Genomic DNA, 57,671 nt, shown 5'->3' with positions numbered 1-57,671 from the left:
CGAGCGCGGTGAGGTTGGTGTCGATGCGGTCGAGGAAGAACAGCATCAGCTCGCCCCAGTGCCCGACCACGACCTGGAGGTCGGGTAGCCGGTCGAAGACCCCGGACAGGATCAGCCGCAGCAGTTCGACGCCGCAGTCGTAGTGCCAGCCGATGCCGTGGGTGGCCACGGCCGCATCGAGCTGGTCGCCGAGCCCGGCGTAGTACGCCTCGCGTACGCCGGGCGGCGGCGACTGCGGATGCAGATACAGCGGTGCGCGCAATGCCGAGGCGGTTTCCAGCAGCGGCTGGAAATCGGGTGCGTCGAGGTGCCGGTCGCGGGTTCGGCCGAAGACCATGGCACCGCTGAGTCCGAGTGTGGTGACGGCGCGCTCCAGCTCCATGGCCGCGGCCTCGGGTGCCGGGGTGGCCAGTGTCGCAAAGGCCTGGAATCGGTCCGGCCGGGTGCGAACGGCGTCGGAGAGTTGGTCGTTCACCTCGCACGACAAGACGATCGCGTCGGCGGGCTCGAGGTTCTGCACGCCGGGCGCCGTCAGTGACAGGACCTGCACGTCGATGCTTGCGGCGTCCATCGCCGCGAGGCGTTCGTCGCCGATGTCGGCCAGACGCCGCCCGCTGTCCCCCAGGCTGGAGGGCGTCAGGGCGAGGTCGCGCCACCGTGGCTCCAGCTTCTGCCAGGCGGTGAGCACTTCGGTGGTGACGATATGTTCTTCGAGCGCGATGATGCGGTAATCGGTGCTCATATGACTTCCGGTTCGTCGATGAATGGTGTGGTGCTCGCCAGTTCCCGTTCCGGTTCCTGCCCCTCATGTATCGAGAAGTTCCGGAACGAACAACTCTTCACAGGTCAGCCGGCGAGGCGACAGTCCTTGTTCGAAGTGGTATCTGAGGAAGGTGTCGATCGTCTTGCGGTTGGCGTCGAGGCCGTAGGGCCACCAGTCGGCCGGGAAGAGTTCGGCGTTGCGGTCGAATAAGGCGTTGGTCCACGGCAGCATCGTGCGAACTTGGTAGAGCTTGCGGCCGGTGCGATATCGGTCCGTGCCCGCATTCTTCGCCGCCAGGTATGCCTCGTAGACGATTCGGGCCAGGCCGGGACGGGACGCGACCAACGACCGGGGCAGCACGACGGTGTGCATGATCGGGAAAATTGTTGTGCGGCGGTAGTAGTCGCGTTCGACGGCTTCGTGGTCCGGGAACAGCCGGGCGACGTGCGGGGACTCATCCATCACGCACCGCGGAACGTTGGAGGAGATCAGCGCGTCGATCTCGCCGCGCTCGAGCATCGCGCTGAGGGAACGTCCGGGAGGTGCCTGCTCGACGCGTACGTGCGCGGGGTGGATATGAGGGACGAAATCGAACGGCGGCATCTGCCGGTCCAGCCCGCCGATAACCCAGCGGCACTGCTCAGGGGTGAGGCCGTAATCGTCCGACAGTATCCCCTTGGCCCAGATTCCCGAATCCTGCCCGTACATCCCGAACTCTCCCACCGTTTTTCCGGCGAGGTCCTCGGGGCGGGAGATCCCGCTCGCGGTGTTGACGAAGATGGCCGAGTGACGAAAAATCCGCGCGGGGAAGGCAGGGATCGCGACGAACGGGGACTCCTCCGAGTCGAGTGTGCGGAGGTACACGGTCAGGCCCAGCTCTGCCACGTCGAACTCCCGGTCGTGCACCATGCGGCGGAAGATGTCGGAGGCGAGGTCGGCGGTGTCGAGCCGCGCCCGGATACCGTCGAAGGTGACACTCCCGTCGAGCAGCGCCTGCGTGGTCTCGTAGGGCATCGTGCCCACATACAGTGTGGGCTCGCTCATTCGATGGCTCCGCTTTCAGGGGAGGTAGCCCACTCCACGCCAGGGACGAAGATGTCCTCGGAGGTGAGCAGTCGCTTCGACAGGCCCTGCTCGTGGTGGTACCGCAGAAACGTGTCGACAGCCTTGCGGTTGGCGTCCAGGCCGTAGGGCCACCAGTCCTCGCCGAGTAGCGCGCGGTTCTCCGCGAACAACTCACTGAACCAGGGCGTGATCACGGACATGTGCTGCTTGGCCGCATCGACCCGATAGTGCTCCTGCACAATGGTTTTCGCCTCGTCGAACGCGCGATACACCGACTGCGCAAGACCCGGTTGTTCGGCCAGTTGCCGGCGTATCGCGACGACGTGCATCATCGGATGGATACCGGTGCGGCGGTAGTAGTCTCGCTCGACCGCTTCGTAGTCGACGAAAAGCCGCCGGATCTTCTTCGTCGAACCGTCGAGCAGGGCCGCCGGGACATCGACCGACAGCAGCGCATCGATCTCACCCACTTCGAGCATCGCGGCCAGCGTCCGGCCCTCCTCGGCGTGGCGGACATCGACGCCCTCGGGCACGGGTTGCGGAATCCAGCCGAAGGCCGGGATCGCGTGGTCGGTGCCACCGATCACCCAGCGCATCTGATCGGGAGTGACGCCGTATTCCTCGGCCAGGACGCCTTTCATCCAGACACCCGGATCACTTCCCCACAGCGCGAACTCCCCGACCGTCTTGCCCACCAGATCCTCCGGCTTCTCGATCCCGCTGTCCAAATTGACGAACAGTGACGAGTGCCGGAAGTTGCGGTTCGGGAAGATCGGGAGAGCCAGGAACGGCGAATCGTCCAGGTCGAACGCTCGCAGGAAGTAGGTCAGCCCGAACTCCGCGATATCCAGTTCACGTTCGGCCATGCGGCGGAACACATCCGAGATCAGCGGCGACGTGTGCAGGGTGACATCGGCTCCGGCGATCGTGACCCGCCCGTCGAACAATGGCTCGGTGTGCTCATACCGGTAGACACCCAAATCGAGCTTCGGATCGGTCATGGCAGGACCTACTTTCCTTGACGGCGTTTCCGTGAATGACCTTTCACTTTCAGGATGGCAAGGACATCCGCTATCGTCAAGGCGAATGACTATTCATTTTTATGGAAGGGAGTGCGACCTCATGCCACGCATCACCGCCGAGCATCGGGAGGCGAACCGGGCGCAGATCGTGGCGGCGGCTCGCCGTTGTTTCTCCCGTGACGGCTTCCACCAGACTTCTATGCCCGACATCGCCGCCGAGGCGGGCGTTTCGGTGGGCGCTCCCTACCGCTACTTCACCGGCAAGGAGGAGATCATCGTCGAGATCGCCGGCGACGCCTTCCGGGTGATGTTCGCCCCGGTCGAGCAGCTCGCCGACGCAGCCGACGTCACGGTTGCCGATCTGGTCGCGGCGGCGGTCGACCCGGTGAGCGGTGAGCTCGCTGTCGACGGGGCAGGCCAGTCCGTCCCCGTCGACGAACTTCTGCGCTGTGCCGTCCAGGCGTGGGGCGAGCTACTGCGCAACGAGGGGCTGCGGCGGCAGGCCACTGTGGGCTTCGAGCACGTTCGCGAACGCATCGCGGACGCGCTCCGCAACGGCCGGCGAGCGGGAACCGTGCCAACCGAACTGGATCCCGATCGCGGAGCCCGGGTGGTGATGGCATTACTCCACGGTTTCGTCCTCCAGCACGCCGCCTTCGGGCTCACGGATACCGCCGGCTTCGCAGACGATGTCCGTGTCGTACTCAACGACGCCGGACTGCTCCGCCATCACCGCTGATCACGCTGCGCGAACACCGCCGCGCGAGCTGGTCACCGCAGGTCCCATCCTTATAGTGCCCCGCCGACGGCACATACCCGCGCGCCGGCCGAGTGCCGCCCGCGTTCCCCGATCGTTGCCGGCGCGTGTCCACGCCGCGTCGCTCCCGCGCCCGTGACGCGGCGTCGGCGGTCTCCGTCAGCGGGCGTATTCGGATCCGATGAGGGCGTGATTGGCGGTGATGTCCGCGATCGCGTCCCCGTGGTCGCACAGATCTTCGGCCAGACGACATCGGAGGGCGGTGGGCAGCGCGGGGGCGAAGGTTTTGAAATAGGCCCGCAACCAGTCCGGTCGGGCGATCAGGAATGGCAGGTCCGTTGTCATCATGTTGCGGGCCACGATCATCGGCCAAGGCGTGTCCAGCGGGTGAAAGTCGTGATTCCACAGCCCGGGATGCGAGCAGCCGGGATAGAACTGCCCCAGCATGAACCCCTGCTCGACGAACTGCGTCTTCCGGGCAGCGTGGACCTCGTCGATGACGGTGTGATCGGACAGTTCCGTGAGCACCGTGATCAATGCGTGCGGGCGCTTCCAATCCGAGATCGTCGTGAGGTGGACGAACCGGTCGTACATATCGTCGACCACGACGTCGAGTGCCGGCGCGCCCACATCACCGTCCACGAAGGTCGCCCACAACAGGCACTTCGCGATTGCCTGGCTGATGAACGGGCATACGGCGCCCGGTCTGCCGAGTTCCTCGTGCGGTGCGGTGAGATACTCGCGAGACCATTGCGCCAACCGCGCCGCGCGGGGATCCGGCTGTTCCGACTCGAACAGGTTGAGCCATTCGATGCCGGAACGATGTCCGGTCAGTGTGGTTATCGGCGTAGTCATGGTGTCTCCTCGGGGTCGAGGCCATCTACACGGTGTGGGTGGCGCGGCATGTGCATCCGTAGCTGCGGCCCGATGAATTCCAAGGCTGCGGCACTCGTCATTTCGTCGTGGTCTGCGGGAACGCGCAGTGTGGTGATGGTTCCTCCGATGAACGGCCGCCACGAATTCACGCCGAGATCGGCGTCCGGCCGCCCGGCGGCACCGAAATACAGAAGATCGCCGGGAAAGCGCGCCGGACTGTAGCGCCGGGCCATGTCGATCGTGCGCACACCGGTGCGACACAGCACCTCACGATGTCGGTCATCCAGTGATTCGGTGTGTACTGCGAACTTGTTCAGCAGGCGCCGTATTCGAGCGGCGTCCGGCGCGTCGTCCGCGAAGGCCTCATGCGTCAGCACCGCACTGTCCAGCATTGCGAGCAGCGCGACGGATCGGCCCTCGGCCCGTAGCCGGACGGCGATCGCGTGGGCTATCGAACCGCCGACCGACCAGCCCAGCAAGCTGTACGGCCCATGGGGCTGGTGTGCCCGAATCTCGGTCAGGTAATGGTCGGCGAGCTGTTCGATGGCGTCGAATTCGGCAGCGGGATCGGTGAGTTGGGGTATTTGCAGTCCGTAGATCGGAGTCTCGGGGTCGAGGTGAGCGGTCAGGCCGGCGAACGACCACGCGAGACCGATCGCGGAGTGGATACACCACAACGCCGGTAGTGTCCCGGCCGCGCGGATCGGCAGGACGGTGCGCAGGGCGGCATCCGGGTCGGCCGCATCCGGTGCGGCCACATCTCGATCGAGAAGTGCGGCAAGAGATTCGGGTGTGGAATGGGTGTAGATGTCCCGCACGGTGATCGGCGTCGCGGTTCGCGCCCGCAGGAGCCCGGCGAGTTCGGTGGCGGTGAGCGAATGAAGTCCGAGTGCGAAGAGGTTGTCGTTCGCGGCGACGTCTTCGACGCCGAGTAGTTCGGTGACGGTCCGCACGACCAGTTTCTCGACATCGCCGCAGGCGGGCCGGCGCGCCGACGCGGGTGGGGGTGCCGGCAAGGCAGCGCGATCCAATTTGCCGGCCTGATTGGTCGGCAAGGCGGCGACCACGCACGCACCGGCGGGAACGAGGTGGCTCGGTAGCGACTCGCGGACCCTGGCGAGCACGGCCTCCGAATCGACCGCGCCGTTTTCGGGGACCAGATACGCGACCAGTCGGGCGTCGGGGAGCCCTTGGTGGTACACCGCGACCGCCGCGCGCGAAACCTGCGGATGGGCGGCGAGCAGGGATTCGATCTCCCCCGGCTCGATGCGGTGCCCGCGCAGGTTGATCTGATTGTCGACCCGCCCGTGGTAGTCCAGTCTCCCGTCGCGCCGGCGGCATACGAGATCGCCCGTGCGATACATGCGGCTGCCCGGCGGGCCGTACGGGTTGGCGACGAAGCGGGCGGCCGTGGCGGCGGCGTCGCGGTGGTAGCCGCGGGCGAGGCTGGGGCCGGCCAGATACAGCTCTCCGGGCACATCGGGCGGGCGCAGGGCGAGCCACCTGTCCAGCGGCAGGGCGCTGACGCCGGGTATGGGCGCCCCGATGGACACCGGCCCGCCCGGCGTGAGCGGCTCGGTCTGGGTGGACACCACGGTCGCTTCGGTCGGCCCATAGCTGTTGATCAGACGGCGTCGCGGATGTGCCCACCGGGTGATCACCCCGGTATCGACCGGCTCGCCGCCGGTGACCACCGTGCGAAGATCTGTCAGCTGTCCGGCGTCGAGACTGGACAGCACGACCGGCGAGGACAGGTAGTGGGTCACGCGTTCGCGCGCGAGGAGCCGGGTCAGCTCGGCGCCGCCGACGATGCCGGGCGGAACGACGATCACGGTTGCGCCGCAACCCAATCCGGCGAACAGCTCGAGCAACGAGGCGTCGAAGACGGGTGCGTGCGCGTGCGCGATCCGTGCGTCGGCTCCGACTCGATAGCGGTCGGTCAGATGCGCGGTCAGGGCCGCGAGCCCGCGGTGGGTGATCGTGACCCCCTTCGGCCGTCCGGTGGTGCCCGAGGTGAACGTCACGTAGGCGGGGTGATCGACGTGCAGTGGCACCGTGCGTTCGGCGTCGGTCACCACGTCCGAGGACCGGCCGGCGATATGCGCGCTGGTCTCGGGATCGTCGAGGACCACCCAGCCGCGGGCGGGTTGCGGCAGAGCCGCGGCATGGCGCGCGAGGGTGACCCCGGAGACCGGTCGGGCGTCGCTCATCACCGTCGCGATCCGCCCGCGGGGCTGGTCGGGGTCGATCATCAGCGTTGCGGCCCCCGTCATCGTGACCGCCCACCAGGCGAGGACCGATTCGAGGCTGCGGGGGATCGCGACGGCGGCGATCTGCTCGGGCCCCACGCCGAGTTCGATCAGCTCGCGCGCCACGCGGGCTGCCCGCGATTCCAGGGCGCGGTAGGACAGCGCGCGGTCGCCATCTCGAATCGCGAGTCCGTCGGGGTTTCGGTGGGCGCCGGCGGCGAGCAGTTCGGGCAGCGTTCGGACGGGAGGCGACGGATCGGGTGGTGCGACCGGCGACGCGGCCGGTGCGAGGCGGCTCAGCTCCGTGTCCGGGTCTTCGGCCAGCGTCGTCACCAGCGTCGCGAACATACGGGCGTACGCCTCGGCGGTGCGCCGGCTGAAAAGGTCTGCGGCGTAGCCGAATCGCGCGTCGACGCCGATCAAGTTCCCGGCGGAGTCGCGCCGCTGGGTCAGTGTGATGTCGAGGTCGAACCGCGCGACGGACAATTCGAGGGGAACCTCGGTGAGCTGGAGCCCCGGAAGCGTGGGTTGCTCGCCGACAGCCGTTTCCACGATCAGCATCGTCTGCGCCGGCTGCATATCGGACGCGCCGATCGCCGCGACGACTTGTTCGTACGGAACGTCGGATTGCGCGAATGCGGCGATGTCGAAGTCCCGGACTCGCGACAGTACGCGGCGAAAACTGTCGCAGGGGTTCACCTGCGCGCGCAGCAGAATCGTGTTGACGAACATACCCACCAGCGCGTCGAGCCGGCGATCACCACGACCGCTGGTCGGTGTGGCGACGACGGTGTCACCGCCTCCGGACAGGCGCTGCAGCCACACCGCGGTCACTGCCTGGTAGGCCATGAAATCGGTCGCGCCGACGGCGTGCGCGATGCGGGACAGCCGCTGACACGACACCGGGTCCACACCGACTGTGATGTGGTCTCCGCGAGCGGTGCGACGGATCGCGCCGGGACGGGAAGCCGGCACGCGCTCCGGTGTCAGGCCCGCCAGTCGCTGCTGCCGGCCCCGGATCTGCTCCGCGCCATAGGAATCCGGGTTCGACGCATCACCGAGGACATCGGTGTGCCACAGGGCGTAGTCGGCATAGGAGACCGGTAGCGGGGACCATCCGGGCCGGTCCCCGGCACAGCGAGCGGCGTACGCGGCGCCGAGATCGCGGGCCAGCGGCCCCATCGACCAGCCATCGGCCACCAGGTGATGCAGGACGAGCACCAGCACGTGCGCGGAGGGCGCCAACCGCAACAGGGTGACCCGGAAACACGGCTCGACCGAAGCGTCGAAACCCGCCGACGCCAGCGCCTCGAGCCGTGCGCCGAGTTCCTCCGGTGCGATCGGCTGAGGGGACAGTTCGAGCTGTAGCTCGTCTACCGGCAGGACACGCTGGGCCGGCCCCTGCGCATCGGCGGGGAATACCGTTCGTAGCGGTTCGTGGCGTTCCAGCACATCGCGCAGCGCATCGGTCAGCGCGCCGGTGTCGAGCGAGCCGTCCAACCGGACCGCGAACGGCATGTTGTACGCGGCGCTGTCCGGATCCCGTTGGTTGGCGATCCACAATCGTCGCTGCGCGGGCGCGAGCGGGATGCGTCGCGGGCGTGGATCTCGCCGGGTGAGTTGTACGAGCGCAGCGCCCTCGGATCCCTCATCGATACGACGTGCCAGTGCGGCGACGGTCGGATGCTCGAAAACGTCACGCACCCCGAGCACCGCACCGGTGGATTCGGACAGCCGGGACGCGAGTTGCGTAGCGGCCAGCGAGTGGCCGCCCAGGGCGAAGAAGTCGTCGTCGCGCCCGGCCCGCGCGATGCCGAGTAGCTGCGCGACCGTGGACGCGACCGCCTCCTCGGTGGGGGTCCGTGGCGCACGGTAGCGCGCCGCGGACAGCGCCGGAGCGGGCAGCGCGGCCCGATCGAGTTTGCCGTTGGCGGTCCGCGGCAGTTCCGGCAGCACGATCGCAGTGGTCGGTACGAGCGGTTGCGGCAGCGCCCGCCGTACGCGCGAGAGCACCGAATCGGCGGCGAGTTCGGCGCCGGCGGGGACGAGGTAGGCGACGAGCACATCACCGGAGGGACCGGGATGGATCGCCACCGCCGCGCGGGCGACCTGTGGGTCGTCCGCCAACGCGGATTCGATCTCGTGCGGTTCCACCCGGATACCCCGCAGGCTGATCTGACTGTCACCACGGCCGTGGTAGTCGAAAGCCCCGTCGAGGCGCCGCCGTGCCAGATCGCCCGTGCGATACATCCGGCTTCCGGCGGGGCCGTAGGGATCGGCGACGAAGTGGGTGGCGGTCAGGGCCGGAGAGCGGTGATACCCACGGGCGATGCCTGGACCCGAGACATACAATTCACCGCTCGCCTCGCGCGGCTGCCGCTGCAGCCGCCGGTCCAGCACGACCACTTCCGCCCCGGCCGCGGGTGTGCCGATCGTGATCGGCCCGTCGACGCCGAGCGGTTCGGTTTGGGTGGCGATGACGGTGGTCTCGGTCGGGCCGTAGCTGTTGATCAGCCGGTGCCGGTCGCTCCACGCCGCCACGATGGTTCGCGGGCACGCTTCGGCGCCGGTGACGACCGTCTCCAGCCCGGGCAGCGCGGCCGGATCCATTGTCGCGAGCACCGCCGGGGTGGACAGGTAATGGGTTATCCGCCGGTCCGAGAGCAGCCGGGTGAGTGCGCTGCCGCCGATGACGTCGGGCGGACAGACGACCATGGTGGCACCGGCGCCGAACGCGGCGAGCAGTTCGAGCAGTGCCGCGTCGAAGCCGGGAGCGTGCGCCAGCAACACGCGGGAACTAGGCCGCACCCGATAGTGCGCCACCACGTATCGAGTCAGATTCGCCAGTCCACGGTGGGTGATCGACACGCCTTTGGGCGAGCCGGTGGTGCCGGATGTGTAGATCAGGTAGGCGGGGTGTGTGCTGCGCAACGGGCGGGTCCGCTCCGAATCGCGAACCGGCGCGGCCGGACGCGCGCGCACCCGGGCGCACGTTTCCGGATCGTCCAGGACGATCCACCGCAGCCCGCCGGATCGCCTACCGGCGTAGTCGCCGACGGTCAGCCCGACTACCGGACGAGCGTCGGCGAGCATCCGGGCGACCCGTTCATCCGGAGTCGCGGGGTCGATCGGCATCCACGTCGCGCCGGTCTCGGCGACGGCCCGGAATGCCACGACCGAAGCGAGCGACCGATCGACGAGCACCGCCACCACAGTCTCGGGCCCCGCCCCCGCCGCGATGAGCTCACGCGCCCATTGCGAGGACAAGTTATCGAGTTCGGCGTACCCGCACCGGACACCGTCCGCCTCGACCGCGGCCGCGCGGGCGTGTGCCGCACCGTCGGCGAGGATGTCGGGAAGCAGCGCGACGGAAGATGCTTCGACGTGCTCCCTCGCGCGATCGTGGAGATGCGCCTCGTCCGAGGGCGTGAGCAGCGGCAGGGCGCCCACCAACGTATCGGGCTCGGCCGCCACGACCGCATCCAGCAGTCTCAGGAGCCGGGCATGGTGCTCGGACAGGGCGGCGTCGGTGTAGAGGGCCGGATTTCCCGAGAGGTCGATGCGCAAGGGAGCGTGCGCGCCGAATCGGCAGACATTCAACGCCACGTCTTCGACGACACCTACCGGCAGCACCTTCACGCCGACGGGCTCGCCACCGAACCGCAGCGATTCATCGACGAGCATCAGGTTGATCACCGGCCCGAGCGCACCATGGCCGCCGAGTGCCGGCTCCAGGTCGCGCCGGACGTCCTCGAGCCGGTAGTGCTGGTGGCGTAGCGCGCCGGTCACCGCCAGACGCACCTGCCGGACCAGGTCTGCGACCGTCGTATCCGGATCGACGTGTGCACGCAGGAGGACGATATTCGCCACCATGCCCGCCGAGCGACGCAACGCCGCGGTGGTCCGGGCAGCGACCGGGAGTGAGACGACGACGTCACGCGCCCCGTCATCCGGGCGAGATAGGCGAGCACCGTCGCCACGATGAGCACGGGAGTCTGCGCATCGAAACGACCGGCGGCCGCCGACAACGCGTCCTCGGACTCGGGGGGCAGTACGCCACGCGCGGCGAGCGGAACGGCGCGCGGCGGGGCCACCCGGCCGCTGAGCGAGGGCACCGCACGAAGCCCGGCGAGGCACTCCTGCCAGTAGATACGGTCGCGCTCGGCGCGTGCCGAACGACGGTAGGCGCACTCGCCGGCGACGATGTCCGGCAGCGCGAGGGCGCCCGACGGCCGAGCTTCGGTTCCGGTGCACGCCGCTGAATACAGCTCGGCGGTGCGGCGCAACAGGATCATCGCGCCGATGCCGTCGATGCCCACGTGATGCGCGCGCGAATACCACCAGTAATGGTGCCGACCGACTCGGAACAGGTGCGAGCACCCCGGCTCATCGACGAGGAGGTCGATGGGCGCGCGGAGATCGGCGTCGATCCATTCCCGGACGGCTGCTGGGGGGTCGCGACGTTCGCTGAAATCGTCGATCCGAATCGTGCGCTGCAAGCTGTGGTCCACCCGCTGGACGATCCGGCCGTCGTGGCGCAGGAAAGTGAGGAACGGCGACGCCAGCTCATGCCCGGCGACGAGGGCACACCGTTGCAGGAGGGCCACATCGAGTTCGGCGTCGATCTCGAGAACTTGAGCGACGCACAGCGGCACCGACGGCAGAAGCTGCTGGGCATGCCACAGACCTGCCTGGGCCGGTGACAGCTCGAACGCTCCGGGGGGCAGACCAGACGCGGACGCCGGGCTCGCAGTCGGATCCTCGCAGGTCATGCGCTCATCCCTTCGCATCGGAACGAGCACCGTCGCGAGGTCGCGCGTTCAGCGAATGTGGAATACTCCGAAACCGACGGCCTGATTGCACCAGCGAGGAACTCATGTCCGAACGGAAGGTGACGGTGACCCTCGATCAGATCTCGGCGACGACTCTGTGGACGTTGCGAGACCGCGCACATGCGGCGATGCGGCCGCGCCCACTGATCGTCGATCCGGTCGCGATTCAGGCGTATCGGCGAATCGACTACGACTTCGGTGAATTCGGGCGGATACGGCAATCGCACGCGCTGCGGCCACTGTGCTTCGATCGTGCCGTCGCCGACTTCGCCCGCCGGCATCCGCGAGGTGTCGTCGTGGCGCTGGGCGACGGGCTCGAAACCGGATTCTGGCGTAGCAACTCCGATTCGCTGCGCTGGCTGTCGGTGGATCTGCCCGGAGTCATCGGGGTCCGTGAGCAGGTCATGCCGAAAGACGCTCGCGCCGAGGTGATGGGATGCTCGGTACTGGACACCCGCTGGATCGGGCGCGTCGATGCCGAAGACGGGATCTTGATCACCGCGCAGGGACTGCTGGGGTACCTGCAGCCCGCAGACGCGCTCGGCTTGATAGATAGGTGTGCGCACGCCTTTCCGGGCGGGGAGATGGTCTTCGACACGATTCCGGGCTGGTTGCGCAGGCGCTCGCACCAGGACAGCGACTCCCCGCGGCCGCCCATGCCGTTCCACCTGACGGCGCGTCAGGCCGCGCGACTGCCGCGTCGCAACCCGGCGATCAGCGCGGTGAGCGAGTTGCGGCTGCCGGCCGGCCGTGGCCTGTGCGGTCCGATCCCCTTCGCGCTCGCCTACCACGTTCCGCTCGGTTCGCTCGTGCGGCCCACCACGACGCATGCGCAGTTCGCCCGTGCCGCAGCGCAGCCATAAGTCACAGCGCAGCCGTGAGTCACACCGGTAACGCGATATGAACCTGTCGGGCAAGGGCGATCACTCCGGACGCTGAAGGAGAGGACGCGGACGATCCCGCGCTCCACTGCAGGTGGCGGAGGAACCGATCCCCCGACCCTCATCCGCCACGGGTGTCACCGTCGATTTTCGACCCGGCCGACCACGACGGCGCACGTAGTGGACTACCTCAGCGACGGCAGTGGAGTACGCGACGTCGATCCGGGCCCGTGCGCCGGCCGCCCAGGGCGGTCGGTCACCGTCCGCAGACGATGGCGGCGAGTGCCTCACGGGTATTGACCCCGAGTTGCCGGCCGGCGCGATAGATATGGCCTTCCACGGTGCGCACCGACACGATCAGCCGGTCCGCGATCTGCTGATTCGTCAGGCCTTGTCCGATGAGCGTCGCGATTTCGCGTTGCCGGTCGGTGAGCCGGGCGTCGATCGCGGTAATCGCCCGGATGGCGGGTGTGCGCGCCCCGCACTCGGTGGCGATCCGGCGAGCGCGTGCCGCCGATGCGAGCGCGGAAACCCGCATCCCGCGGTACGCGTGGGCGCTCGCCGCCTGCGCAGCGCAATCCGCCGCGGCCAGCAGGTCGCCGTATCGTTCGAATTCGGCGGAGACCTCATCCAGCGCGGCCCCGTCGCGGTCGGTGAGCGCAGCGGCCTGACGAGCCGCGGCGGGTGCTCGTGGACCGTCCACCGAGGACGCCAGGCGCGACAGCCGCTCGGCACAGGAGATATCGCCGAATTGGACTGCTGTGTGCAGTGCGAGGACTTCCAGTGAGAGCTGGGCATTCTTCGCGGCCAGGTCCGCTGCCTCGTGCGCGATGGCGATCGCGCCGGCGCTGGGCTGCTGCTGCCCTGTCGCCACCACCCATGCCCGTACCCGCATCAACTCGGGGTCGAGGAACGAGTATCCCGGGTGCCGGGCGGCCTCGGCGCCCGCCATCGCCTCCGCCGCCCCGCCGGCGTCACCGGTGAGCGCGAATGCCTGTGCGAGCGCGACGCGACAGGCATATCGCATTCCGAACGCGTCGCGCCCACCCAGGCCGGAGGTCGCCTCGCGGAGCGCGCGCAGCGCCTCGGCGAGGCGACCGCAGCGCAGTGCGACCCGCCCGTCCACGAACATCGCCGCGGTCCGGATCGGGGCCGGAGCGTCGGCGGCCATCGCACGGACGTCGGCGGCCAATGCCTGGGCGCGATGCAGATATCCGGCGTTGACCAGGGCATGCACATGCTCCATATGCACCGCGATCGGCAAGATACTCGTCTCGTGACTGCGCGCCGCGATGGCACCGCGGTCGGCGAAGGGACCGATCCGGTCCGTTCTACCGAGGACCCCGAGTGCGCCGACAAGGGCATAGCATGCCGGCGCGACGGCGGCGGGGTCCGCGCAGCCGCTGTCGAGAACTCCTCGCGCCGCCCGGGCCGCGACCCGTGGATGGGCCCGGCACAAATCGAGGACAGCGCCGAGCGCGATCAAGCTCTGCTGTGCGTCACGATCGGTGATCGACGTCCGTGCCTGCGCCCGGATCCGCTCCGCGTCACCGACCCGGCCCAGGCTCCAGAACATGTTCGTCACGCGGTCGATCGCGACCCGCGCACGCTGAGCGTCGTCTCCCACCTCCGCCAACGCCGCGAGCTCGTGCTCTGCCTGGGCGCCGTCCCCGTTCATCGCCAACGCGTGCGCCCGCAACCATCGCGCCGGAAGACCGCTGCCCGCGGTCGCGGCCGCACCGGCGAGCTGCGCACATAATTTCGCATCCCCGCGGCTCAGGGCGATGCGCGCGCCGTCGAGGAAGAGCGCCGGTTGCGGTGGGAGGTCGGACTGCATGGTCAGGACGGCCGCCCGCAACCGGGCGGCGGAGGTGTAGGGCGGCCGGGCGAGTGCCTGCGCGATTCTTCCGCGCAGGCGAACGGCCTGCAGTGTCCCCGTTCGATCGCGCCGGACCTCGCCGTATAAAGGATGGGCGAGGCGCACGGACATACCTTGCCCATCCCTGAGTTGCACCGTCACCAGCCCGCGTTCCTCGGCCTGTTCGATCGCGCGCCGGCCCGCGAGTTCTTCCAAGGCACTCACCGTGAGTGGTTCCTCGATCGCAAGGATGTCGGCGACCTCGCGGACGAGCGGGTCGAGGGCGCCCATTTGCGCTTCGATCAAACAGGTCAGGGTGGTGGGTAACCCGATGTCTCCGGACCATCGCCACACACCGGAATCGAGTCGCAGCCGGCCCGCCTCACGTTCGGCGGTGACGAGCAGCCGCAGAAACAAGACGGTGCCGCCGGCGAGTCGCCACAGGCGCTCGGCACTCGAACGCTCCAGTTCGCCGCCCAGCACGGTTTCCAGCAGAGCCGTGACCTCCCGCAGCGATAGTGGTAGCAGGTCGAGCCGCTCGAGGTAGCCGTCCTTCCACAGCGAGGTGATCGCATCCGGTGCCCGTTCCGTGGTCCCCAGGGTCATGACCACGGGCGTGGTGCCCGTCAGCACCAGCTGCTGCACCGCCATCGCGGATTGTTCGTCGAGCAGATGCGCGTCGTCGACGCCGACCACTACGCGGCGGCCCTCGATGCGTGTGGCCAGTGCGCGTGCGGCGGGAATCGCCGGCCGCCCGGGTTCGCTCGCCGCGCCGTCTTCCTGCAGATGTCTGGACAGTGCGCCGAGCGGTACCGACCGGCCGGACTTGGTGCCGACCACCCAGCGCTCCCGGGCACCGCTGCGGACGGCCTTGGCCAGGGCCTCGCGCGCCAACCGGGTCTTACCGACTCCAGGCGGCCCGGCGATCACCACTCCGGGTTGCGAATGGTCTCGGCCCCGCATGGCCGCCGAGATGAATGCCAATTCGGCATCCCTTCCGACCAACGGCCACTTCCACACCGCCATCATCTCGACTCTTGCTACGGAACGAAACCCTCTTTCTCAGCTGATCGCCGATGCCGGACTGTCCCGCTCAGCCACATTGTGCTTGCCGCCGACCCACATCGATTACACGCCTTGACGGGGGCGGTCGCAAGACAGGTACGCCCGCAGACCGAGACGAGTAGCCGACTACGTGAGCATGGTCATCGGGCAGGGGTGACGCTCACAGCGGCGAGCGGTCCGGAGTGAGGCCGAGAGCGTCCAGGAGTGCCGCGCCATCGGGGTCGAGAGCGAGGATCGAACTGCGGGCCTGCTGGTAGGGGCAGTGCGCGGCCTCGAAATCGGCTGCCGTGGCCAGCACCGCGGGGCGATCGTCGGCGAGCAGCGCGATGCCGCGGCTGACGATCGCGGTGGCGATCGGGTTGCCCATCACAGCATGTCGCGCGGAGTCCAGGATCGTCGCCGCATCCGGCCGGCCGGCCAGCACGGCCGCCTCGGCGCGCAGCGCCACGTACCAGTGCCGCCAGATCCACAGCTCCTGCTGGTCCAGATCGTCCGGTGCGGTGGCCAATTCCGCCCAGGCTCGGTGCGCATGCCCGGCGTGCAACGACTGCAGGGCGGCGAAGACCGCTCGCCAGGCTGCCGGTGCCCCGGACAGCTCGGCGGCGCTCGCCTGCCATCGAGCCTGCGCGGGAAGGTCACCGCGCAGGCCGTGGATCAGCGCGACAGCGGCCGCCGACACCGCCAGCTGCGGCGCGCGGGCCCGCCCGGACAGCTCCCGGGCGTCGGCGAACCGCTGACTGTCCGCCCCCACCGCGTGCGCGTCGCCGGCCAATGCCCGCGCGACCAGGACACGCGAGGTGGCCAGATCGCCACGTTCGGCCAGCAGTGGCAGATCACGCAGCTGCGTGGCCCAGAGCTGCGCGCCGGCCAGATCCCCGTTCCCGACGCAGCTGTCCGCGGCTTCGGACAGCGCGCCGACTCGCTCCAGCGCACCTGCCGCGGTCGGCGGCGCCGCGACGAGCAACTCGACCCGGCGGCGCGTCGTCACCGCGCTCGCGGCCGCGTCGCCATGCCACCACTGGGCGGCGGCCAGTGCGTCCAGGGCCGCGCTGCGAGCCAGCGGATCCGCGGTTCGCCCCGCCAGTCCGACCGCTCGTTCGGCCGATGCGATCGCCTGCGAACCCTCGGATTCCGCGGCGCGGAGTCCACATTCGGCGAGGGCGATGGCCGCCGCGGCAGCCGGATCGTCTCCGGCCAGACTACGGGCCGTGGCCAGCAACTCGATGGCCTCGGGCAACGCGGGCGGCTCGTCGAAGGTATCCGACATCCGGAAGCAGGTACTCACCGCCGTCGCGAGATCCCTTGCGGCAGCGGCATCGTCACCGGAGCTTCGGGCGACCTCGGCCGCCGCCAGGTACAGCCGATACATCTCCGAGCCGTGTAGCCGGCACCCGGCCGTGGCGGCGGCCTCGCGCAGCGCCTCGACCGCCACCGAGGGTTCCTCGGTCAGCGCGGCGGCCTGCTCGTAGCGCCGCTGTGATTCACCGATCAGGTTGCGGGTGAAGGTGATTCGCGCCAGGGTCAGCGCCAGCTCGGATGCCGCCGCGCGCTGCTCCGGCTCGGATGCCGCCCAGTTCAGCGCCGCGCGCAGGTCGTCGGCCACGCCGTCGAATTCGGTTCGCCACGAATCGGTTTCGGACCGGTGCGCGAGTGCGGTAGCGGTCACCCGACTCCACGCCAGATGCCGGGCGAGCATGTCGGGCAGTTCGCCGAGCGAGTCGAGCTGTTCCCGCGCGTACTGGCGGACGGTCGCCAGCATCCGATATCGGATACCGGTGCCGGCCGGAACGACCGTGAGCAGGCTCTGTTCGGTGAGCCTCGCCAGTCCGTCCGGGACCTCCTCCGGCGTCAGCGGCGGGCCACCCGTCACTTCGGCGGCGGCCGCGGCGGTGAACGGCCCGGCGAACACCGCCACCCGCTGCAACAGCCGGCGATCCGATTCCGTCAGCAGCGCTCGACTCCAGTCGAGCGTGGCCCGCACCGACCGGTGCCGCTCGTCGGCGCGGCGCCCACCCACGAGCAGCCGCAGCGGATCGGACAGGCTCGCGGTCAGGCCGTCCAGGCCGAGGGTCGGCAGCCGGGCCGCGGCCAGTTCGATGGGCAACGCCAGACCGTCCAGGCGGGCGCAGATCTCGGCGACCCGATCGGTCTGCTCCGGCGGCACCGACCAGCCCAGCGCCTCCGCCCGGTCCAGGAACAACGCGACCGCGTCGGCGTTCTCCGCCAGGGTCAGCGGCGGCACCGCATAGACCTGTTCGAACGGCACCATCAGCCGGGACCGGCTCGTGGCCAGGACGGTCACGCCCGGACAGCGCGCCAGCAAGCGTTCCAGGAACGGCGCCACACCGTCCAGCAGATGCTCGCAGTTGTCCAGCACGAGCAACAGCCGCCGGTCGCCCAGCGCCGCCGCCACCGAATCGTCCAGGTCCCGGCCCGGTTGTTCGCCGATACCGAGCGCCTGGGCCACTGCCGCGCCGGTCATCTCCGGATCGGTGACCGGCACGAGATCCACGAACCAGACTCCGCCCGCGAACTCGTCGGCCGACTCCGCGGCGACGGCCAGCGTCAGCCGGGTCTTGCCGACACCACCGGGACCGAGCGCGGTCACCTGGCGGTGCGCGGCGACCAGCGCGCGTAGTTCGGCCTGCTCCCGGGCCCGGCCGACGAACGAGGTCAAGGTCGTGGGCAACACCGTTACCGGCGCCGCGGCCGGTCGGCGATCACCCAGTGCGCCGGCCCGTTCCGCGAGCGCCCGCCGATCGGGCACACCGGCCTTGCGCAGCAGTGACGACACGTGGGTCTCCACCGTGCGCACGGAAATGAACAGCTGGGCCGCGATCTCGGCGTTGCTGCGATGCTGCCCGACCAGGGCGAGCACCTCGGCCTCCCGAGCCGAGATCTCGGCGGCGATCTGCTTCGACACGTGCCCATTCTGACGCCCGTACCGGTGCCACCACGTACCGGATCCGTGGTGGATTCCGTGGTCGGCACGGATGTTGCGCGGCGCCGCGATTCCTACCGTGGAAACCACGAGAACACGACAACCACAGGAGATTCCATGAGCACCCTGGGCATCCGGACCGTGCTGCACCCGGTCACCGACCTGGCCGCCGCGAAGGCCGTGTACGCCGCGTTGCTGGGCGTGCCGGCGACCGCCGAAAGCGCCTATTACGTCGGCTTCGAGGTCGGCGACACCCACGTCGGCCTGGTTCCAGGCGGCGGGCCGCAGGGCATGACCGCACCGGTCACCTACTGGGCGGTCCCCGATCTGGAGGCGAAGCTGGCAGAGCTGACCGCCGCCGGAGCCGTGGTCGGGGAACCGATCCGCGATGTCGGCGCGGGCCGCCGGGTCGCCACGGTGATCGACCCCGACGGCAACGTGCTCGGCGTGCTGCAGGACAACTGAAACCACCCCACTCGAACGGAGACGACGATGACCACGAAGTCCTCTGCCACGAAAACCTCGGCCGCGGTGAGCTTCTCGACCGCGGAACGCGCCGCGATGAAAGAGCATGCCCGGGAACTGAAGACCGCCGCACGCCGCGGCGGCAAAGCCGCGAAGGCGGACGGCACCGCCGATGTGCTGGCCAAGATCGCCACGATGCAGCCCGCCGATCGAGCACTGGCCGAACGGATTCACGCCATCGTGACCGCCGAGGCGCCGGATCTCGCCCCGAAGACGTGGTACGGAATGCCGGCCTACGCTCGCGACGGCAAGGTGGTCTGCTTCTTCCAGAGCGCCGAGAAATTCAAATCTCGGTACGCGACACTGGGTTTCAACGACACCGCGCGCCTCGACGAGGGCACGATGTGGCCGGTCACCTACGCACTGACCACGCTGACGGCCGCCGATGAGCAGCGGATCGCGGACCTGGTCCGCGCCGCGGCCGCCTGAACGCATCCGCGGCGCCGTCCCCTGCCCATTCCGGCGGGCCGACATCGTGAAACAGGTTGTCTCGGCAACTTTTGCATTCGCCGAAAACGCGTAGAATTCCAGCAGGTCGGGACAGCTATTTGGAGCCCTATCATGATCAGGAAAAGGAATTCACACTCGAAATTCGCACGATTGGCGGCCGCCGCCGGAATAGCCGCGGCTGCCGCGGTTCCGGTCGTCGCCGCCGCGACGCAAGCGTCTGCCGCGACACCCAACTCCGCGACCCAATCCGTCGACAGCCCCGGCTGGGGTAACGGCGGCGGCTGGGGCCACGGTGGTGGCTGGGGGAACGGCGGCTGGGGTTGGGGTAACGGCGGCGGCTGGGGCCACGGAGGCTGGGGGAACGGCGGCTGGGGTTGGGGCAACGGGGGCGGCTGGGGCTGGAACCCCGGCTGGTGGAACCCCTTCGCCGGCGGCTGGGGAAGCTTCTAGCGCCGATGACCGGGCCCGGACACGCACCGCGTGCCGGGCTCGGCCGCATCGAATACCGTTGCCGTGCCACCGAATTCGACCAACCGGGCAGAAACTGGTGACCGAATGAGAATCGTGTGTATCGGTGGCGGGCCCGCCGGACTGTACTTCGCCATTTCGATGAAGCGCCGCGACCCGGCCCATGCCATCACGGTGATCGACCGAGATCCTCCCGGCTCCACCTACGGCTGGGGCGTCGTGTACTGGGACGACCTGCTCGACATCCTGTATCGGAACGACCCAGACAGCGCGCAGGCGGTGCGCGCCGGCTCGGTCCTCTGGCGTGAACAGGCGATTCACGTGGGCGACGAGCGCACCGCGTACTTCCCGGGCTACGGCTTCAGTATGGGGCGCGCGGCACTGCTCGACGTACTGTCGCGCCGGGCCGTCGAACTCGGCGTCGACGTCCGGTACGGCCGCGAGGTCCACGATCTGTCCGGCTTCGACGACGCCGATCTCATCCTCGCGTCCGACGGCGCGAACAGCCGGGTGCGGCAGTTGGACGATCATCGGTTCGGAACATCGGTGACCCTCGGCGAGAATCGCTATATCTGGCTCGGCACCGACAAGGTCTTCACCCGATTCACCTTCGCCTTCGAACACACCCCGGCCGGCTGGATCTGGTTCCACGCCTATCCGTCGATCGCCGGGAGAATCAGCACCTGCATCGTCGAATGCCAACCGCAGACCTGGCACGGGCTGGGATTCGATTCCCCGGACACCGCGGCGAATATGAGTGTCCTGGAAGACATTTTCACGCACGTGCTCGACGGCCACTCGTTGATCAGCAAGTCGCGAGCCGAAAATGCAAGGTGGAGTTGCTTTCCCGAGGTGACCAACAAATCCTGGTATCACGACAATGTGGTGTTGCTCGGCGACGCGGCGCATACGACGCATTTCACGATCGGTTCGGGCACCCGGTTGGCGATCATCGACGCCATCGTGCTCGCGCAGAGTTTGTACGAACACGGCGAGATCGCCGACGCGCTGGAGGATTACGACGCGCAACGGCGCGCCGCGATGCGCCCGATTCAGGCCGCCGCCCGCACCAGCATGACCTGGTTCGAACGCGCCGACCGGTATCTCGACCGCGATGCCGTGCAGTTCGCCTATGCGATGGCGGTCCGGCACGGGCTGCAGATGCCGTGGCGCTACCAGATGCATCTGCTCATGCAGATACCCGCCGCGCGCAGGTCGCGGCGCGTCGTCGATTCCGGACGGCGGTGGTGGCGGGCCGCGCGGCGAGGGGAACTCGCGATGGGCCGGCACTGATCCGGACGGGCCCGCCCTATTCGGCTGCGCGACCGCTCTCGTCGCGATGCAGCACCCAGGTGCCGCGGCCGGCGGCCTTGGCCCGGTACAGGCCCACATCGGCATCGTTCAACAGTTTCTCGGCGTTCGCGCCCGCGACCGGGGCGACGACGGCGCCGATGCTGGCCGACATCGCCAGCAGATCGGAGGGACCGACGGGCACCGGTTCGCGCAGGGTCGCGAGCATGGTCTCGGCGGCGGCGTGCGCGGTCTTCTCGTCGCAGGGCGGTGCGAGCAGCGCGACGAACTCGTCGCCGCCGATGCGGGTGACGGTGACCGACGGTGAGGTCAGTGTCGCGTCCAGCCGCCGCCCGACCTCGGCCAGCACGCTGTCGCCCGCGCGGTGTCCGTAGCGGTCGTTGATCAACTTGAACTCGTCGAGGTCGAGAAAGCACAAACCGATGTGGTCGGCGGGGCCGGCCGTCGCGACGATGGCCTCCAACTGCTCGAGCAGGCAGTGCCGGTTGGGCAGACCGGTCAAGGGGTCGTGACGCGCCTGCCACCACAGCTTCTGCTCCATCGCGCGGCGCTCGGTGATGTCCTCCCCGACCGCGAGCAGGCGCAGATCACGTCCGCCCGCGCCGCGCACCAGCGTCATCGTCCACGCACCCCAGCAGACGGTGCCGTCGGGGCGGCAGAAGCGGCCTTCGAAGTGCACGGTGCCGTGCCGGCGCTGGTACAGATCGACGACCACCTGCTGGAGCTTGTCGCGATCCTCGGGGTGCATCAGATCCAGCCCCGCGACCCCCGGCACATCCTCCGGTTTCATCCCGACCATCCGCGCCGTGGTCGGGTTGGCTTCCAGCGTGATGCCGTTGCTGTCGTACAGCGCGATCGCCACCGCCGCGTTGTCGAACACCACCCGGAACCGCTGGTCGGCTATCTCCTGGCTGTCCTGGTGGACCTTCAACAACTCGGCGCTGTACCCGCGCCCGAGTTCGCCCAGGAGGGCGCCGAACCGCTGCGTGCGATCCGGCCGCTGGGACCGCTCCAGCAAACAGGCCAGCACCGTCGCGGACGGAGTCATCAGGGCGGGGTCGGTCAGCTTCCACCGCACCATCTCGACCCCGACTCGGTACGCGGGCGAGGGATCGAACGGTTCGGCCGACATGGCGGCTTCCAGGTCGACGATCCATTCCGTCAACTGGGGCAAGCGCGGCAGAGCCGCCGGCACCCCACCGCAATCGACCAGGGCCGCCGACCAGTCCCGCGCTAACTCGGCAGCCTCGCGCCTGTCCATCCGCGAGGACCTTCCTCCATCGCCGGACCCGCAGGGCCCGGCACCGACGACCCTCCCCTTTCGCTAACAACGAGCATACGAAAGAACCGCCCTGTCGTGTGGTCGACGCCATGAACCGGCGCCCTACCGCGGGGACCTATGGCCCGCATCGATCGGGCAAACCCCGACGACCTCGCTTCGAGCCGAGCTTCGAGATTTCCGCACTCTCCCGTCGGCTCGACCCCGGACATGAGCGCGAATACGTTGAGCTGGCCGAGAGCGGTCGGCTCGAACGAAAACGGGGGAAAGATGTCGGCTGACGATAGCGGGGTTCGGCAGGGCGATTCCTGGCCACGGCGGGTCGGCGCGCTCCTCAGAATCCTCGTACCACAACGTCGTTCGCTGCTGGCGGCGACGGCGCTGCTCGTCGTCGGCACCGGGTTGTCGCTGGCGCAGCCGCTGCTGGCGGGGCAGGTCGTGCGAGATGCGTCGTCGGGCGCGACGATCGCATGGTCGCTCGCGGCGTTGGTGGGGGCTTACCTCCTGTATGCCGTGGCCGACACCGGCGGCACCTACATTCTTGAGCGATCCAGCGAATCCGTGCTCCTGTCCGTACGTCGTCGCCTGACCGGGCATCTGCTGCGGTTGCGGATTACCACGCTGGAGTCACAGCGGGTCGGTGATCTCATTTCCCGGGTCACGCTCGATTCGACCGTGATCCGTAACGCCGTCGGCAGCAGTCTCGTCCAAATAGTCACGGGCGCAATCACACTCGTCGGCACCGTGGCGGTGATGATCTATCTCGACTGGCTGTTGTTCTCGATCGTCTTCGTCACCGTGGGTGTTGCCGCAGGGGCGATGTTGCTGGTCATGACCAGAATCGAGGTGGCTTCGGTTCGATTGCAGGAGAGCGTCGGCGCGCTGTCGGCCGATATCGAGCGCGCGCTGAACGGTGTGCGCACGGTCAAGGTCAACAATGCCGAGGACCGCGAACACGAGCGGTTGACCGAGCTGGCCGGTGCGGCGTTCGCCGCCGGCGTGCGCGCGGCCCGGCTGAAGGCGCTGGGAAATCCGGCGATGCACCTGGCGGTGACCGGATCGTTCGTGGTGTCCCTGCTGGTCGGCGGCGTGCGGGTGGCGAATCATCAGATGGAGCTGAGCAGTCTCGTCACGATGATGCTGCTCGCGATGAATCTGCTGATTCCGGTCGGCGATCTGTTCAACGGCTCCGTCGGTTTGCAGAAGGCCTTGGGCGCGCTCAGCCGGATCGAGTCGACACTGAGCCTGCCGGCCGAGGATGTCGACGAGAGTGCTCACGACGGCCTCGAACCGGCCGGTTCGGTGATCGAGCCCTACTCGGAGAACGGACATCCCGCACTCGAATTCCGGGACGTGCGTTTCTCCTATGACGAGCGGCCGATTCTGCACGGCGTGAGTTTCTCGGTACCTCCGCGGGGACATGTGGCCCTGGTCGGCCACTCGGGTGCCGGAAAATCCACCGTACTCTCCCTGGTGAGCCGGTTCTACAATCCGGACACCGGCGACATTCTGCTCGGCGGCCGGTCCTACGCCGGTCGGCCACGCCGGCTGTGGCGCTCGGAGATCAGTTTGCTGGAGCAGAACGCGCCGCTGCTGTTCGGCAGTCTCCGCGACAATCTGACCTATCGGCAACCGGGCCTCGGCGACGACGATCTACGACGCGCGACCGAGCTCGCCGGTCTGGCCGATCTGCTCGCCCGGCTACCCCGCGGCCTGGACACTCCGGTGGGTGAGCACGGCGTTCTGCTCTCCGGCGGCGAGCGGCAACGCGTGGCACTGGCCCGGGCGCTGATCCGCCGCCCGGTCCTGATGCTGCTCGACGAGCCCACCGCCATGCTCGACGCCGAAACCGAGAAGGCGCTCAACGTCACCATCCGGAACGTGCGAAAAGAATGCGCCCTCTTGGTGATCGCCCATCGGCTGTCCACCATCCGCGAGGCCGATACCGTCCTGTTCCTGAAGGACGGGCGGATCGTCGACAGCGGCCCGCACGACGAACTGGTCGCCCGCAATGCCGACTATCGGCAGTTGGTGGGGGCGAAGGTGTGAATCGGCGGCCGTTCAGCTCGACAGTGTCGCGAGTGCGGCCGGGTCGAACAGATCCCGGATCCGGTTCCACGGGAGTTGAACCGGGTAGTAGTCGCCCCGAGCGTGGGCGACCGGGAAGTAGACGGTGAGTCCCGCCGGGGCGGGCACCCAGGCGGCGAAATCGTCAGCGCCGGGAGTGTGGGTGAACAGCGTGGGCCCGTCCGCGGGCACCAGACTCTGCGCGGCGGTGGCGAGCGCGCCCCAGGCCTGACCAGGGTCGCGGAGGGCCGTCGGCAGCATGACGGGTTGTGCGGTGCCGGTGTCGATCACCACGGTGCCGATCTGGTTGACCGGGTGCGGGCCGCCCTCCCACGTGTGGTCGGCAATCAGCACGCCCGCGACGACATGCGCGCCGATGCGGGTGACGCGGCTCGTTTCGCCGCAACGGAGCCGGGCGGCGTGCAGTGCGCCGTTCGCCGCGCCGCCGCTCAGATCGGCCAGCGATGCGCGCATCGCCGAGTTGAACCGATCGCGGACCGCCTGGTCACCCGCCTCGAGTTGCGGCAGCACGACGTCGGTCGTCAGGCTCGGAGTCTGCTCTCGTACCGGCACGGTGATGCCGCTGTAAGGCCCTGCCGACGGCGCGGCGGGACGCGGACAACCGGCGTCCTGATCGGGCGCCGCGGTCATCTGCCGAGCCACCGGATCGGACGGGGTGGGCGCCGAAGCGCCGTCGTTCCCCGCGCCGCAGCCCGACAGCGCGACAGCACCGACCACGATCGCAATCAGAACCGACCTTTTCATTGCGAACTCCCCCACTCTCAGCGGCGAACGGCAGCATATATCGGCCTCACATTTCGGCGCGCTGTTTCGTCCACAGTGGAAGGGGCCTGTACCGAACGAGGGAGCGACCATCATGACCGACCCGGAATCGAGCGCCGTGGTGACCGAGCGGCGGGCACTGCTCAACCTCGCCTACCGGCTGCTCGGCTCCCTCGCCGAGGCCGAGGACGTGGTGCAGGAGACCTACGCGCGCTGGTACGCCATGTCCCCGGAACAGCAGCGGGCCGTCGCGGCGCCCGGGGGCTGGTTGCGCACCGTGGCCAGCCGCATCTGCCTGGATCTGCTCGGTTCGGCGCGGGCCCGGCGCGAGCGTTATGTCGGGGAATGGATTCCGGAGCCGGTCCCCGACCGCGGCGAATGGGGCGCACCCGCGCCGACCGATCCGGCCGACCGAGTGACGCTCGACGAATCGATCAGTATGGCGTTTCTCGTCGTGCTCGATTCCATGACGCCGGCCGAGCGGGTGGCCTTCGTCCTGCACGATGTCTTCCGCTACTCCTTCGCGGAGATCGCCGATATCGTCGGCCGCACGCCCGCGGCCTGCCGCCAGCTCGCCTCCTCCGCGCGCCGCCGGGTCCAGACCTCGGCGAGTCCGTCTCGCGACGAGCGCGCCGAGGTCGTGAGGGACTTCAAACGGGCCTGGGAAACGAAGGATATCGAGGCATTGATCGAGATTCTGGATCCCCGGGCCGTCGCGACGGCCGACAGCGGCGGCCGGGTACCGGCCTTCCGCGATCCGATCGACGGCGGCGAGCAGATCGCGCGAGCGTGGATCCAGATCGCCTCCCGCGCAGGAGAAGTCACGCTGCTCGAGCGGACCGTCAACGGCCAGCCCGGCCTGGTGGCGCGGATCGACGGCACCATCGCGACCGTCTACGCCTTCGATATCGCCGACGGCCGGATCACCCGCATCTGGGCGATCCGCAATCCGGAGAAGTTGCGGCAGTGGACGGACGCTTGACCGGACGAAAGCGGTTCGCGCGGAACGGATTTCTACGCGAATCGGGCATCCGCGGCGCGGCGCGATTTTCGGTACTTTGGATACGGTCACCGTTACGACCGGGCTGACACCGTGGGGAGCGTCGAGCGGCGCCGGTAGCAGGGAGCACAGTATGGCCGAGGCCGAGGTATCCGAGCAGATCGAACTGGTGGAAGAGGACTTCCACGACGATCCGCACAAGTACTACGAGCGCTGGCGGGCCCGAGGGCCGGTGCACCACGTGCGATTCACGCACGAGCGCGGGATTCCGTGCTGGGTCGTGGTGGGCCACGCGGAGGCGCGGGCGGCGCTCGCCGATCCCCGACTGCACAAGAACTCGGCCGGCACCATCGACCTGTTCCGGCGCAAAGGCTCTGCGGTGCTGTCGAATTCGGATGCGCAGGCCTTGAGCACCCATATGCTCAATACCGATCCGCCCGAACATACGCGGCTGCGGAAGCTGGTGAACAAGGCCTTCACGCCGCGGCGGGTGGCGGCATTGCGGCCCCGCATCGAGCAGATCGCGGCCGGACTGCTCGACGAGGTGGCGGCGCACGACGAGGTCGACCTGCTGCACGCGTTCGCGACCCCGCTACCCGTCACCGTGATCTGCGAATTGCTCGGGGTTCCCTTCACCGATCGCGACGATTTCCAGCTGTGGACGAAGATCCTGGTGGGCGCCGCCGGAGATCTGACGGATCGCGACCGCGCATCCGCCGACATGGGCGGATATCTGACGGCACTGCTGGCGGACAAGCGCGCCCGGCCCGGCGACGACCTGCTCTCGGGGCTGGCCACCGAATCCGACGACGGCGACCGTCTCACCGATCCGGAATTGGTGGCGATGGCTTTCCTGCTGTTGGTGGCCGGCCACGAGACGACGGTGAATCTCATCGGCAACGGCACCTTCGCGCTGCTGCGCGACCGGCCCCAATTCGATGCGCTGCGTGCGGTTCCGGAGGGCATCCCCGCCGCCGTGGAGGAATTTCTGCGGGTCGACGGCCCGGTCGGCTGGGCCACGGTCCGGTACACCGAGGAACCCGTCGATATCGGCGGAACCGTCATTCCCGCAGGCGAATTGGTCTACGTCGCCCTGTCGGCGGCCGATCGCGATCCCGATCGATACCATTCGCCGGACGCACTCGATATCGGCCGAAAACCGTCCGGACATGTGGCTTTCGGCCACGGAATCCATTTCTGCGTCGGCGCTCCCCTGGCCCGGATGGAGGCGGCCGTCGCCTTCACCGCTCTGCTGGATCGCTTCCGAAGCTTGCACTGGCGCCCTCGTTCATTCCGCGGTGGCAGCCGAGCCTGCTCATGCGGGGACTCACCGAACTGCCGGTGCGCCCGCACGGATAGGCCGAACCGACCGGCTCATCCGGTCGGCAGCGCGGTCTTCGCCGCCACCGCACGCAGCGCGGTGCGCAGCCCTCGTCGCGAACGAGAAGGCGCGCCGTCCGCTGCGGCGAAGGGGAGGTACCCGAGAAACTTTCGCTCCGAGGCGGTTTCGGGGGCGTCGTCGGAGGTCGCGGTGAGAAAGCGGTCCGGCAGCGCCAATTTGTGGATCGTACGGAGGGTGAGGGCGTATTGCCGCAGCAGTGGACCCGTGGTGTACGGCAGATCGAATTCCTCACACAGCGCTCGCACGCGGGTGGCGATCTCCCGGTACCGGTTGCTGGGCAGATCCGGGAACAGGTGGTGTTCGATCTGGTAGCACAGATTGCCGCTCATGAAGGCCTGCACCCGCCCGGCATCGAAGTTCGCGGTGCCCAGCATCTGGCGCAGATACCATTCCGCCTTGGTTTCCGATTCCAGCACCGACGGCATGAATTTCTCCGCACCGTCGGGAAAATGCCCGCAGAAGATCACCAGATACGCCCACAGGTTGCGCAGCAGATTGGCGCCGAGATTGGCGAAAAGTGTGCGCCGCCAGCGTTTTCCGCTCAAAGCCGGAAACAGCACGTAATCCTTGCCGGCCTGCCGCATCAGCTTTCCGAGCAATGCGCGGGTCTGGCCGGCCTTCTCGGCGGGATCGGCCGCCCGGTCGTGTGCGGAGTCCAGATCGTGCCAGGCGATACCCCATTCGAACGTCGCCGCCAGCAGCACGTTCTGCAACGGTTGCAGCAGCAGGCGCGGGTGCCAGCGCTGATCTCTGGTCACCCGCATGACGCCGAAGCCGATATCGTCGTCCATCCCCAGCACGTTGGTGTAGAGGTGATGGCGGACGTTGTGGGCGTAACGCCACTGCGCGGACAGCCCGGCCATATCCCACTCCCAGGTGGTGGAGTGGATTTCCGGGTCGTTCATCCAATCCCACTGGCCGTGGGAGACGTTGTGCCCGATCTCCATGTTCTCGACGCTCTTGGCCGTCGCCAATCCCGCCGTACCGAGCAGCCAGGCGAGGCGGCCGCGGCCGCCGAGAATGATCAGTCGCGCGGCGGCGTCGAGAGTGCGCTGAAAGACGATCGTCCGGCGAATGTAGTTCGCATCGCGCGCTCCCAGATCGGCCTCGACATCGGCGCGAATGCGGTCGAGTTCACGACCCAGCGCCTCGATATCGGCGGGCCCGAGATGTGCGTACGCGCCGATCTCGGTGATTGCCATGGTCTACATCCTCGAAGTGGTGTGTGGTGGCGCGAACGCCCACCGACGAGGACATATGCGGGGACCCGCCGATCCCCCGAGCCTACCCGCACCCGATGAACAGCCCGCGACACGACCGAGGTGTCGCGCGACCGCGTGTTCATTCCAGCCAGGCGTCGCTGCGCGCCGCCCACGGATTGCATTCGTGCAGCGACGGTTCGGCGGCGGAGGCGGGATCGCTGCTCGGATGCATACCCCATCCGAACCAGTTGGCGACGTTCTGGTTGGTCCCGTGCCAGCGTCGTTCGCCCGGCCGATCGCCCGCACCGGCGTTGTTGGTGTAGGCCCGGTCGGCCAGGCTCCGGGTGATCGAACCGCGTCCGGTATTGACGCCGTAGAACATCCCGGAGAAACACCAGGCCTGCAGCTCCAACCGGCGGTTGAGCAGGTCGACCTCCGGTCCGCTCCAATTCAGTGCCGAGGCCCGGGCCTGGAAGGCGGCCATGATCCCGGTGAGCTGTTGTACGTGGTGCTCGTACTCGTGCGAGAGCACCGCGAGCACATTGCCGACTCCGTAGCCGATGACCGGGGCCATGGTGTCGAACGGCATCACGATCGTCCGGTCGGCCGCACAGTAGAACGCTTCCCGATTGCTGCCGGTGGAACTGCACGCACCGTGGTAGTCACCGATCCGGGCGCCCGCCCACAGAGCGGGCGAGGACATGGCGATCCGGAAGTGGGCCAGGGTCGGCGCCCATGCGGCGTCGTGGCAGCCGATCGCGGCCCGGTAGTAGGCCTCGGCACCGTCCGGAGTGTTCCGCCAGCCGGGCAGCCGGCAATCGACACTCGACAGGCCCACGCCCTGTTCGCCGAGTACCGGATTGCCGCCGAGCTCCGGATCGGATTTCACCGGGCCGGTATACGGACGATTTCCGGCACCCGCCGTCGGGCCGGGTGTGGACCGCGCCGTAGCCTGCGGCATGACCGGCGAGTCGACGGGTGTCGGCGAGTGGGCCGTCGCGCAACCGCAGAGCAGCAGAGCGGCGACAGCTGAAAAGATCCCCCCACGAAGCAATTTCACGCCCTACTTGTACCAGAGCTCGCCCGCACCTGGTCGGCGACAACCATCTCCCCGCCGGTCAGCTTCCGAGCTCGGACGCGGAGTCCGACCCTGCGGTGCCGGTCTGGCGGAGGAAGTCCGCGATCACCTCCAGTTCCGGTTCCGAATAGCGCTCGAGCAGTTCGTCCATGCGGCGGTTCATGCCCGAGAAGACGTGGAACAGTTCGGCATTGCGTTCGCGAACGGCGCGCAGGGTGACCGCGCGCCGGTCGCTCGCCTCGGGGTCGCGTTCCCGGACGATCCAGCCGCCCTTCTGCAACCGGTCCAGGACGCCGGTGAGGGTGGCCGGGTGCAGGCCGGTGCGCCGGGCGAGGGCGGTCGGCGAGATCGGGCCCTGCCGGTTGATCAGGTCGAGACAGGTCCAGTCCACGTCGCGGAGTTCGACCCGGCCGCCGAATCGCCGGTTCAGCAGGGCCAGCTGAATGTTCAAGTCGCGCAACGCGTTCTTGACGTCGACGGTCAGCCGGCGCCGTTGGTGCGCGGCCGCGCGATCCGCCTCCGAGCTCATCGGCACCCTCCGGTCGATTCATACGGTTTTCATATGATATCCCCGGCGCGAACTGCTCCGACGGGTCAGTGCGGTTCGACCCGGAACACCGCGATGCGCTCGGCCGCCGCCGCCACCCCGTCGGGCGTCGCCGAGTCGGCCAAACCGGTTGTGACGAAACGATTCCCGACACTGACAGGCCCGGATCCGACCAGTTCCCGCAGCAGATCCCCACGCTGCCCGACCGGAACCTCGACCAGTCGCGCGGTCGAGGATGTGCGCCCGCGCGTCAGCGTGACCGACTCGGCCGCCCGCACGTTGGCGACCCACGCCGCCCGGGGATAGGCCTGCACGATGTAGCGCCCACCGTTCAACTCGTTGACCGCGATCGGGAATGTGCGCGGTTGTCCGCTGCGCCGACCGGCGACGGTGAGCAGTTGCATCGGCCCGAAACCGATTCCCAGCCGTTGCAGGCCGACGACGAGCGGATTGAGTCGATTGACCATCCGCCGATACCGCTGCGCATCCATGCTCCGGAACCTCCGCTACTTTCGAAACCATATCCTATGAGTTTCATACTATATCCACACGATATCACTTCGGATAGTCCCGAACGTCCGGATTCACCCGCCGGACCCGTCAAGGGCCATAGGCCCCAGAGGTGGCGCAAGTGCGCCAGAACACACCTCCGGCTCGGTGTCTCCCAGGCGACAGATCGGCAAACACCGTGCACACGCCCTATGAACCTGTGTCACCTGCATATTTGCCGGGCAACAGGCAAGACCGTCCGCACCCCGGATACGAACGAGCGCGGGTAACGATCATGAGCAATGTGAACTATCGTCCGGTCACGAATCGATAACCCCTCTTTCGCTTCGGGAGACCTTGTGCTCGAGCTCGACCATTTCAGCCACGGCTGGGTAACCCCGGTCCTGGCGTATCTCATGTCCTTCATCGGATCCGTTCTCGCGCTGCGCTGCGCCACGCACGCCCGGGCCTCGCGCTGGCCGGGCGGCTGGTTGATCGCCGCGGCCGTCTCGCTCGGCGGCGCCGGTATCTGGGTCATGCACTTCACCGCCATGCTCGGTTTCTCGATCCACGGTGCGAACATCCGCTACGACGTGCCGATGACGCTGCTCAGCGCGGGTATCGCGATCGTCGTGGTCTGGGCCGGACTGTCGATCGTGGTGCGCGGGCACCGGGAAGCGATCGCACTGCCCCTGGGCGGGATGATCACCGGCTTCGGCGTCGCGGCCATGCACTACCTCGGCATGCATGCCATGCACGCCGGCGCACACATCGAATACAGCACCGGACTGGTGGCCCTGTCGCTGCTGATCGCCGTCGTGGCGGCGACCGCGGCGCTGTGGTTCGTCCTGCACGTGCGCGGGTTCTCCGCCACCGTCGGCGCGGCGCTCATCATGGGCCTGGCGGTATGCGGCATGCATTACACCGGAATGGCAGCCATGACCGCGCACCGCATGGACAACATGTCCGAACCGGCCGGTGGGGTCGACTCGGTGCAGCTGCTGACCCCGCTGATCATGGTGGTCACGCTCGTCACCATCATGCTCGTGGTCCTCGTCGGACTCGCGGAGGTCGACGGACCCTCGCGTCGCGAGAATCCCGACACCCCAGGCGATCTCGATCTCGCCGACAGCGGCCGCGCCTGGCCACGCGCCTACACCGAGGAATCGCCCGCACCCGATCAGCCGGCATTCGGTTTGCAGGCGATCTCGAAGCGGCAGTCGCCCCGGCGATAGCCGGGCGATCCGGACGATCGGCCGAGCGACAGCTCAGCCGATCGTCCTCCGGATCCATTCTTCCGCAGCGGTTTTCGCCTCCGCGACCGATCGCGCACTGACCTCGCGCACCATCCGGCCGTCGGCGGCTTCCACCCGCCACGCACAGGTGGTCCGCGTGGTCGGCTTCACCAGAGCGCGGGCGTCGCCGAACGCCTTGACCAGCCACCAGCGGGTGCCGTCACCGGCCAACTCCCAGCCGTCGACCGCATCCGAGGGGCGCACCGGCCCGAACGGCTCGTCGTCGGCATCAGCCCGGGTCTCGGCCACCGGCCCCCTCCTCCGCGATTCACGTTGCAGTCCAATGCTGGTCGAGCTCGATGCACATTGTCGCGCAACATGTCCTCGCGGCGGATTCGAACCCCCGGATCGGCGAGCCGCGTGGCGTACCCGCCGCCGGCCTCAGAAACGGCGAGCGCCGGTGACCGGCATCTGCCCGATCGCCGATCGGATGACACCCTCACCGCTCGTCGCGGCGTGCACGACCGTGCCGTCACCGGCGTAGAGAGCGGAGTGACCGCCGCCGTAGAACGACACCAGATCGCCGGGTTGCAGCGTATCCAGGTCGACCGGCGTACCGGCGGACAACTGGTCGTAGCTGGTGCGCGGCAGGTCCACCCCGACCTGCCGATACGCCCACTGGACCAGGCCCGAACAGTCGAAGGCGTCGGGTCCGGCGGCACCCGAGATGTAGGCCGAGCCGATCTTGGTCTCGGCGACCTCGAGCGCCCGCTCACCGACCGATTTCATGGACTCCGGCGGGGCCGGAGTGATTTCCGGGAAGAGCCCGGGAATTGTGAACTGCGGTGGTAGCGAAATTCCCGGTACGACCGGGACGGGGAATGGCGAGTCGGCGTGTGCCGGGCCGGCGGTCGCCACCATCGTGCCCGCGGCGCCGAGCAGGACGACCAGCGATGCCGCGGTCGACCAGGCCTTACGACGCAAACGGCGGGTACATCGACCCGCCTCGGTTCCTGCCATGATGCGTTCCTCCGAGTCTCGTAGCGAGAGCAGATTTCCGAAACACCACGGTGATCAGTCGATCGTTGGATCCGGGGAGCCATGATTCGCCACGGTCGGAGCGAAACCAAATACGAACACACCAATTCGAATAACGAAACGATAAATTCGCGAAATACCTCAGATATCGGCGGTATCTCGATACAATCCCTACGGTCGTCCGGCGGGGGTTTCGGACGCATCCGGGCCGGTCGCCAGCAGGGAATGACGACGGCTGTAGCTCAGGTAGACGACCGCGCCGACGGCGAACCAGACGGCGAAGCGCAACCACGTCACCGGCTGCAGATAGGTGATCAGCCAGATCGAGAAGCCGATCCCGAGCAGGGGTACAACCGGCATCAACGGCGTGCGGAAACTCCGCGGCAGATCCGGACGGCGATAGCGCAGCACGATTACCGCCGCACAGACCACGATGAACGCCAGCAGGATGCCGATGTTGGTCAGCTCGGCGGCCTGGCCGATCGGCAGCAGCCCCGCGATCAGCGCCGACGCGACACCGACGATCCAGGTGATCCGGGTGGGCACCTGGCGCACCGGGTGCGTTTTGGCAAACCACCGGGGCAGCAGGCCGTCGCGGCTCATCGAGTACCAGACGCGGGTGACGCCGAGCATGAAGGTGAACAGCACCGTCATGATGCCGACGATGGCGCCCGCCGCGATCAGACTGCCCAGACCGGGCAGGCCGACCGATTCGAACGCGGTGGACAGCCCGCTCTCCGGATCGATGTCGGTGTAGTGCTGCATGCCGGTGAGGACCAGGCAGACCAGCACGTAGAGCACCATCGACACCGCCAGCGACAGCAGGATCGCCTTGGGCAGATGGCGTTTCGCGTCCACCGACTCCTCCGCCGCGGTCGACATCGCGTCGTAGCCGAAGACCGCGAAGAAGACGGTCGCCGCCCCGGTGACCGCGCCGGACATGCCGAACGGGAAGTACGGGTGGTAGTTGGCGGAGTCGATGTGGAAGAACCCGACCGCGATCACCACCAGAACAACCACGATCTTCAGGCCCACCACGAAGGTTTCGAATCGCGCCGCGGCCCGGATACCCAGATTCAGCAGGGCCGCGATGAGCAGGCACAGCAGCGCGGCGAACAGATCCACCACATGGCCGTGGCCGGTTCCCGGCGCGCCCAGCATCCATTCGGGGAGCCCGATATTCAACTGTCCCAACAGGAATTGGATGTAGCCGGAGATACCGATCGCCACCACCGACACGATCGCGGTGTATTCGAGCAGCAGATCCCAGCCGATGAACCAGCCCACCGGCTCGCCGAGGACCGCGTAGCCGTAGGTGTAGGCCGAACCCGCGCGCGGGATGAGCCCGGCGAATTCGGCGTAGGAGAGCGCGGCGGCGGCGCTGGCGATCCCGGCGATCAGGAAGGAGACCAGCACGGCCGGGCCGGCGGTCTGATTCGCGACCGCACCGGCCAGGGTGAAGATGCCGGCGCCGATGATCCCACCCACCCCGATGGCGGTGAGCTGCCACAGCCCCAGCGTGCGATGCAGGGTGGTGGCGGATTCGTCCTGGATCTGGTCGATCGGCTTGCGCCGGAAGAACTCTCGCAGAGCGGGACCGGTTCGCATGGGCGCTCCTTGTCCGAGGGCGGCGCTGGTGAGCCCACAGTACCGATCTCCCCGGCCGGTCGCCCGGTATCGGCCGTGACGAACCGACGGCCGGCCGCTCGCAATTCCGTGAAACACGTTCTAGACATAGAGGCCTATTTGTCTTACCGTCGATACATGAGCACGACGATGTCTCACGAGGCACGCTTCACCTTGCGGTCCGGCGAATCCTGGCGCGACCCCTGGCCGATGTACGCCGCCCTGCGCGAATCCGACCCGGTACACCACGTCGTCCCCGAGAGCCGCCCACACGAGGACTACTACGTCCTGTCGCGCTACGCCGACATCTACGCGGCCGTACGCGATCCCGAGACGTTCTCCTCCGCCCAGGGGCTGACGGTCGACTACAACAACCTCAGCGAGATCGGGCTCGGCGAGAACCGGCCGTTCGTCTTCACCGATCCGCCCGACCACACCGTCTTCCGGCGCCGGGTGGCCAAGGGCTTCACGCCGCGGCAGGTCCAGGAGATCCGGCCCGCGGTGGAGGCGTTCGTGATCGAGCGGCTCGAGAAGCTGCGCGCGGCCGGTGGCGGTGACATCTCGGTGGAGTTGTTCAAACCGCTGCCGACCATGGTGGTGGCGCATTATCTCGGTGTGCCGGAAGAGGATCGGGCACAGTTCGACCGATGGAGCGAGGCGATCGTGGCGGCCTCGGCGACCGGCGGCATCGAGCACGCGCAGGAAGCGGTCGGTGAGCTGACCCAGTACTTCATCGCGATGATCGAGAAGCGCAAACGCGAACCGGCGGACGATACCGTCTCACATCTGGTCGCCTCCGGACTGGGCGCCGACGGCGACTTCGGCGAAATCCTGCAGATCATCGGCTTCGCGTTCACGATGATCACCGGCGGCAACGACACCACCACCGGAAATCTCGGCGGCGCGGTGCAATTGCTGACCAGCTCTCCCGAGCAGCGGCAGCGTCTGCTCGACGATCCGAGCCTGATACCGGGGGCGGTCGACGAATTCCTGCGGATGACCTCGCCGGTGCAGGGCCTGGCCCGCACCACCACCCGCGATGTCGAGATCGAGGGCGTCACCATTCCCGCCGGCCGCCGGGTGCTGATGCTGTACGCGTCGGCCAATCGGGATGAGCGCGAATACGGTTCGGACGCAAGCGAACTCGATGTGACGCGCAATCCCAAGAATATTCTCACCTTCGGCAACGGCAACCACCACTGCCTCGGCGCGGCCGCGGCCCGCATGCAGGCCACCATCGCGCTGCGGGAACTGCTGGCCCGCTGCCCGGACTTCACCGTGGACCTGGACGGCGTCCGATACACCGAGGGCAGTTACGTGCGCTGGCCGGTCAACGTCCCCTTCGTCCCGGCATGAGCGATCAGGCGCGGAGGCGGGAGCGAAGCGTAACCACGCAGCGCCCGCTCATGCCGACGAAAGGCACAGCATGAGCGACTGGCTGGCGCATCCGCGTTCCCTGCAGGCGGCCGAGCGGATCCTGGACGCGGCCGCGAGCCTGTTCTCCGAACGCGGCGTGAACGCGACCCAGATGGGCGATATCGCCAAGGCCGCCGGCTGCTCACGGGCGACGCTGTACCGCTACTTCGACAACCGGCAGGCGGTGCAGCTGGCGTATGTGCATCGTGAGGCGCGGCGGGTGGGCGCCCGGGTGACCGCCGAGATCGGGGCCATCGCCGACCCGGGTGAACGCGCCGTCGCCGGAGTGCTGGCCAGCCTGCGCGCGGTGCGTTCGGATCCCCTGTTGATCGCCTGGTTCCGGCCCGACGACGCCGGGGCCACGCTGCAGATCGCCCAGACCTCCGAGGTGATCGAGGCCATCGCCCGCTCGCTGTTCGCCACTGAAACGGCCCCGGCACCCGATGAGGCACACGAGGATTGGACCCGGCTGGCTCGCTGGCTGACCCGCATCATCGTCTCCCTGCTCACGGTGCCCGGCCGGGACGAGGCCGAGGAGCGCGACATGCTGGAGCGCTTCATCGCTCCCCTCCTCGCCCGGGCGGGCTGAGCACACCGGCCCGGCCGACGGCACCGCCCCGGAGCCGTCCCGGCGACGGCAACGCCCGCACACCCTTGCGCACACGGGCATTGCCCAGCAGGCTTGGGATATGGATTCGCTCATCATGTCCGCCCGCGACCTCGATTTCCTGCTCTACGAGTGGCTCGACGTCACCGGGCTGACCGAGCGCGAACGCTATCGGGAGCACAGCCGCGAAACCTTCGATCAGGTGCTCGCGCTGAGCCGGGAACTGGCCGAGAAGTATTTCGCCCCGCACAACCGCCGGGGCGATCTGCACGAGCCGACCTTCGACGGCGAGAAGGTGCACATCATTCCGGAGGTGGCGACGGCGCTGTCCGCCTTCGCCGAGGCCGGATTCGTCGGGGCCGCGATGGACGAGCGAGTGGGCGGTATGCAATTGCCGCACACCGTTTTCACCGCGTGCATGGCATGGTTCTACGCCGCCAATGTGGCGACCGCCAGCTATGCGCTGCTGACCATCGGCAATGCCAATCTCCTGGCCGCACATGCCGATCCGGATCAGCTCGACCGGTTCGTGCGGCCGATGCTGACCGGCCGCTACTTCGGCACGATGGCACTGTCGGAACCGCAGGCCGGTTCCTCGCTGGCCGACATCACCACCAAGGCCGTACCGCAGGACGACGGCACGTACCGGTTGTTCGGCCGCAAGATGTGGATCTCCGGCGGAGACCACGACCTGTCGGAGAACATCGTGCATCTGGTGCTGGCGCGCATTCCCGGATCGGACGCCGGAACGCGCGGCATCTCGCTGTTCATCGTGCCGAAATACCTTCCCGCCGAAGACGGTTCGCTCGGCGAGCGCAACGATGTGGTGCTGGCCGGGATCAACCACAAGATGGGCTGGCGCGGCACGGTGAACACGGCGCCGGTCTTCGGCGACGGCGCGTTCACCCCCGGCGGCGCGCCGGGCGCGGTCGGCTACCTGGTGGGTGAGCCGAATCGCGGACTGACCTACATGTTCCACATGATGAACGAGGCGCGCCTCGGCGTGGGCCTCGCCGCCACCGCGCTGGGATACACCGGATTCCTCAAGGCGCTCGACTATGCCCGCAATCGGCCGCAGGGCCGCCCGGTGACCGCGAAGGGCGGTGCGAGCGCGCAGGTCCCGATCGCACAGCATCCGGATGTGCGCCGAATGTTGCTGGCGCAGAAGGCGTATGCCGAAGGCGCGCTCGGCCTGCAGTTGTACTGCGGCACGCTGATCGATCGCCAGCGCAGCGCCGTGGACGCCGCGGAGGCGCAGCGCGTCGCCCTCCTGCTGCGGGTGCTGACCCCCATCGCCAAGAGCTGGCCCAGCCAGTGGTGCCTGGCCGCCAACGACCTCGCCATCCAGGTGCACGGCGGCGCCGGCTACACCCGCGACTACGACGTCGAACAGCATTACCGCGACAACCGCCTGAATCCGATTCACGAAGGGACACATGGCATTCAGAGCCTCGACCTGCTCGGCCGGGCGGTGGTCGCGGACGGCGGCGCGGCGCTGACACTGCTGCTCGACACCATGGGTGAAACGGTCGACCGCGCTCGCGCGACCGGCGACGGCGAACTCGGCGATTTCGCCGACGCGCTGGCCGCGGCCGCGGGACGTATCGCGACCACCACCGCCACGGTGTGGCGCGACGCCGATCCGGAAGCGGCGCTGGCGAATTCGTCGGCCTACCTGGAGGCGTTCGGACATGTGGTGCTGGCCTGGATCTGGCTGGAACAGGCGGTGGCCGCCGCCCGCGGATCCGAGGACTTCCACCGCGGCAAACGGGCCGCCGCACGGTACTTCTTCCACTGGGAATTGCCCCGCACCGCACCGCTTTTCGATCTGCTCGACGCGATGGATCGCACCACGACCGACCTCGACGACGCCTGGCTGTAGCACAGCGGGCCGGACACGCCCACCCCTCCTGGCGATATTCGGCCATCGAGGTGCCAACTAATCTGGCCCGGTGGAGACGCACCCGGTGGAGATGGGCTGGCAGCAGCTGGCGCAGCAGTACCTCGTCGACGAGGACGAGGCGATCATCGCGCTGAACAAGCCGGCCGGTATCGCCGTGACCGGGGAACGCCACGACACCGACCTGGTCGAGTTGGCCGCTGCCGAGGGAATCACCCTCTACCCGGTGCACCGCATCGACAAGGTCACCTCCGGTCTCGTGCTGTTCGCCAAGGACCTGGCCGCGCACGGCGGCCTGACCAGGCAATTCACCAAGCGCACGGCCGACAAGCGGTATCTGGTCGTCACCGCCGCCACCGATCTGCCCGATACCGGCGTCATCGACCTGCCGCTGAGCGTCGGACGCAAGAACCGGGTGCGGATCGCGGCGCCGCGCGACACCATCCGGCGCGAGGGACAGCTGTGGACGGTCGACCAGAGCGATCTGCTGGCCGGTAAGAACTATCCGTCCCGGACCGAGTTCACCACCGTCGCGCGGACCGATCGGCACACGATCCTGCTGGCCCGGCCGATCACCGGTAGGCGGCATCAGATCCGCGTCCATCTGGCCTGGATCGGCTATCCGATCGCCGGTGACCCGCTGTTCGACAAATCGGGCGAGTACGCGCGCACCCATCTGCACTCCCTGTCGTTGCGGGTGGAGGCGCCGTGGCGCGCGGACTCCGAACTCGCGCTGACCGCGACACCGGGTGCGGATTTCTTCTCGACGGGGTCGGCACCGATTCTCGAGAATCCGGCCGGCCTGCTCGAACGGATCGCCGCGGAATAGCGATTCGCTATAAAAGGTGGCGTCCGTCACGCAGACGGCACGCTGAGGACCTTCTACTCTGGACAAGTGCCGTATCGGCACGCATGCGGCCGAAGCGATCACACCCGGGGGCCGATTCCACACGGGCTCGCACAGGTCGTTCCCGGCGACGGGCGCAACGGTGCGATCCCACGAGAAAGCGGACGCCATGATTCTGTTGGCACAGCTCAGCGATACTCACTTCGATCTGGATCCGCGCAACGCCGAACGAGTCGCCGCCGTCCTCGGCTACCTCGACCGATTACCGCGCCGGCCCGACGCCATCCTCGTCACCGGCGACCTCACCGAATCCGGCACCCTCGCCCAGTACGAGCAGGCCCGCAAGTCGCTTACCACCGACATCCCGCTGTACGTACTGCCCGGCAATCACGACGACCGCGCGAATCTGCGACAGACGCTGCTCGACGGCCCCGCCGAGGACGGGCCGATCAACCAGGCCGTCGAGGTCGGCGAGCTCACGGTGGCGCTGCTCGATTCCACGATTCCCGGCTCGGGCGGCGGTGAGCTGGGCGAACGTACCTACGCGTGGCTGGACCGGTTGCTGGCCGCCACGCCCGCGGACGCCTCCGTGCTGGTGGCGATGCATCACCCGCCGGTGCCGATGTATTCGACGGTGGTCGACCCGATCCGGCTCGCCGATCCGGAGCGGCTGGAACGCACCATCGCCGGTGACGCGCGAATTCTCGGCGTGCTCACCGGCCATATGCACGCCATGGGCACGACGCTGTTCGGCGGGCGGCAGCTGGTGGTGGCGCCCAGCGTGGCCTCGGCCATCGGCGGGGCGTGGGAGGTCGAGGAGCCCGGCGACGTTCCGATCGACTACGCGCCCGACCCGTCCGTGGTGCTGCACGCCGTCGCGGATCGGCGGCTGACCTCGATCGTTCGCACCGTGCCGATGGGCGGGCGGATCCGCGTACAACCGCGGTGAGCAAGGGTTCGTGGAACGGGGTTCGGAGCCGGCGGCACGCGCCTACAGTGGAGGTACTGTTCTCGATTCGAGGAGCGCGCGCATGCCCGCTACCAAGCCGTCGGTCGTCGTCGTCGGAGCCGGGTTCGGGGGACTCGGTGTGGCAATCGAGTTGCAGCGCAACGGTTTCGACGACATCACCATCCTGGAGCGGGCCGGCGACCTGGGCGGGGTGTGGCGGGAGAACACCTATCCGGGCGCGGCCTGCGACGTACCCTCCCCGCTGTACTCGTTCTCCTACGAACCGAAACCGGATTGGCCGCATCGCTACTCCGGTCAGACCGAAATCCTGGGTTACCTGCATGCGGTGGCGACGAAACACCGGCTGCTCGAGCGGATCCGCTTCGGCGCCGACGTCACCGAGGCGAGCTTCGACGAACGGACCGGGCGCTGGACCATCCGCACCGCCGACGGCGAGATCCGCTCCGCCGACGTGCTGATCTGCGCGGTCGGGCAGCTGTCCCGCCCCCGGATGCCCGATATCGCGGGCATCGAGACGTTCACCGGCCCGTCGTTCCATTCCGCGCAGTGGGAACACGACGTCGACCTCGCCGGGAAACGGGTCGCCGTGATCGGAACCGGCGCCAGCGCAATCCAATTCGTGCCCGCCATCGCCCCCGAGGTGGCGCGGCTGACGCTGTTCCAGCGGACCGCCGCCTGGGTGGTACGGCGCACCGATCGCGAGTATCGGCCCATCCATCACGCCCTGTTCGAACACGTCCCAGGGCTACGGCTGGCCCAGCGGCTGTGGGTGTGGTGCTTCCTCGAGTTCTTCTCCTTGGGCTTGACCACGATCCCGGCGATCCGGCGCATCGCGACCTGGCTGGGTACCCGCGCGCTTCGCCACGACGTGCCCGATCCGCACTTGCGCGCGAAGCTGACCCCGGACTATCCGGTGCTGTGCAAACGGGTGCTGTTCTCCAACGAGTACTACCCGGCGCTGATGCGGCCGAATGTGGACGTCGTCACCGAGCCCATCGCCGAGGTGGTGTCCGAGGGCGTGCGCACCGCGGACGGAACCGTGTACCCGGCCGACGTGATCGTCTACGGCACCGGCTTCAAGGGCAGCGAATTCCTCTGGCCGATCCGAATATTCGGTCGCGAGGGCGCGGAACTGGAAAAGGTCTGGGCCGAGGGAGCCCGCGCCTATCTCGGGATGACGGTTCCGGAATTCCCGAATCTGTTCCTGATGTACGGACCCAACACCAATCTGGGCACCGGCTCGATCATCTACATGATCGAATGCCAGGCCCGCTACATCCGGCAGGCCGTGGCATACCTGAGCGAACATCCGGGATCCTGTCTCGAGGTGAAGCCCGAGACCGCGGCCGCCTTCGATGCGCACACCCAGCGCCGATTGCTGCGCACGCCGTGGACCGCGTGCTCGAGCTGGTACCGCAACGCCGCCGGGCGGATCACCAACAACTGGCCCGGCACCGTCACCGCGTACCGCGTGCGCACCCGGTCGCTGAACCCGGACGACTACGTGCTGCGCGCACCGGAGCCGGTCCGCACGTGATGACCAGCGCAGGCGGTCCGCGTGCGCCCTTCGCCCCGGCGAGGGCCGTCCCGCAGTCCGCCGGTGCTGGCAGACTTGAGCCGTGACCGCGCCTCCCTCCGCCGGCGCCGAGCCGCGAATCGCTCACGGCCCGCTGCGCCCCGTCGAACTCGCCACCGCGGCGGTCCTCGGTGGGGTGACAGTCGGGCTGGTGACCATCGGCTCGGTGGTGCCCTACGCGGCGGCCCTCAATCTGGTCGCCGCGGTGCCGATGGGCCTGCTGGCGCAGCGCTACCGGCTGCGCGCCATCCTGGGTGCGACCGTCGCCGCGACCCTGGTGAGTTTCGTCGCCGCCGGTCTGGTGCCGGCGGCCACGGTGGTCAGCGCGGCGACGATCGGCGGCATCATCGGCACCGTCAAACGCCGGCACCGCGGCCTGATCACCGTCCTGTGCCTGTCGTCACTGGCCGGATTCATCTGGGCGGCGTTCTCGGTCGGCATGCTCTTCCTGTTCGCCGCCTCGCGCCGGCTGGTCTTCGACAACGTGCGCAATATCGCCCAGGGCATCGATCACATGCTCTCCCGGCAGCCACAACTGGAATCGCTGGGCAACGGTGTCGTCTCGGTGACCGACGGTGTGCTGGCCTGGTGGTGGCTCTACATCGGCGGCGGCGTATTCCTCGGCGTGGTCTTCACCGCGGTGTTCTCCTGGTTCGTCCTCGGATCGGTCCTGGATCGGCTGGAGTGGCTGCCGGGGCGGGACCGGCTGGACGCGCCGGCCGATACGCGGGCGGTCGCGCCGGTGCCGGTGCGGTTGCGCGGTGTGTCCTTCCGCTATCCGGGGGCACGTGCCGATGCGCTGACCGATATCGACCTCAGCGTCGAGATCGGCGAGTTCGTCGCGGTCGTCGGCCACAACGGATCCGGGAAATCCACGCTGACCCGCCTGCTGGCCGGACTTCCGCCCACCGGCGGCACGGTCGAACGTCCCGGTTCGGCGGGGCTCGGCGTGGTCGGCGGCACCGCGCTGGTGCTGCAGCGGCCCGAGAGCCAGACACTCGGAGTGCTGGTGGCCGACGACGTGGTGTGGGGCCTGCCCGCCGAGGCCGCGCGGGCCGTCGACGTGGAGGCGCTGCTGTGCGAGGTCGGGCTGAGCGGGCTCGGCGGCGCGGAGACCGCGACCCTGTCCGGCGGCCAGCAACAGCGGCTGGCGGTGGCGGCCGCGCTGGCACGTGATCCCGCACTGCTCGTGGCCGACGAGGCCACCTCGATGATCGATCCGGACGGCCGGCGGGAATTGGTCGCGCTGCTGGCCGGATTGCCCGCCCGGCACCGGATGGCCGTCGTCCTGGTCACCCACCACGAGGCCGACGCGGCGGCCGCCGACCGGGTCATCCATCTCTCCGGTGGCCGCCAGGTCGAACATCTGCCGGCCTGGCCGCGCCCGGTGCGCAATCCGCGGCGCTGCCCGATCGGCGAACCGCTACTGGAACTGCGGGATGTGCGCCACACCTACAATCGCGGCACGCCGTGGGCGGCGACCGCGTTGCGCGGGGTGAATCTGACCGTCCACCGCGGTGAGACGCTGCTCGTGGTCGGCGGCAACGGGTCGGGGAAATCCACCCTGGCCTGGATCATGGCCGGGCTCGTCGTGCCGACCACCGGCAGCTGCCGACTGTGCGACTACACCGGATCCCGGCCCGTGCACAAGCGCATCGGCGCGGTCGAGCTGGCCTTCCAGCATTCCCGGCTGCAACTGCAGCGCCAGACCGTCGGCGCCGAGATCGAGGACTGGGGCGGGCACGGCACCGGCTCCGGCGCGGTGGGCCGCGCCCTCGACGCGGTGGGGCTGGACCGGGCGATGGCCTCGCGCTCGATCGAGGAACTGTCGGGCGGTCAGGCCAAGCGCGTAGTCCTCGCCGCGATCGTCGCCAGCCGCCCGCAGGTCGTGGTGCTCGACGAACCCTTGGCCGGACTCGATCCGCAGGGCCGCGCGGAAGTGGTGGAACTGCTCGCCCGGCTGCGGGATTCGGGACTGACACTGATCGTCATCTCCCACGATGTGGCCGATATGGAGAGCGTCTGTGACCGCACGGTCCACCTGCAATCCGGTCTGATTCTGGAAAGCCTGCCCGCCGTCGCGGCCGCCGCCGACAGTCCGGCCGATACCGCCGGTGCCCCGGCCGCGTCTCCGGGACCGGCCGAACCGGTGGTAGGTCCGCCCGCCGACGGCGACGGGCGCGGGGAAGCCGGGATCGCGGGCACGCGGTCCGAACCCGTTCAGGCGGGCACGGACGGCGCTCGCCCCGAACCCGACCGAGCGCGGGGCAGGAAGCGCCACAGCCGGGGCCGGCACGGCGACGCCCTCGGAGGTGCGCGATGAGTATGGTGCTGCTGCGCGAAGTTCCGGTCGACAGCCCGATCCATCGGCTCTGGGCCGGAACCAAGATGATCGTCGCCTTCTTCATCAGCGTCCTGCTGATGTTGCAGCCCACGTGGCCGGTCCTCGGTGTGGTGGTCGCCTTCCTGCTCGTGATCGGACTGGCCGCCCGGCTGCCGCTGGGCACGCTGCCACGGCTGCCGTGGTGGTTCTGGGCCCTGATCGTGCTCGGCGGGCTCATCACCATCCCCACCGGAGGAACCGCCGTCCTGCGGTATGTCCAGGTCACCCTGTTCGGGCTGATCCTGCTGACCACCTCGTTCCTGATCGCGTGGACCACCCCGATGAGCGAGATCGCCCCCGCCCTCGCCAAACTCGGTGCGCCGCTGCGGGTGCTGCGGATTCCGGTGGACGAGTGGGCGGTCGTCGTGGCGTTGACCCTGCGCGGACTGCCGCTGCTGATGGACGAGATCCGGGTGTTGCGCGCCGCCCGCCGGCTACGTCCCAAGGACGGTTCCATGGCGCGCGGAGCCGCGAATCCGCTCGTGGACATTCTCACCGCGGCCATGGCCGTCGCCACCCGCCGGGCCGGCGAATTGGGTGAGGCCATCACGGCCCGCGGCGGGACGGGCGAATTGACCGCCCATCCGGCCGGACCCCACCGCGCCGATTACCTCGCCCTGATCGTGTCGGTGGTCGTGTGCGGCGGCGCGGCGGCAATCGGCGTGTTGCTGTAACTCGCCGAAGCAAATAGCCAGCAACTGACAGCAGGAGCGGGCAAACGTGTTCGCTTTGCGAAAAACCAAGTCAGCGGATCGAATTCGCTCCACTTTACGACCGAGTGAAGGTACGGTTACTTCAGTGAGTTAGCCGGACCGCGGCTCCACGCGCAGGGGTTGAAATACGTCGGGGGTATTGGGTTCTCAGCGCGCGTCGTTTTCGGCTGCCGAATGTCTTCCTGATGGAGATTGGAACCGGAATGTTTCTGCGCAAGTTCGCCGCTGTTGCCCTTCCGGCAGTGGTGGCCGTTGCCCTCGGGGCAGGTACCGTCCATGCCGATACCGGCGCACCCACGGTGCGCTACGAAACCCATCTGACGGGCAACACCGTCGAAACCACTCTCGACGGCGGCTTCTTCCGCGTCGACGCGGAAGGTCGCACCGTCGACGTCACCGACGCCGACGGCCGGACACTCGTCACGCTGCCGCTGTCCTTCCGGCAGGACGGCTTGGAATATCCCATGCCCCACCAGGTGCGCAACGACTCCCGGGTCCTGGATCTGACCGTGGTGAAGGACGCCGCGGCGGCGCGGCCCGCGCCGGTGACGCCGGTGGCCTCGCCCCGGGAGAACCAGAATGCGATGAACGCCTTCGCCACCCAGTTCGGGCTCGCGACGGCGATCGGCAGCTTCGTCGGCACGGCCGCCGGCGCGGTCATCGGCGGTGTGCTCGGTGCGGCCGTCGCCGCGCCCACCGGCCCCGGCATCATCGCCGGATTCATCACCGGCGCAACGGTGGGAGCCATCATCGGCACGATCGTGGTCGGCGGCCCCGCGTTGATCATCGCGGGTGTCGACCTCGTCAGCACGCTGGCCGCCCCGGCCGGCACGACCAAGTGGAACGACACCACGTACTGAGGTCGCGGCGGCTCCCGCTACTTCTCCTCCGGCACCCACGCCGGATGCCACAGCCGCCCGGATTCGGTCCAGTTCATATACCGCACCGTGCCGGTTATCTTCGGCGTCGCCCAGACGGCATCCTTGCGTTCGTCGGCGGTCAGCTCGTTGGCGAAGGGGCTGGTCTTGCGGCGCAGCGGGCGCAGCCGCGCGGTCAGCTCCGACATCTCGCGATCGCTGAAGCCGGTGCCCACTCGACCGATGTAGTACAACTCGCCTTCGTGGCGGACGCCCACCAGCAGGGAGGCGAATTCCCGTGCGGCGCTGCGCCGCCAGCCGCCGATGATCACCTCCTGGGTGCGCCAGTTGCGGGTCTTGATCCACGACTGGCCGCGCTTGCCGGGCAGATAGACCGAATCCTTACGTTTGGCGACGACTCCCTCGAGACGATGCTCGCGGCTGTATTCCAGGGCGTCGGCGCCCGAACCGTCCAGGCGCGGCGGGACGAGCAGCGACGGCACGCCCTCGGCCAGCGCCTCCAATACCTGCCGCCGATCCGCGTAGCGTTTGCGCAGCAGCGAGGTGCCGTCCAGATACAGCACATCGAACGCGACCAGGTCGGCCCGCGCCGGATCCGCCTGCAACAGAGCCAGATTCGACGCGCCCTCGGCGTCGAACACGACCGCCTCACCGTCGAGCACGATCCGATGCCCCCGCAGTTGCCGCCCCAGCTCGGCGATCCGCGGATAGCGGCCGGTGACGGTATTGCCCGCGCGGCTGCGGATCACCACGCCGTCGTCGTCTATTTCGACGATGACCCGGAACCCGTCCCATTTGGTCTCGAAGACCCAGTCCCGGGCGCCGAGCTTCGCCACCTCCCCGGAGGTCGCCAGCATCGGTGACAGCCCGCGCGGGAACTCGGCCCCCGCCCGCGCGACGGAATCACCGCCCACGCCACCGGTTTCGGAGCCGCCACGCCGACGTTCAGTGTCGCCGTCCGGCGCGGCGCCGCCCTGCCCGTCGCTCGAACCACCCTGCCCCGCATCGTCTTCCGGCTCGGCAGCCTGTGATTTCATCAGGTGCATCAACCACTGCTTGCCGTCGGTGCGGATGAAGGCGTAGCGGCCGTTGAGGCGCTCGCCGTGAAACTGGACGATCACCTCGTCCGCGCGCCACTTCTCGGTGTCGTAGGTGCCGGTATCCCAGATCGTCATCTGCCCGGCCCCGTATTCGCCATGCGGGATGGTGCCGTGGAAATGCAGATATTCCATAGGGTGGTCCTCGGTGTGCACGGCGAGCCGGTTCTGCGACGGCGAGGTCGGCGGCCCTTTCGGCACCGCCCACGACACCAGCACACCGTCGCGTTCGAGCCGCACGTCCCAGTGCAGTCGCCGCGCGTGATGTTCCTGCACCACGAAGCGATCACCCGCTCCCGGGTCGGGCGGGCCGGGCGGAACCGGTTCCGGGGTGCGGGCGGGGTCACGCATGGATCGGTAGGTCTGCAGCGGATCCGAGGCGCCGGCACTGCCCAGGGGCGGATCCAGGCCCGCCAGCAGATCCCCGTCGGAGCGCCAGCGTTCGAGCACCTCGTCGAAACGCAACTGCCGCAGATGGTGTCGATCGGCGATTTCGTCCCAGCTGCGCGGTGCCGCCACCGTCGGCTGCTCGCGCCCGCGCATCGAATACGGCGCGATGGTGGTCTTCGCCGGATTGTTCTGGCTCCAGTCCAGAAAGATCTTGCCCGGCCGCACGGCCTTCGCCATCGTCGCCGTGACCAGTGCCGGATGCAGCTTCTCCAGGCCGGTCGCCAGCTGCTTGGCGACCGTCGAGGCGCCGCCGGGACTCAGTACCCGATCCAGCGGCACATAGATGTGAATACCCTTGCTGCCGCTGGTCACCGGATAGGCGTCGAGACCGGCGTCGCGCACGGTATCGCGAATCCACAACGCCACCGATGCGCAATCGGCCAGTTCCACTCCGGGCCCGGGATCGAGGTCGAAGACGATGCGGGTGGCCGGGCCGCGCGAGCCGTCGACGAAACGCCATTGCGGGACATGGATTTCCAGCGACGCCTGCTGTCCGAGCCAGGCCAGACCGGCCACCGAATCGATGACCGGATAGTTCACCCGGCGATCGGAATGTTCCATCGGCCGACGCTCGATCCATTTCGGTGCGTGCGCGGCCAGATTCTTCTCGAAGAACGAGGATTCGCCCACCCCGTTGGGCCAGCGCTTACGCGTCACCGGACGATCGGCGATATGCGGCAGCAGAGCCGGTGCGATGGCGGTGTAGTAGTCGATCACCTCGCCCTTGGTGGTGCCCGTCGCCGGGTACAGCACCTTGTCGAGGTTGGTCAGACCGACCTCGATGCCCCCGAACTCGCGGCGCGCCGCCATAGTCGCAGTGTAAAGCGAAGACGGGTACCGCCGGAGGAGTGAGCCTCCGGCCGGTATCCGTCGTCGATCGGCGAGTGAGCCCGGGCGAACCGGGCATCCCGCCTCGCCCTCAGCCCTCCGGCGGTTGCGGCGCCTGCGGCGGCGTCGCGGGCGGAGTCTGCGGGGGCGCGGCGGGCGGCTCGGGCGCCGGTGGCGGGGTGTTGCCGCCCTGCTGGGTGATGTTCTTCTTGATGGCCTCGGTGCCCTTGTCGATGTGGCCGGAGTACTTGCCCCCGGTCTTCTCGTTGACGAAGCCGCCGGCCTTGTCGACCGCTCCGTGCACCTTGTCCGCGTTCTGCGAGGCCGCGTCGCGGCCCTTACCCACCAAACCCTTGAGCGTATCCATCAAACTCATGAAGCCCACTCCTTCACTCGTCGACTGCGTTGCTAGCGCACATCCTCCCACCAGGAGACCTGCGGTGATACCGCATCGGTATCGATCCGCCCGCCGGGAAGCGGCACCACTACCCGGGTACCCGCTGCACGCGCCGCCGCAACAAGTCTGCGGACCGGTTCCGACCAGCCGTGGAAGGCCAGGTTGAACGTGGCCCAGTGAATCGGCACCAAGATGCCGTATTCGGCGTCGCCGACGCACACGTCGGCGTGGGCGCGGACCGCCTCCTCGGGATTCATGTGCACATCCGGCCAGTGCACGTCGTAGGCGCCGATCGGCAGCAGGGTCAGATCGAACGGACCGTAGGTCGCGCCGATTTCGGCGAACGCCTTCGTGTATCCGGTGTCGCCGCCGAAATATGCCCGTCGCCGCGGGCCCGCGAAGACCCACGACGCCCACAGCGTGGTGTTACGGGTGAAGCCGCGCCCGGAGAAGTGCCGCGCCTCGGTGCAGGTGACGGTGAGCTCACCGCGCCCCGGGCGGGCGATGGACGTGGAAGTGTTCCAATCCAATTCGATGATGCGCGCCTCCGGCACCTGCCATTTGCGCAGATGGGCGCCGATCCCGATCGGCACCACGAACGGCGCGTCCTGAGCGGCCACCAGCGCGCGCACGGTCTCACGGTCCAGATGGTCGTAGTGATCGTGCGAAATCACCACCGCGTCCAGCGCGGGCAGCGACGACAGCGGCGCCGGCACCGGATGCAGCCGGGCCGGGCCGACCAGTGGCGACGGCGAGACCCGCTCGCTCCACACCGGATCGGTGAGGATGCGGTAGCCGTCGACCTCGATCAGCGCGGTGGCGTGGCCGAACCAGGTCACCGCCAGCTCGGCCGCCTCCTCGGGATGTTCGGCGCCGGCCAGCGGGATCGGCGCCGGTGGCCGCCCCACATCGCGACGGGTCAGTGCCGACAGCAGCAGGGACGCACCCGCGCCGGGCGAGATCTGGCTGCTGGGTTCGGTGTTGTGGAACTGCCGGTCGCGGTAGCTCGCCGACCGCGTCGCCAGCGGTGCGATGGCGGCGGCGGACGCCCCCATTTCCACGGGAATCCGCCACGCCGCCCGTACCACCCAGCGCAATCCGACCAGCCCGGCCGCGGCCAGCGCCGCTCGGCGGGCGGCCGCGACGATCTCGGTGCCGGCCATCAGCGGCCCACGAACTTCGCCGCGCGCTTCTGTTCCCGCGCCAGCCGCGCCTCCTCGGCGTCGGCGCTGCGCCAGGCCGCTTCCAGGGCGGCGCGCTGCTCGGGAGTGTCCTCGCCGCGGGTGCCGTCGTCGTTGAACACCAGCTTGAGGTGACGCAGCGAGAGCGGGGCGAGCTGGGCGATCGACTTCGCCCATTCCTGCGCGTCGGCCAGGGTGCCGAGCCGGTTGGCGAAGCCGAAAGTGTATGCGTCGGAGGCGGATACACTCTCGGCACCCATCAGCACGGTCCGTGCCGGGCCGCCGCCGATCAGTGCGACCAGCCGGCGCACCGTCCAGCGATCCACCGAGATGCCCAGCTTCGCGGCCGGAATGGCGATGTAGGAATCCGGGCTCATCACCCGCAGGTCGGAGGCCAGCGCCAGCTGCACGCCGGCGCCGAGCGCGCCGCCGTTGATGGCGGCGATCACCGGCACCGGGACCGTTTCGATGGTGCGCAACAGACCGAGCAGTCCGTCGAGGAAATCCGACGAGTAGACGCCGGACAGATCGGCGCCGGCACTGAAAATCGGACCCTGACCGGTCAGCACGATCACCCGCGCGTCGGCCGCCGCGGACGTGACGGCCTCCCGCAACGCTGCCACCAACTCGTCGTTGAGGGCGTTGCGGCGCTGCGGGCGCTGCAATTCGATGGTGACCACGTCACCATCCCGGCTCACTGCGAGCATCTGACCTCTCCCCATTCGCGCGGTTTCTCTTCCGGGGGCGCACCTCACCGCACCCGCCGGTCGGTATCGACTCCACTGTATGCGCCGGACAGTTGCCGCAACGCACCCGACGCGTACTGTGACGGCGGTGACCGCACCCGATTTCGAGATTGTGGTGATCGGCGCCGGCCAGGCCGGACTGTCGGTCGGCTATCACCTGCGGCGGCTCGGATTGACTCCCGGCGTCGATTTCGTCATCGTCGACCACGCCCCCGGCCCCGGTGGCGCATGGCAATTCCGCTGGCCGTCACTGACTTTGAGCACGGTGAATCGAGTGCACGACCTGCCGGGGATGTCGTTCACCGAAACCCTGCCGGCCGGTTCGGATTCCGTCCCCGCCGCCACCGCGGTGCCGCATTATTTCGAGCTGTACGAAAAGCGGTTCGACCTGCAGGTTCGCCGGCCGGTGTCGGTCCGGGTGGTGTGCGATCGGGCAACCACCGCAACATGTCCGGGGACGTTGGTGGACGGGCTGTTGCACGTCGAGACCGCGGCCGGTGAAAACCGCTCGGCTGCAGGAGTTTCCGTCGTTCGACCGCCCGTTACCGGCGACGATGGCCTGCCCTCGACGGCTCGCGAGGCGAGCACGGCAGCGGAGCCGGGCGGATCGACGCCTCGCGATGCTTTCACCGATCCGGGCTCACCCGACGAGCCGTCCGCGGCCGCCGATTCGCGGCGATCGACGGATGCACCGACCGGATCACCGGGTGCCACCGGCGAGACGCTCCGCGTGCGCGGCGTGATCAATGCGACCGGCACCTGGGAAAAGCCGTTCATTCCGTACTATCCGGGCGCGGAAACCTTCGCCGGGCGGCAGTTGCACGCCCACGACTACCGCAGCGCGGCGGAGTTCGCCGGGAAGCACGTCGTGGTGGTCGGCGCGGGGATCTCGGCGGTGCAGCTGCTCGATGAGATCTCCCAGGTCACGAGCACGACGTGGGTGTCGCGGACGGAACCGCGCTGGCGCGAGGGTCCGTTCGGGCCCGACGAGGGCCGCCGGGCGGTCGCGATGGTCGAGGACCGCGTGCGACGGGGGCTGCCGCCGCGATCGGTGGTGTCGGTGACCGGACTGCCGGTCGACGACCGGATTCGCGCCGCCCGAGCGCGCGGCGCGCTGACCTGGCATCCGATGTTCGCCCGCATCGAACCGGAGGGCGTGCGCTGGGCCGACGGCAGCTTCCGGCCTGCCGATGTGATCCTCTGGGCCACCGGTTTCCGCAGCGCGCTCGACCACCTGGCCCCACTGCGACTGCGCGGGCCCGGCGGCGGCATCACCATGACGGGCCGCCTCGCCACGCAGGTGGCCACCGACCCGCGCATCCACCTGATCGGTTACGGCCCGTCGGCCAGCACCATCGGCGCGAACCGGGCAGGGCGGGCGGCAGCGGTGGAACTCACGCGTTACCTGGGGCTGCCCTGAGTGCCACAGCGCCTCAGTCGAGCCCCATGGTGAACGTGTCGGGATCCGGGCCGACGCGGCTGCCGGTATCGAGCGCGTTGAGGGTGGTCATCTGCTCGGCGTCGAGTTCGAAGGTGAACACGTCGAAGTTCTCCCGGATGCGCTCCGGGTTCACCGACTTCGGGATGACGATGTTGCCCAGCTGCAGATGCCACCGGATCAGGACCTGGGCGGGCGTGCGGCCGACCTGTTCGGCGACCGCGCCCACGGTGGGATCCTTCAGTTCCGCACCCTGGCCGAGCGGACTCCACGCCTCGGTGGCGATGCCGTGTTCCGCGTGGAAGGCACGCAGCGTGTTCTGCGCGAGCGCCGGATGCAATTCGACCTGATTCACGGCCGGCACTTCACCGGTCTCACCGATCAGTCGCCGCAGCTGCTCCGGCTGAAAGTTCGACACACCTATCGAACCGATCCGACCCTGCGTCTTCAGTGACTGGAAGGCGCGGAATGTGTCGACGTAGCGGTCCGCGCTCGGTACCGGCCAGTGGATCAGGTACAGATCGAGGTACTCGAACCCCAGCCGCTCCATACTCGCTTCGAATGCGCGCAGGGTGGAGTCGTAGCCCTGGTCGGCATTCCACAGCTTGGTGGTGATGAAGACCTCGTCGCGCGCCAGCCCCGATTCGGCGATCGCCCGCCCCACCTCGGCCTCGTTCCCATAGGCGGCGGCGGTGTCGATGCTGCGGTACCCCGCCTCGAGCGCGGCGGTAACCGTGTCGAAGGTCTGTCCCTCCGGCACCTGGAAGACCCCGAAGCCCAGCCTCGGAATCAGATGGCCGTCGTTGAGGATCACCGACGGTACTGTGCTGCTCTCGCTGCGAAAGGTCACCGTTCCGACCGTAGAAGCGGTTTGCCGAGCCGTCAACGACGCGCTCCTGCGTGTTCGGATCATGCGCCCCTGCCAGCCAGGACGTCGACGCTCAGCGCTCGGTTGCCGACTCTAGGTGCGGAACGCAGACGTGCGCGGCACTCGGATCGGGACGCGATCGCTTCGGTCGGCACTGCCCTGAGCATCGCGCGCCGTGCGCCAGGGGTTCGTCAGCCGGGAACGCCCAAGCGGCGGTAGCGGTTCCGTCGACTGGCGCGGAGGGCGGCGGTCGGCCGCGCGCGGAGGGCGGCCAATTCCTCGGCGATCGCGGCAACCATGCGCCGGGAGAAATCGATGGGTTCCCGGGCCGCGTCGGGATGTTCGGCAACGATACGGTCGACGACGCCGTCGGCGAGCAGGTCCGCGGCCCGGACCCGTTGGGCGGCAGCCAGTTCCGCGGCGTGCGCGGTGTCGCGGAAGACGATGGCGCTGGCGCCTTCCGGCGGAAGTGGGGCCAGCCAGCCGTGCGTCGCGGCGAGGACACGGTCGGCGGGAAGCAGCGCGAGCGCGCCGCCACCGGTGCCCTGCCCCAGCAGCACCGAGACGGTCGGTGTATCCAGCGTGACCAGATCGGCCAGGCAGCGGGCGATTTCGGGGGCAAGACCCCGTTCCTCGGCCTCCCGCGACAGTGCCGCGCCCGCGGTGTCGATGACCAGGACCAACGGTATGTGGAGTTCGGCGGCGAGGTGCATACTGCGGCGGGCCTCCCGCAACGCCGCCGGCCCCATGGTGTTCTCCCCGGTCCGGCCGGCCCGATCGTGACCGAAGATCACGCACGGCTCGCCGCGCAGGCGGGCCAGAGCATGCACGACGGCGCGATCGGATTCGCCCTGACCCGTACCGCTCAACGGCACCCGATCGGACGCCTGCCGCAACAACTCGCGAATGCCGGGGCGCCGCGGATCACGGGAGATCAGCACCGACTCCCACGCCGGTGTCTCCACTCCCTCAGCGCCCGGCGAACCCACTCGCCCCACACCCTGCGCGGTCGAAGCGATCGACAGCGAATTCGCCTGTCCCGCAACGGGAACCGCGACATTCAACACCCGGTGCGCGATCCGGCGGAAGAACCGGACCGGCACCACCCCGTCGATGACCCCGTTGCGATACAGGTTCTCCGCGGTCTGCACGCCCTCGGGGAACGGCCGGTCGTAGAGCGCTTCGTACACCCGCGGCCCCAGGAATCCGATCAACGCACCGGGCTCGGCGAAGGTCATATGCCCCAGCGAACCCCAGGACGCGAACACTCCGCCCATCGTGGGATCGCGCAGATACACCAGATAGGGATGGCCGGCCGACTTGTGCGCGGCCACCGCGCCCGCGATCTTCACCATCTGCACGAAGGCGACCGTGCCCTCCTGCATGCGGGTTCCGCCGGAGGTGGGCGAGGCGAGCAGCGGCAGACCCAGTGCGGTGGCGCGTTCGACGGCGGTGACGATCCGCTCGGCGGCGGCCACGCCGATCGATCCGGCGAGAAAGCCGAATTCACACGCGATCACCGCGACGCGCCGCCCGCGCAACCGTCCCTCACCGGTCAGGACCGATTCGTCGGTGCCGCTGCGCTCGGCGGCGGCGGTCAGTTCCGCGTGATACGCCGGTGCGGTGGCGATCTCGATCGGTTCTCGATCCCAGCTGCGATACGAACCGGGATCGAGCACACCGTCGAAAAACTCACGCGCCGAGATCTTCACGCCCCGAGCGTAACCGCGCCGGAGCGGGCGATCGGCGGTCGTGGTGCCACCGCGCGCCGACGCGGCCGCGTCGCGCGGCCGCTCGCCGGCGTATCAGTAACCCTGAACCACTTTGCGCAGCGCGTACTCGGTGACCGAGACCAGCGCCTGCTTCACCGGCTCGCGGCGGCGCGCGTCGATCGACATGATCGGCACGTCCGCCGGGACGGCCAGCGCCTGGCGGATGTCCTCCAGGGGGTACCGCGGTGCGTCGTCGAACTCGTTGATGGCCACCAGGAACGGCAGCCCACGAGCCTCGAAGTAGTCGACGGCGGCGAAGGAATCCTCGAGCCGTCTGGTGTCGATCAGCACTACCGCCCCGATGGCGCCGCGAATCAGGTCGTCCCACATGAACCAGAAGCGGTACTGGCCGGGTGTGCCGAACAGATAAAGCACCAAATCGTCGGCGAGGCTGATCCTGCCGAAGTCCATGGCCACCGTGGTGGTGGCCTTCGTCGGCACGGCGGCCAGGCTGTCGACGCCCACACTGGCGTTGGTCACCAAAGCCTCGGTGCGCAGCGGAACAATCTCCGATACAGCACCGACCAAGGTCGTCTTACCCACACCGAAGCCACCGGCCACCACGATCTTCGCGGAGGTCGGCTTGGCGTTGCGGGTATCGACCTGGGCCGTCGAATCAAATACGCCGGAGTCCACTGAGAACCCTTTCGATCAGCTCGCGACGTTCATCGTCGCTCGAATCGTCTTTCAAAGTCGCCGAAACTCGAACATGTCCCGCCTCGATGAGGTCGGCGACGAGCACTCGAGCCACCCCGATCGGAATACCCAGTCGGGCAGCAAGTTCCGCAACAGATGGCGATTCTCTGCACAACTCCACGATTGACGTCTCGATGTTGGTCAGTTCGAACTGCCGCTCCAGGGCGACCGGATGCGATGCGACGAGCGCCTCCAATGCCAACTCCACCGTCGGCCGCGTACGACCGGCGGTCAGCGAGTACGGACGGACGAGGCTGGGCTCGGCGCTCCCCACGTGCTGGTTGTCTATGTCCATCCCACCATCAGGAACCCATCGTGACGCGAGGTGTGGCCTGGACTGTCTGGCCCACCCGCTCGACCAGCAGAGCCATCTCGTAGCCCACCTGGCCGATATCGCAGGACGTGTTCGTCAGCACGGCCAGATAGGACCCGTCACCGACTGCCATGAGCAGTAGGTAACCGTGTTCCATCTCGACCACGGACTGCAGTACCGTGCCGCCTTCGAACAGGTTCGAAACGCCGACAGAGAGGCTGGCCAAACCTGCGGTCACGGCGGACAGCTGTTCGGCACGGTCAACGGGCAATTGAGCGCTCGCGGCCATCAACAGGCCGTCCGCCGAAACCAGCACGGCATGAGCGACGCCCGGAACCTCGTTGGCGAAGTTCGAAACCAGCCAATCCAGCTGACGGTTCGTACCACCTAGATCGGGGTTCATCGGTCTCCTTTATCTCCGGTTAGGTTCATTGCTCCCATTGCGCGGCCATCCCGGACGCCCTGCTGGTGACGACTCAGACTTGACCTGATCGACTCTGGGTCGCGGCTCGGCGTCCGATCGGCCCGCCCGGTGACGCCACCGGGAACCAGCCGATTACCGGGATCGCGCTGCGGCAATCCGGCCGCCGTCCGCTTCTCCGACGAGGTTTCCACTGCCCGCCGGGCAGCCTGCCAGCCTTCGTCACCTGGGGATTCGAAGGAGGCGGCGACTTGGGACCGGTCCGGGTCGGGGTCCGCGAGCCACGCCGACATCATCTCGGCGAAGATCGGACTCCCCCCTTCCGACGGGCCGGCGTCGGCTGCGGGCTGCAGCCGGGTCTGGAAGAACGAGGCCGTCTTCTGCGGATTCGACCGGTAACTGTGGCGGCCGCGTTCACGACCCTCACCGGATTCCGCATTCGCGTCCGCGGCGGAGCTGTCCCGCTGCGGCGCATGACGTCCGGGCAGGCTCAGCCCCGGGGTGGGTTCCGGCCGCGGCGGCAGACCGGCACCCGGCTGCCGCTGCGGCAGACCGCCCGCGGCCGGGGCACGCTGCGGCAGACCCTCATTCGACTCTCGTTGCGGCAGACCACTTCCGGCGTCGCGCTGCGGAAGTCCGCCGATGCCCTCGCGCTGCGGAAGTCCGCCACCGGCACCGCGCTGTGGCAGACCGCTGCCCGAATCCCGTTGCGGGAGGCCGTTACCGGCGTCCCGCTGCGGCAGACCGATACCGGCGTCGCGCTGCGGCAGACCGTTACCGGCATCGCGCTGCAGACCGGTGGGCGCACCCTCGCGCGACGGCGCGCCGTTGGAACCCGGGGTCCGCTGCGGCAGTCCGCCTCCGACGCCGCGCTGCGGCAGGTCGCCGTTGGACGGTTCCCGTTGCGGCAGACCACCGTTCGCGGATTCCCGCTGCGGCAGGCCACCCTCACGCGCCGGGGCGCCGTTGGTGCCCGGGGTCCGCTGCGGCAGTCCGTTGGCGCCGAGTTCGCGAGCCGGCGGGCTCGCCGCGGGGCGGTCCTCACCGGCGGGCGCACGCTGCGGCAGTCCGGAGCCACCGCGCTGCGGCAGGCCACCTTCCCGAGGCGGCAGGCTCGAGCCCGAATCACGCTGTGGCAGACCGCCTTCGCGCTGCGAGAGACCGTTACCGCCGGCCGGCGGCCGCTGCGGCAGTCCGGTCGGACGGCCCGGCCGCGGCGGCTGACCCGCCGCACCCGGCTGACGCTTGAGCATATTGGCGGCCAGACCCGAGGTCGGCTGCGCGGTAGCGGAGCCGCCGCGCTGCGGCAGATTCGCGTTCGGCTGCGCCGTGGGCGCCTGCGGTCCGTTGGCACCCGGCTCACGC

44 protein-coding genes and 3 pseudogenes (1 of these 47 running past the window's edge) are annotated in these 57,671 nt (G+C 68.6%); 20 read left to right on the top strand and 27 right to left on the bottom strand.

What is annotated here, in order from left to right:
- The 3 genes from ON23_RS03560 to ON23_RS03550 form a co-directional block, all read right to left on the bottom strand.
- Positions 1-742, bottom strand: the 5' portion of a protein-coding gene (locus tag ON23_RS03560) for an amidohydrolase family protein (RefSeq protein WP_039776291.1). The gene continues 260 nt to the left of window position 1, outside the view; the window shows 742 of its 1,002 coding nt (coding positions 1-742); it begins with the start codon at positions 740-742; the stop codon falls past the left edge of the window.
- A 63-nt stretch (positions 743-805) separates the two neighbouring features.
- Entirely contained in the window at positions 806-1,807 is a 1,002-nt protein-coding gene (locus ON23_RS03555) for a substrate-binding domain-containing protein (RefSeq protein ID WP_039776289.1), read from the bottom strand.
- Positions 1,804-2,829 (bottom strand): ABC transporter substrate-binding protein, encoded by a 1,026-nt coding sequence (locus tag ON23_RS03550; protein ID WP_039776287.1) that lies wholly within the window; start codon positions 2,827-2,829, stop codon positions 1,804-1,806. The genes ON23_RS03555 and ON23_RS03550 overlap by 4 nt, the downstream gene beginning before the upstream one ends.
- A gap of 121 nt (positions 2,830-2,950) precedes the next feature.
- Here ON23_RS03550 and ON23_RS03545 point away from each other — a divergent pair, with 121 nt between their 5' ends.
- Positions 2,951-3,589: a TetR/AcrR family transcriptional regulator gene (locus ON23_RS03545; RefSeq protein WP_039776285.1), complete on the top strand. Its 639-nt coding sequence runs from the start codon at positions 2,951-2,953 to the stop codon at positions 3,587-3,589.
- Positions 3,590-3,766: 177 nt separating this feature from the next.
- Here ON23_RS03545 and ON23_RS03540 read toward each other — a convergent pair whose 3' ends face one another.
- From ON23_RS03540 to ON23_RS39745, 3 genes and pseudogenes are all read right to left on the bottom strand, one after another.
- Complete coding sequence (locus tag ON23_RS03540; RefSeq protein WP_051041928.1) at positions 3,767-4,462, bottom strand: DUF6875 domain-containing protein; 696 nt, start codon at positions 4,460-4,462, stop codon at positions 3,767-3,769.
- Positions 4,459-8,688 (bottom strand): non-ribosomal peptide synthetase, encoded by a 4,230-nt coding sequence (locus tag ON23_RS39750; protein ID WP_373282162.1) that lies wholly within the window; start codon positions 8,686-8,688, stop codon positions 4,459-4,461. The genes ON23_RS03540 and ON23_RS39750 overlap by 4 nt, the downstream gene beginning before the upstream one ends.
- A pseudogene (locus ON23_RS39745) lies at positions 8,665-11,504 on the bottom strand (non-ribosomal peptide synthetase); the annotation flags it as partial. The pseudogene ON23_RS39745 and the gene ON23_RS39750, both read right to left, overlap by 24 nt.
- A gap of 104 nt (positions 11,505-11,608) precedes the next feature.
- Between ON23_RS39745 and ON23_RS03520 the strand changes: the two are divergent.
- Positions 11,609-12,427 (top strand): class I SAM-dependent methyltransferase, encoded by an 819-nt coding sequence (locus ON23_RS03520; RefSeq protein WP_039776277.1) that lies wholly within the window; start codon positions 11,609-11,611, stop codon positions 12,425-12,427.
- A gap of 274 nt (positions 12,428-12,701) precedes the next feature.
- Here ON23_RS03520 and ON23_RS03515 read toward each other — a convergent pair whose 3' ends face one another.
- The gene (locus ON23_RS03515) at positions 12,702-15,329 is read right to left on the bottom strand and encodes a helix-turn-helix transcriptional regulator (RefSeq protein ID WP_039776336.1); all 2,628 of its coding nucleotides are present in this window, start codon (positions 15,327-15,329) and stop codon (positions 12,702-12,704) included.
- 199 nt (positions 15,330-15,528) lie between these two features.
- Complete coding sequence (locus ON23_RS03510; RefSeq protein ID WP_245555901.1) at positions 15,529-18,291, bottom strand: ATP-binding protein; 2,763 nt, start codon at positions 18,289-18,291, stop codon at positions 15,529-15,531.
- A 135-nt stretch (positions 18,292-18,426) separates the two neighbouring features.
- Here ON23_RS03510 and ON23_RS03505 point away from each other — a divergent pair, with 135 nt between their 5' ends.
- The 4 genes from ON23_RS03505 (at position 18,427) to ON23_RS03495 (ending at position 21,045) form a co-directional block, all read left to right on the top strand.
- On the top strand, positions 18,427-18,774 hold the full coding sequence (locus tag ON23_RS03505) for a VOC family protein (RefSeq protein WP_039776332.1): 348 nt from the start codon (positions 18,427-18,429) through the stop codon (positions 18,772-18,774).
- 27 nt (positions 18,775-18,801) lie between these two features.
- On the top strand, positions 18,802-19,263 hold the full coding sequence (locus ON23_RS03500; RefSeq protein ID WP_051041925.1) for an iron chaperone: 462 nt from the start codon (positions 18,802-18,804) through the stop codon (positions 19,261-19,263).
- 132 nt (positions 19,264-19,395) lie between these two features.
- Complete coding sequence (locus ON23_RS38405; RefSeq protein ID WP_167331838.1) at positions 19,396-19,734, top strand: hypothetical protein; 339 nt, start codon at positions 19,396-19,398, stop codon at positions 19,732-19,734.
- Between the two features lie 105 nt (positions 19,735-19,839).
- The gene (locus ON23_RS03495; RefSeq protein ID WP_039776275.1) at positions 19,840-21,045 is read left to right on the top strand and encodes an FAD-dependent monooxygenase; all 1,206 of its coding nucleotides are present in this window, start codon (positions 19,840-19,842) and stop codon (positions 21,043-21,045) included.
- Positions 21,046-21,061: 16 nt separating this feature from the next.
- Here ON23_RS03495 and ON23_RS03490 read toward each other — a convergent pair whose 3' ends face one another.
- Positions 21,062-22,324 (bottom strand): diguanylate cyclase domain-containing protein, encoded by a 1,263-nt coding sequence (locus ON23_RS03490; protein ID WP_063821213.1) that lies wholly within the window; start codon positions 22,322-22,324, stop codon positions 21,062-21,064.
- Between the two features lie 288 nt (positions 22,325-22,612).
- Here ON23_RS03490 and ON23_RS03485 point away from each other — a divergent pair, with 288 nt between their 5' ends.
- The gene (locus ON23_RS03485; protein WP_039776273.1) at positions 22,613-24,391 is read left to right on the top strand and encodes an ABC transporter ATP-binding protein; all 1,779 of its coding nucleotides are present in this window, start codon (positions 22,613-22,615) and stop codon (positions 24,389-24,391) included.
- Between the two features lie 12 nt (positions 24,392-24,403).
- Here ON23_RS03485 and ON23_RS03480 read toward each other — a convergent pair whose 3' ends face one another.
- Complete coding sequence (locus ON23_RS03480) at positions 24,404-25,174, bottom strand: hypothetical protein (protein ID WP_051041921.1); 771 nt, start codon at positions 25,172-25,174, stop codon at positions 24,404-24,406.
- Between the two features lie 112 nt (positions 25,175-25,286).
- On the opposite strand from ON23_RS03480, the gene sigJ reads away from it, so the two are divergent.
- On the top strand, positions 25,287-26,174 hold the full coding sequence (gene sigJ, locus ON23_RS03475) for an RNA polymerase sigma factor SigJ (RefSeq protein ID WP_039776269.1): 888 nt from the start codon (positions 25,287-25,289) through the stop codon (positions 26,172-26,174).
- Between the two features lie 151 nt (positions 26,175-26,325).
- A pseudogene (locus tag ON23_RS39680) lies at positions 26,326-27,399 on the top strand (cytochrome P450 family protein); the annotation flags it as partial.
- Positions 27,400-27,566: 167 nt separating this feature from the next.
- Here ON23_RS39680 and ON23_RS03465 read toward each other — a convergent pair.
- The 4 genes from ON23_RS03465 to ON23_RS03450 all read right to left on the bottom strand — a co-directional run bounded on the left by ON23_RS03465 (position 27,567) and on the right by ON23_RS03450 (position 30,912).
- Positions 27,567-28,796, bottom strand: coding sequence for a fatty acid desaturase family protein (locus ON23_RS03465; RefSeq protein WP_039776266.1), 1,230 nt, complete (start codon positions 28,794-28,796; stop codon positions 27,567-27,569).
- A 139-nt stretch (positions 28,797-28,935) separates the two neighbouring features.
- Positions 28,936-29,685: a neutral zinc metallopeptidase gene (locus ON23_RS03460; RefSeq protein WP_039776264.1), complete on the bottom strand. Its 750-nt coding sequence runs from the start codon at positions 29,683-29,685 to the stop codon at positions 28,936-28,938.
- Positions 29,686-29,914: 229 nt separating this feature from the next.
- Positions 29,915-30,403: a MarR family transcriptional regulator gene (locus tag ON23_RS03455; protein WP_039776263.1), complete on the bottom strand. Its 489-nt coding sequence runs from the start codon at positions 30,401-30,403 to the stop codon at positions 29,915-29,917.
- A 65-nt stretch (positions 30,404-30,468) separates the two neighbouring features.
- Positions 30,469-30,912 carry a nitroreductase/quinone reductase family protein gene (locus ON23_RS03450; protein WP_210744044.1) on the bottom strand — a complete coding sequence of 148 codons (444 nt, stop codon included), beginning with the start codon at positions 30,910-30,912 and terminating at the stop codon, positions 30,469-30,471.
- A gap of 357 nt (positions 30,913-31,269) precedes the next feature.
- On the opposite strand from ON23_RS03450, the gene ON23_RS03445 reads away from it, so the two are divergent.
- Positions 31,270-32,145 carry an MHYT domain-containing protein gene (locus ON23_RS03445; protein ID WP_223273490.1) on the top strand — a complete coding sequence of 292 codons (876 nt, stop codon included), beginning with the start codon at positions 31,270-31,272 and terminating at the stop codon, positions 32,143-32,145.
- Positions 32,146-32,178: 33 nt separating this feature from the next.
- Here ON23_RS03445 and ON23_RS03440 read toward each other — a convergent pair whose 3' ends face one another.
- The 3 genes from ON23_RS03440 to ON23_RS03430 form a co-directional block, all read right to left on the bottom strand.
- On the bottom strand, positions 32,179-32,454 hold the full coding sequence (locus tag ON23_RS03440) for a hypothetical protein (RefSeq protein ID WP_039776261.1): 276 nt from the start codon (positions 32,452-32,454) through the stop codon (positions 32,179-32,181).
- A 132-nt stretch (positions 32,455-32,586) separates the two neighbouring features.
- Positions 32,587-33,165, bottom strand: a complete 579-nt coding sequence (locus tag ON23_RS03435; protein ID WP_083903670.1) for a C40 family peptidase — start codon at positions 33,163-33,165, stop codon at positions 32,587-32,589.
- Between the two features lie 189 nt (positions 33,166-33,354).
- Positions 33,355-34,791: an amino acid permease gene (locus ON23_RS03430; RefSeq protein WP_039776257.1), complete on the bottom strand. Its 1,437-nt coding sequence runs from the start codon at positions 34,789-34,791 to the stop codon at positions 33,355-33,357.
- Positions 34,792-34,947: 156 nt separating this feature from the next.
- On the opposite strand from ON23_RS03430, the gene ON23_RS03425 reads away from it, so the two are divergent.
- The 9 genes from ON23_RS03425 (at position 34,948) to ON23_RS03385 (ending at position 46,081) form a co-directional block, all read left to right on the top strand.
- Entirely contained in the window at positions 34,948-36,165 is a 1,218-nt protein-coding gene (locus ON23_RS03425) for a cytochrome P450 (RefSeq protein WP_039776255.1), read from the top strand.
- 70 nt (positions 36,166-36,235) lie between these two features.
- A complete protein-coding gene (locus ON23_RS03420; RefSeq protein WP_039776253.1) occupies positions 36,236-36,814 on the top strand; it encodes a TetR/AcrR family transcriptional regulator in 579 nt (192 codons plus the stop codon).
- Between the two features lie 100 nt (positions 36,815-36,914).
- The gene (locus ON23_RS03415) at positions 36,915-38,714 is read left to right on the top strand and encodes an acyl-CoA dehydrogenase (RefSeq protein ID WP_039776250.1); all 1,800 of its coding nucleotides are present in this window, start codon (positions 36,915-36,917) and stop codon (positions 38,712-38,714) included.
- A gap of 70 nt (positions 38,715-38,784) precedes the next feature.
- The gene (locus tag ON23_RS03410) at positions 38,785-39,561 is read left to right on the top strand and encodes an RluA family pseudouridine synthase (RefSeq protein ID WP_245555900.1); all 777 of its coding nucleotides are present in this window, start codon (positions 38,785-38,787) and stop codon (positions 39,559-39,561) included.
- Positions 39,562-39,748: 187 nt separating this feature from the next.
- Positions 39,749-40,528, top strand: coding sequence for a metallophosphoesterase (locus ON23_RS03405; RefSeq protein WP_039776319.1), 780 nt, complete (start codon positions 39,749-39,751; stop codon positions 40,526-40,528).
- A gap of 82 nt (positions 40,529-40,610) precedes the next feature.
- On the top strand, positions 40,611-42,086 hold the full coding sequence (locus tag ON23_RS03400; protein WP_039776247.1) for a flavin-containing monooxygenase: 1,476 nt from the start codon (positions 40,611-40,613) through the stop codon (positions 42,084-42,086).
- 82 nt (positions 42,087-42,168) lie between these two features.
- The gene (locus ON23_RS03395; RefSeq protein ID WP_083903669.1) at positions 42,169-44,448 is read left to right on the top strand and encodes an ATP-binding cassette domain-containing protein; all 2,280 of its coding nucleotides are present in this window, start codon (positions 42,169-42,171) and stop codon (positions 44,446-44,448) included.
- Positions 44,445-45,182 (top strand): energy-coupling factor transporter transmembrane component T family protein, encoded by a 738-nt coding sequence (locus ON23_RS03390; protein WP_039776245.1) that lies wholly within the window; start codon positions 44,445-44,447, stop codon positions 45,180-45,182. The genes ON23_RS03395 and ON23_RS03390 overlap by 4 nt, the downstream gene beginning before the upstream one ends.
- A 224-nt stretch (positions 45,183-45,406) precedes the next feature.
- Positions 45,407-46,081 carry a DUF8020 domain-containing protein gene (locus tag ON23_RS03385; RefSeq protein ID WP_223273488.1) on the top strand — a complete coding sequence of 225 codons (675 nt, stop codon included), beginning with the start codon at positions 45,407-45,409 and terminating at the stop codon, positions 46,079-46,081.
- Between the two features lie 17 nt (positions 46,082-46,098).
- Here ON23_RS03385 and ON23_RS35725 read toward each other — a convergent pair whose 3' ends face one another.
- From ON23_RS35725 to ON23_RS03365, 4 genes are all read right to left on the bottom strand, one after another.
- Entirely contained in the window at positions 46,099-48,456 is a 2,358-nt protein-coding gene (locus ON23_RS35725) for an ATP-dependent DNA ligase (protein ID WP_063821212.1), read from the bottom strand.
- Between the two features lie 109 nt (positions 48,457-48,565).
- A complete protein-coding gene (locus ON23_RS03375) occupies positions 48,566-48,850 on the bottom strand; it encodes an antitoxin (RefSeq protein ID WP_039776311.1) in 285 nt (94 codons plus the stop codon).
- Between the two features lie 32 nt (positions 48,851-48,882).
- Complete coding sequence (locus ON23_RS03370) at positions 48,883-50,034, bottom strand: MBL fold metallo-hydrolase (RefSeq protein ID WP_039776244.1); 1,152 nt, start codon at positions 50,032-50,034, stop codon at positions 48,883-48,885.
- On the bottom strand, positions 50,034-50,759 hold the full coding sequence (locus tag ON23_RS03365; protein ID WP_039776242.1) for an enoyl-CoA hydratase: 726 nt from the start codon (positions 50,757-50,759) through the stop codon (positions 50,034-50,036). Before ON23_RS03365 ends, ON23_RS03370 begins: the two co-directional genes overlap by 1 nt.
- Before the next feature lie 118 nt (positions 50,760-50,877).
- On the opposite strand from ON23_RS03365, the gene ON23_RS39060 reads away from it, so the two are divergent.
- Positions 50,878-52,218: an NAD(P)-binding domain-containing protein gene (locus ON23_RS39060; protein ID WP_373282160.1), complete on the top strand. Its 1,341-nt coding sequence runs from the start codon at positions 50,878-50,880 to the stop codon at positions 52,216-52,218.
- Positions 52,219-52,231: 13 nt separating this feature from the next.
- Here ON23_RS39060 and ON23_RS03355 read toward each other — a convergent pair whose 3' ends face one another.
- From ON23_RS03355 to ON23_RS36645, 6 genes and pseudogenes are all read right to left on the bottom strand, one after another.
- On the bottom strand, positions 52,232-53,086 hold the full coding sequence (locus tag ON23_RS03355; protein WP_039776240.1) for an aldo/keto reductase: 855 nt from the start codon (positions 53,084-53,086) through the stop codon (positions 52,232-52,234).
- A 209-nt stretch (positions 53,087-53,295) separates the two neighbouring features.
- Positions 53,296-54,816: a carboxyl transferase domain-containing protein gene (locus tag ON23_RS03350; RefSeq protein ID WP_039776238.1), complete on the bottom strand. Its 1,521-nt coding sequence runs from the start codon at positions 54,814-54,816 to the stop codon at positions 53,296-53,298.
- A gap of 93 nt (positions 54,817-54,909) precedes the next feature.
- Positions 54,910-55,512 carry a GTP-binding protein gene (locus tag ON23_RS03345; RefSeq protein ID WP_174372252.1) on the bottom strand — a complete coding sequence of 201 codons (603 nt, stop codon included), beginning with the start codon at positions 55,510-55,512 and terminating at the stop codon, positions 54,910-54,912.
- Positions 55,493-55,867: a DUF742 domain-containing protein gene (locus tag ON23_RS03340; protein ID WP_025347064.1), complete on the bottom strand. Its 375-nt coding sequence runs from the start codon at positions 55,865-55,867 to the stop codon at positions 55,493-55,495. The genes ON23_RS03345 and ON23_RS03340 overlap by 20 nt, the downstream gene beginning before the upstream one ends.
- Before the next feature lie 7 nt (positions 55,868-55,874).
- The gene (locus ON23_RS03335; protein WP_011207200.1) at positions 55,875-56,288 is read right to left on the bottom strand and encodes a roadblock/LC7 domain-containing protein; all 414 of its coding nucleotides are present in this window, start codon (positions 56,286-56,288) and stop codon (positions 55,875-55,877) included.
- Positions 56,285-57,671 (bottom strand): annotated as a pseudogene (locus ON23_RS36645) (sensor histidine kinase); the annotation flags it as partial. The gene ON23_RS03335 and the pseudogene ON23_RS36645, both read right to left, overlap by 4 nt.

The sequence above is a fragment of the Nocardia cerradoensis NBRC 101014 genome, from assembly GCF_000308535.1.
GTDB lineage: Bacteria > Actinomycetota > Actinomycetes > Mycobacteriales > Mycobacteriaceae > Nocardia > Nocardia cerradoensis.
Note: the sequence above shows the minus strand (reverse complement) of the source record. Positions and strands in the feature narration are given on the sequence as shown.

Bases quoted from the DNA above. Each gene is read 5' to 3' on its own strand.
- ON23_RS03490 (WP_063821213.1), bottom strand. From the start codon at position 22,324: ATGGACAGGCGCGAGGCTGCCGAGTTAGCGCGGGACTGGTCGGCGGCC.
- ON23_RS03550 (WP_039776287.1), bottom strand. From the start codon at position 2,829: ATGACCGATCCGAAGCTCGATTTGGGTGTCTACCGGTATGAGCACACC.
- ON23_RS03335 (WP_011207200.1), bottom strand. From the start codon at position 56,288: ATGAACCCCGATCTAGGTGGTACGAACCGTCAGCTGGATTGGCTGGTT.
- ON23_RS03390 (WP_039776245.1), top strand. From the start codon at position 44,445: ATGAGTATGGTGCTGCTGCGCGAAGTTCCGGTCGACAGCCCGATCCAT.
- ON23_RS03370 (WP_039776244.1), bottom strand. From the start codon at position 50,034: ATGGCCGGCACCGAGATCGTCGCGGCCGCCCGCCGAGCGGCGCTGGCC.
- ON23_RS03430 (WP_039776257.1), bottom strand. From the start codon at position 34,791: ATGCGAACCGGTCCCGCTCTGCGAGAGTTCTTCCGGCGCAAGCCGATC.
- ON23_RS03405 (WP_039776319.1), top strand. From the start codon at position 39,749: ATGATTCTGTTGGCACAGCTCAGCGATACTCACTTCGATCTGGATCCG.
- ON23_RS03365 (WP_039776242.1), bottom strand. From the start codon at position 50,759: ATGCTCGCAGTGAGCCGGGATGGTGACGTGGTCACCATCGAATTGCAG.
- ON23_RS03385 (WP_223273488.1), top strand. From the start codon at position 45,407: ATGGAGATTGGAACCGGAATGTTTCTGCGCAAGTTCGCCGCTGTTGCC.
- ON23_RS03540 (WP_051041928.1), bottom strand. From the start codon at position 4,462: ATGACTACGCCGATAACCACACTGACCGGACATCGTTCCGGCATCGAA.
- sigJ (WP_039776269.1), top strand. From the start codon at position 25,287: ATGACCGACCCGGAATCGAGCGCCGTGGTGACCGAGCGGCGGGCACTG.
- ON23_RS03485 (WP_039776273.1), top strand. From the start codon at position 22,613: ATGTCGGCTGACGATAGCGGGGTTCGGCAGGGCGATTCCTGGCCACGG.
- ON23_RS03465 (WP_039776266.1), bottom strand. From the start codon at position 28,796: ATGGCAATCACCGAGATCGGCGCGTACGCACATCTCGGGCCCGCCGAT.
- ON23_RS03415 (WP_039776250.1), top strand. From the start codon at position 36,915: ATGGATTCGCTCATCATGTCCGCCCGCGACCTCGATTTCCTGCTCTAC.
- ON23_RS03515 (WP_039776336.1), bottom strand. From the start codon at position 15,329: ATGGCGGTGTGGAAGTGGCCGTTGGTCGGAAGGGATGCCGAATTGGCA.
- ON23_RS03425 (WP_039776255.1), top strand. From the start codon at position 34,948: ATGAGCACGACGATGTCTCACGAGGCACGCTTCACCTTGCGGTCCGGC.
- ON23_RS03520 (WP_039776277.1), top strand. From the start codon at position 11,609: ATGTCCGAACGGAAGGTGACGGTGACCCTCGATCAGATCTCGGCGACG.
- ON23_RS03435 (WP_083903670.1), bottom strand. From the start codon at position 33,165: ATGGCAGGAACCGAGGCGGGTCGATGTACCCGCCGTTTGCGTCGTAAG.
- ON23_RS03450 (WP_210744044.1), bottom strand. From the start codon at position 30,912: ATGGATGCGCAGCGGTATCGGCGGATGGTCAATCGACTCAATCCGCTC.
- ON23_RS03480 (WP_051041921.1), bottom strand. From the start codon at position 25,174: ATGAAAAGGTCGGTTCTGATTGCGATCGTGGTCGGTGCTGTCGCGCTG.
- ON23_RS03495 (WP_039776275.1), top strand. From the start codon at position 19,840: ATGAGAATCGTGTGTATCGGTGGCGGGCCCGCCGGACTGTACTTCGCC.
- ON23_RS35725 (WP_063821212.1), bottom strand. From the start codon at position 48,456: ATGGCGGCGCGCCGCGAGTTCGGGGGCATCGAGGTCGGTCTGACCAAC.
- ON23_RS03455 (WP_039776263.1), bottom strand. From the start codon at position 30,403: ATGAGCTCGGAGGCGGATCGCGCGGCCGCGCACCAACGGCGCCGGCTG.
- ON23_RS03555 (WP_039776289.1), bottom strand. From the start codon at position 1,807: ATGAGCGAGCCCACACTGTATGTGGGCACGATGCCCTACGAGACCACG.
- ON23_RS03375 (WP_039776311.1), bottom strand. From the start codon at position 48,850: ATGAGTTTGATGGATACGCTCAAGGGTTTGGTGGGTAAGGGCCGCGAC.
- ON23_RS03340 (WP_025347064.1), bottom strand. From the start codon at position 55,867: ATGGACATAGACAACCAGCACGTGGGGAGCGCCGAGCCCAGCCTCGTC.
- ON23_RS38405 (WP_167331838.1), top strand. From the start codon at position 19,396: ATGATCAGGAAAAGGAATTCACACTCGAAATTCGCACGATTGGCGGCC.
- ON23_RS03400 (WP_039776247.1), top strand. From the start codon at position 40,611: ATGCCCGCTACCAAGCCGTCGGTCGTCGTCGTCGGAGCCGGGTTCGGG.
- ON23_RS03420 (WP_039776253.1), top strand. From the start codon at position 36,236: ATGAGCGACTGGCTGGCGCATCCGCGTTCCCTGCAGGCGGCCGAGCGG.
- ON23_RS03505 (WP_039776332.1), top strand. From the start codon at position 18,427: ATGAGCACCCTGGGCATCCGGACCGTGCTGCACCCGGTCACCGACCTG.
- ON23_RS03545 (WP_039776285.1), top strand. From the start codon at position 2,951: ATGCCACGCATCACCGCCGAGCATCGGGAGGCGAACCGGGCGCAGATC.
- ON23_RS03500 (WP_051041925.1), top strand. From the start codon at position 18,802: ATGACCACGAAGTCCTCTGCCACGAAAACCTCGGCCGCGGTGAGCTTC.